Source organism: Microvirga sp. 2MCAF35 (genome assembly GCF_052115545.1).
Lineage (GTDB): Bacteria > Pseudomonadota > Alphaproteobacteria > Rhizobiales > Beijerinckiaceae > Microvirga.
On record NZ_JBFRGW010000011.1, the window covers coordinates 1 to 56340 of the forward strand.

Annotated in this window: 54 protein-coding genes; 25 read left to right on the top strand and 29 right to left on the bottom strand. The window is 63.4% G+C overall.

Going from position 1 to position 56340, the window contains the following annotated elements; translation table 11 throughout:
- Nucleotides 1–144: 144 nt before the first annotated feature.
- From AB4097_RS07775 to AB4097_RS07790, 4 genes are all read right to left on the bottom strand, one after another.
- Nucleotides 145–369: a hypothetical protein gene (locus tag AB4097_RS07775; protein ID WP_442038159.1), complete on the bottom strand. Its 225-nt coding sequence runs from the start codon at nt 367–369 to the stop codon at nt 145–147.
- 88 nt (nt 370–457) lie between these two features.
- The gene (locus AB4097_RS07780) at nt 458–1126 is read right to left on the bottom strand and encodes a hypothetical protein (protein WP_442038161.1); all 669 of its coding nucleotides are present in this window, start codon (nt 1124–1126) and stop codon (nt 458–460) included.
- 367 nt (nt 1127–1493) lie between these two features.
- Entirely contained in the window at nt 1494–3437 is a 1944-nt protein-coding gene (locus tag AB4097_RS07785) for a bifunctional 2',3'-cyclic-nucleotide 2'-phosphodiesterase/3'-nucleotidase (protein ID WP_442038163.1), read from the bottom strand.
- A 163-nt stretch (nt 3438–3600) separates the two neighbouring features.
- On the bottom strand, nt 3601–4752 hold the full coding sequence (locus AB4097_RS07790) for a trans-sulfuration enzyme family protein (protein WP_442038165.1): 1152 nt from the start codon (nt 4750–4752) through the stop codon (nt 3601–3603).
- A gap of 73 nt (nt 4753–4825) precedes the next feature.
- On the opposite strand from AB4097_RS07790, the gene AB4097_RS07795 reads away from it, so the two are divergent.
- Nucleotides 4826–5335 (top strand): TspO/MBR family protein, encoded by a 510-nt coding sequence (locus AB4097_RS07795; protein ID WP_442038167.1) that lies wholly within the window; start codon nt 4826–4828, stop codon nt 5333–5335.
- 150 nt (nt 5336–5485) lie between these two features.
- On the opposite strand, the gene hpt is transcribed toward AB4097_RS07795, so the two are convergent.
- Both hpt and AB4097_RS07805 read right to left on the bottom strand, forming a co-directional pair.
- Complete coding sequence (gene hpt / locus AB4097_RS07800; RefSeq protein WP_442038169.1) at nt 5486–6055, bottom strand: hypoxanthine phosphoribosyltransferase; 570 nt, start codon at nt 6053–6055, stop codon at nt 5486–5488.
- 128 nt (nt 6056–6183) lie between these two features.
- Nucleotides 6184–6357, bottom strand: a complete 174-nt coding sequence (locus AB4097_RS07805; RefSeq protein ID WP_442038171.1) for a hypothetical protein — start codon at nt 6355–6357, stop codon at nt 6184–6186.
- 102 nt (nt 6358–6459) lie between these two features.
- Between AB4097_RS07805 and ftsE the strand changes: the two genes are divergently transcribed.
- The 5 genes from ftsE to AB4097_RS07830 all read left to right on the top strand — a co-directional run bounded on the left by ftsE (nt 6460) and on the right by AB4097_RS07830 (nt 10512).
- Nucleotides 6460–7164, top strand: a complete 705-nt coding sequence (gene ftsE / locus AB4097_RS07810) for a cell division ATP-binding protein FtsE (RefSeq protein ID WP_442038173.1) — start codon at nt 6460–6462, stop codon at nt 7162–7164.
- 5 nt (nt 7165–7169) lie between these two features.
- Nucleotides 7170–8141 (top strand): cell division protein FtsX, encoded by a 972-nt coding sequence (locus AB4097_RS07815; RefSeq protein ID WP_442038176.1) that lies wholly within the window; start codon nt 7170–7172, stop codon nt 8139–8141.
- Nucleotides 8142–8210: 69 nt separating this feature from the next.
- A complete protein-coding gene (locus AB4097_RS07820; RefSeq protein WP_442038178.1) occupies nt 8211–8990 on the top strand; it encodes a YdcF family protein in 780 nt (259 codons plus the stop codon).
- A 73-nt stretch (nt 8991–9063) separates the two neighbouring features.
- On the top strand, nt 9064–9831 hold the full coding sequence (locus tag AB4097_RS07825; protein ID WP_442038180.1) for a lysophospholipid acyltransferase family protein: 768 nt from the start codon (nt 9064–9066) through the stop codon (nt 9829–9831).
- Between the two features lie 282 nt (nt 9832–10113).
- Nucleotides 10114–10512, top strand: a complete 399-nt coding sequence (locus AB4097_RS07830; RefSeq protein ID WP_442038182.1) for a hypothetical protein — start codon at nt 10114–10116, stop codon at nt 10510–10512.
- Here the strand turns inward: AB4097_RS07830 and AB4097_RS07835 are convergent.
- Complete coding sequence (locus tag AB4097_RS07835; RefSeq protein ID WP_442038184.1) at nt 10500–11036, bottom strand: gamma-glutamylcyclotransferase; 537 nt, start codon at nt 11034–11036, stop codon at nt 10500–10502. The two genes, AB4097_RS07830 and AB4097_RS07835, sit on opposite strands and share 13 nt — an antisense overlap.
- A 73-nt stretch (nt 11037–11109) precedes the next feature.
- Between AB4097_RS07835 and AB4097_RS07840 the strand changes: the two genes are divergently transcribed.
- A complete protein-coding gene (locus AB4097_RS07840; protein WP_442038186.1) occupies nt 11110–12162 on the top strand; it encodes a DUF2125 domain-containing protein in 1053 nt (350 codons plus the stop codon).
- Nucleotides 12163–12216: 54 nt separating this feature from the next.
- Here AB4097_RS07840 and der read toward each other — a convergent pair whose 3' ends face one another.
- From der to AB4097_RS07855, 3 genes are all read right to left on the bottom strand, one after another.
- Nucleotides 12217–13563 carry a ribosome biogenesis GTPase Der gene (gene der / locus AB4097_RS07845; RefSeq protein WP_442038188.1) on the bottom strand — a complete coding sequence of 449 codons (1347 nt, stop codon included), beginning with the start codon at nt 13561–13563 and terminating at the stop codon, nt 12217–12219.
- A gap of 13 nt (nt 13564–13576) precedes the next feature.
- Nucleotides 13577–14251, bottom strand: coding sequence for a tetratricopeptide repeat protein (locus AB4097_RS07850; RefSeq protein WP_442038190.1), 675 nt, complete (start codon nt 14249–14251; stop codon nt 13577–13579).
- 226 nt (nt 14252–14477) lie between these two features.
- Nucleotides 14478–15068 (bottom strand): NnrU family protein, encoded by a 591-nt coding sequence (locus tag AB4097_RS07855; protein WP_442038192.1) that lies wholly within the window; start codon nt 15066–15068, stop codon nt 14478–14480.
- 288 nt (nt 15069–15356) lie between these two features.
- Here AB4097_RS07855 and AB4097_RS07860 point away from each other — a divergent pair, with 288 nt between their 5' ends.
- The 3 genes from AB4097_RS07860 to AB4097_RS07870 all read left to right on the top strand — a co-directional run bounded on the left by AB4097_RS07860 (nt 15357) and on the right by AB4097_RS07870 (nt 19793).
- Complete coding sequence (locus tag AB4097_RS07860) at nt 15357–15980, top strand: TRAP transporter small permease subunit (RefSeq protein WP_442038194.1); 624 nt, start codon at nt 15357–15359, stop codon at nt 15978–15980.
- A 40-nt stretch (nt 15981–16020) separates the two neighbouring features.
- A complete protein-coding gene (locus AB4097_RS07865) occupies nt 16021–17922 on the top strand; it encodes a TRAP transporter large permease (protein WP_442038196.1) in 1902 nt (633 codons plus the stop codon).
- 359 nt (nt 17923–18281) lie between these two features.
- Nucleotides 18282–19793, top strand: a complete 1512-nt coding sequence (locus AB4097_RS07870) for an HWE histidine kinase domain-containing protein (RefSeq protein WP_442038198.1) — start codon at nt 18282–18284, stop codon at nt 19791–19793.
- Nucleotides 19794–19891: 98 nt separating this feature from the next.
- On the opposite strand, the gene AB4097_RS07875 is transcribed toward AB4097_RS07870, so the two are convergent.
- Nucleotides 19892–20239, bottom strand: a complete 348-nt coding sequence (locus AB4097_RS07875; RefSeq protein WP_442038200.1) for an ArsC family reductase — start codon at nt 20237–20239, stop codon at nt 19892–19894.
- 177 nt (nt 20240–20416) lie between these two features.
- Here AB4097_RS07875 and AB4097_RS07880 point away from each other — a divergent pair, with 177 nt between their 5' ends.
- Nucleotides 20417–21070: a DUF2971 domain-containing protein gene (locus tag AB4097_RS07880; RefSeq protein ID WP_442038202.1), complete on the top strand. Its 654-nt coding sequence runs from the start codon at nt 20417–20419 to the stop codon at nt 21068–21070.
- 23 nt (nt 21071–21093) lie between these two features.
- On the opposite strand, the gene AB4097_RS07885 is transcribed toward AB4097_RS07880, so the two are convergent.
- The 3 genes from AB4097_RS07885 to AB4097_RS07895 form a co-directional block, all read right to left on the bottom strand.
- Complete coding sequence (locus AB4097_RS07885; RefSeq protein WP_442038204.1) at nt 21094–21471, bottom strand: hypothetical protein; 378 nt, start codon at nt 21469–21471, stop codon at nt 21094–21096.
- A 530-nt stretch (nt 21472–22001) separates the two neighbouring features.
- Nucleotides 22002–23558: a glutamine-hydrolyzing GMP synthase gene (guaA, locus tag AB4097_RS07890; RefSeq protein ID WP_442038206.1), complete on the bottom strand. Its 1557-nt coding sequence runs from the start codon at nt 23556–23558 to the stop codon at nt 22002–22004.
- Nucleotides 23559–23611: 53 nt separating this feature from the next.
- A complete protein-coding gene (locus AB4097_RS07895; protein WP_442038208.1) occupies nt 23612–24910 on the bottom strand; it encodes an RsmB/NOP family class I SAM-dependent RNA methyltransferase in 1299 nt (432 codons plus the stop codon).
- A gap of 122 nt (nt 24911–25032) precedes the next feature.
- Here AB4097_RS07895 and AB4097_RS07900 point away from each other — a divergent pair, with 122 nt between their 5' ends.
- Entirely contained in the window at nt 25033–25182 is a 150-nt protein-coding gene (locus AB4097_RS07900; RefSeq protein ID WP_442038210.1) for a hypothetical protein, read from the top strand.
- 41 nt (nt 25183–25223) lie between these two features.
- Here AB4097_RS07900 and AB4097_RS07905 read toward each other — a convergent pair whose 3' ends face one another.
- Entirely contained in the window at nt 25224–25655 is a 432-nt protein-coding gene (locus AB4097_RS07905) for an MAPEG family protein (RefSeq protein ID WP_442038212.1), read from the bottom strand.
- Nucleotides 25656–25675: 20 nt separating this feature from the next.
- Nucleotides 25676–27169, bottom strand: coding sequence for an IMP dehydrogenase (gene guaB, locus AB4097_RS07910; RefSeq protein ID WP_442038214.1), 1494 nt, complete (start codon nt 27167–27169; stop codon nt 25676–25678).
- Between the two features lie 288 nt (nt 27170–27457).
- Between guaB and AB4097_RS07915 the strand changes: the two genes are divergently transcribed.
- Both AB4097_RS07915 and AB4097_RS07920 read left to right on the top strand, forming a co-directional pair.
- On the top strand, nt 27458–28894 hold the full coding sequence (locus AB4097_RS07915) for a DHA2 family efflux MFS transporter permease subunit (protein ID WP_442038216.1): 1437 nt from the start codon (nt 27458–27460) through the stop codon (nt 28892–28894).
- A 45-nt stretch (nt 28895–28939) separates the two neighbouring features.
- On the top strand, nt 28940–29815 hold the full coding sequence (locus AB4097_RS07920; RefSeq protein ID WP_442038218.1) for a dienelactone hydrolase family protein: 876 nt from the start codon (nt 28940–28942) through the stop codon (nt 29813–29815).
- A gap of 163 nt (nt 29816–29978) precedes the next feature.
- Here AB4097_RS07920 and AB4097_RS07925 read toward each other — a convergent pair whose 3' ends face one another.
- The 5 genes from AB4097_RS07925 to efp all read right to left on the bottom strand — a co-directional run bounded on the left by AB4097_RS07925 (nt 29979) and on the right by efp (nt 34789).
- Nucleotides 29979–30914 (bottom strand): Gfo/Idh/MocA family protein, encoded by a 936-nt coding sequence (locus tag AB4097_RS07925; protein WP_442038220.1) that lies wholly within the window; start codon nt 30912–30914, stop codon nt 29979–29981.
- Between the two features lie 40 nt (nt 30915–30954).
- Complete coding sequence (locus AB4097_RS07930; RefSeq protein ID WP_442038222.1) at nt 30955–31653, bottom strand: RlmE family RNA methyltransferase; 699 nt, start codon at nt 31651–31653, stop codon at nt 30955–30957.
- The gene (locus tag AB4097_RS07935) at nt 31650–32783 is read right to left on the bottom strand and encodes a Ppx/GppA phosphatase family protein (RefSeq protein WP_442038224.1); all 1134 of its coding nucleotides are present in this window, start codon (nt 32781–32783) and stop codon (nt 31650–31652) included. The genes AB4097_RS07930 and AB4097_RS07935 overlap by 4 nt, the downstream gene beginning before the upstream one ends.
- 98 nt (nt 32784–32881) lie before the next feature.
- Nucleotides 32882–34066: an aminotransferase gene (locus tag AB4097_RS07940; RefSeq protein ID WP_442038226.1), complete on the bottom strand. Its 1185-nt coding sequence runs from the start codon at nt 34064–34066 to the stop codon at nt 32882–32884.
- A gap of 201 nt (nt 34067–34267) precedes the next feature.
- The gene (gene efp / locus AB4097_RS07945) at nt 34268–34789 is read right to left on the bottom strand and encodes an elongation factor P (protein ID WP_245272918.1); all 522 of its coding nucleotides are present in this window, start codon (nt 34787–34789) and stop codon (nt 34268–34270) included.
- A gap of 188 nt (nt 34790–34977) precedes the next feature.
- Here efp and epmA point away from each other — a divergent pair, with 188 nt between their 5' ends.
- The 3 genes from epmA (at nt 34978) to AB4097_RS07960 (ending at nt 37555) form a co-directional block, all read left to right on the top strand.
- Nucleotides 34978–36042 carry an EF-P lysine aminoacylase EpmA gene (epmA, locus tag AB4097_RS07950; protein ID WP_442038228.1) on the top strand — a complete coding sequence of 355 codons (1065 nt, stop codon included), beginning with the start codon at nt 34978–34980 and terminating at the stop codon, nt 36040–36042.
- Nucleotides 36039–37088 carry a lysine-2,3-aminomutase-like protein gene (locus AB4097_RS07955; RefSeq protein WP_442038231.1) on the top strand — a complete coding sequence of 350 codons (1050 nt, stop codon included), beginning with the start codon at nt 36039–36041 and terminating at the stop codon, nt 37086–37088. The genes epmA and AB4097_RS07955 overlap by 4 nt, the downstream gene beginning before the upstream one ends.
- Nucleotides 37089–37186: 98 nt before the next feature.
- A complete protein-coding gene (locus tag AB4097_RS07960) occupies nt 37187–37555 on the top strand; it encodes a hypothetical protein (RefSeq protein WP_442038233.1) in 369 nt (122 codons plus the stop codon).
- Nucleotides 37556–37559: 4 nt separating this feature from the next.
- Here the strand turns inward: AB4097_RS07960 and arfB are convergent, their stop codons facing one another.
- The 5 genes from arfB to AB4097_RS07985 form a co-directional block, all read right to left on the bottom strand.
- A complete protein-coding gene (gene arfB, locus AB4097_RS07965) occupies nt 37560–37982 on the bottom strand; it encodes an alternative ribosome rescue aminoacyl-tRNA hydrolase ArfB (RefSeq protein ID WP_442038235.1) in 423 nt (140 codons plus the stop codon).
- A gap of 530 nt (nt 37983–38512) precedes the next feature.
- Nucleotides 38513–39700 carry a DNA-processing protein DprA gene (gene dprA, locus AB4097_RS07970; RefSeq protein ID WP_442038237.1) on the bottom strand — a complete coding sequence of 396 codons (1188 nt, stop codon included), beginning with the start codon at nt 39698–39700 and terminating at the stop codon, nt 38513–38515.
- A 3-nt stretch (nt 39701–39703) separates the two neighbouring features.
- Nucleotides 39704–40306: a glycerol-3-phosphate 1-O-acyltransferase PlsY gene (gene plsY, locus AB4097_RS07975; RefSeq protein WP_442038239.1), complete on the bottom strand. Its 603-nt coding sequence runs from the start codon at nt 40304–40306 to the stop codon at nt 39704–39706.
- Between the two features lie 10 nt (nt 40307–40316).
- Nucleotides 40317–41609, bottom strand: coding sequence for a dihydroorotase (locus tag AB4097_RS07980; RefSeq protein WP_442038241.1), 1293 nt, complete (start codon nt 41607–41609; stop codon nt 40317–40319).
- Nucleotides 41610–41617: 8 nt separating this feature from the next.
- Nucleotides 41618–42565, bottom strand: a complete 948-nt coding sequence (locus tag AB4097_RS07985) for an aspartate carbamoyltransferase catalytic subunit (protein WP_442038243.1) — start codon at nt 42563–42565, stop codon at nt 41618–41620.
- A gap of 372 nt (nt 42566–42937) precedes the next feature.
- Between AB4097_RS07985 and AB4097_RS07990 the strand changes: the two genes are divergently transcribed.
- The 3 genes from AB4097_RS07990 (at nt 42938) to AB4097_RS08000 (ending at nt 47918) form a co-directional block, all read left to right on the top strand.
- Complete coding sequence (locus tag AB4097_RS07990; protein ID WP_442038245.1) at nt 42938–44575, top strand: isovaleryl-CoA dehydrogenase; 1638 nt, start codon at nt 42938–42940, stop codon at nt 44573–44575.
- Nucleotides 44576–44712: 137 nt separating this feature from the next.
- On the top strand, nt 44713–47418 hold the full coding sequence (gene topA / locus AB4097_RS07995) for a type I DNA topoisomerase (protein ID WP_442038247.1): 2706 nt from the start codon (nt 44713–44715) through the stop codon (nt 47416–47418).
- Nucleotides 47419–47423: 5 nt separating this feature from the next.
- Nucleotides 47424–47918, top strand: coding sequence for an MgtC/SapB family protein (locus AB4097_RS08000; protein ID WP_442038249.1), 495 nt, complete (start codon nt 47424–47426; stop codon nt 47916–47918).
- Here the strand turns inward: AB4097_RS08000 and AB4097_RS08005 are convergent.
- Complete coding sequence (locus tag AB4097_RS08005; protein WP_442038251.1) at nt 47915–48127, bottom strand: hypothetical protein; 213 nt, start codon at nt 48125–48127, stop codon at nt 47915–47917. The two genes, AB4097_RS08000 and AB4097_RS08005, sit on opposite strands and share 4 nt — an antisense overlap.
- 223 nt (nt 48128–48350) lie before the next feature.
- On the opposite strand from AB4097_RS08005, the gene parE reads away from it, so the two are divergent.
- The 5 genes from parE (at nt 48351) to rpmG (ending at nt 54721) form a co-directional block, all read left to right on the top strand.
- The gene (parE, locus tag AB4097_RS08010; protein ID WP_442038253.1) at nt 48351–50411 is read left to right on the top strand and encodes a DNA topoisomerase IV subunit B; all 2061 of its coding nucleotides are present in this window, start codon (nt 48351–48353) and stop codon (nt 50409–50411) included.
- A gap of 415 nt (nt 50412–50826) precedes the next feature.
- The gene (rnr, locus tag AB4097_RS08015; protein WP_442038255.1) at nt 50827–53151 is read left to right on the top strand and encodes a ribonuclease R; all 2325 of its coding nucleotides are present in this window, start codon (nt 50827–50829) and stop codon (nt 53149–53151) included.
- A 16-nt stretch (nt 53152–53167) separates the two neighbouring features.
- Nucleotides 53168–53650: a DUF983 domain-containing protein gene (locus tag AB4097_RS08020; RefSeq protein ID WP_442038257.1), complete on the top strand. Its 483-nt coding sequence runs from the start codon at nt 53168–53170 to the stop codon at nt 53648–53650.
- The gene (locus tag AB4097_RS08025; protein ID WP_442038362.1) at nt 53628–54353 is read left to right on the top strand and encodes an NUDIX hydrolase; all 726 of its coding nucleotides are present in this window, start codon (nt 53628–53630) and stop codon (nt 54351–54353) included. The genes AB4097_RS08020 and AB4097_RS08025 overlap by 23 nt, the downstream gene beginning before the upstream one ends.
- Nucleotides 54354–54553: 200 nt before the next feature.
- On the top strand, nt 54554–54721 hold the full coding sequence (gene rpmG / locus AB4097_RS08030; RefSeq protein WP_009491004.1) for a 50S ribosomal protein L33: 168 nt from the start codon (nt 54554–54556) through the stop codon (nt 54719–54721).
- A gap of 101 nt (nt 54722–54822) precedes the next feature.
- Here the strand turns inward: rpmG and AB4097_RS08035 are convergent, their stop codons facing one another.
- A complete protein-coding gene (locus tag AB4097_RS08035; RefSeq protein WP_442038260.1) occupies nt 54823–55401 on the bottom strand; it encodes a hypothetical protein in 579 nt (192 codons plus the stop codon).
- Between the two features lie 184 nt (nt 55402–55585).
- Entirely contained in the window at nt 55586–56221 is a 636-nt protein-coding gene (locus tag AB4097_RS08040; RefSeq protein WP_442038262.1) for an SGNH/GDSL hydrolase family protein, read from the bottom strand.
- Nucleotides 56222–56340 lie beyond the last annotated feature (119 nt).

Sequence of the window (56340 nt, forward strand, 5' to 3'; positions counted from 1 at the left end):
GCCACCCAAGGCTGTCTTGATCACGCGGTCCCGCAGATCCTGACTGTAAGCGCGTGCCATGCCTGCCTCCATGTCTGGAAGCCAGCACGACACATCACGCCTCACAGCGGAATCCCCTCCGACTCGGAATAGCCGAAAAAGGCTCTAGATGACGGTTGACCCATCCGACCGCATGCGGGCATCTCCTATCTGACGGGCGAGCTTCACCGCCTCCTCGTCGCTCACATGCACCCGGACCAGGGTCCAGGCGCTCTCCGACTTCCACAACCGAAATGAGATCATGAACCCATCACCGTCCCTCTGCGCATCCGCATGGGTCGCATCGGGCAGATCGTAAGGTCCAAGGCCGTCGAAGGTCAGGTGTCCCACATGTCTCTCCAGTCACAAGCCTCACCGTCAACGGGCAAAAGCCTGACAGGTTCGGAACAGCAGCCGGAGCGTTGCGCCCGTGTGGCTTTCAGAGATTGGGCGCGATCCGCAATTCCAGTCTCGCCGAAGCCGTGGGACGCGCGCTGGGCGCCATACCATAACCGAGCCTGACATTCAGGTCCGACCGGAAGCGATCCGCTCGTGAACTCAGCCGGGTCTGGCCGACGATCTCCGACAAAAGGCCCGTGTCGACGGCGCCGCTGATGCTGTCCACGTTCATGCTGGGTGACAGACGCAGCTGCGTGCTCCACGAGGGGAGAGCGATGTCGAACGGGATATCCATGCTGCCGCTGATGGATTGCGAGTATCCGTTCTGCGCGCTGTTGACGAAACCCGCCGTCGACAGTCCGACGGTAACCCCGAGAGACTCCCAATCCCGCTCCAGGAAGGCCTCCCAGGTCGCCTTGGACGATACAAAGCCGGACTCGCTGCCGGTGCGGACCAGTTCGGTTCCGACAAGAAAATTGTAATCCTGGAACGGCTGCAGCTTGGCGCCGACCGAACGGTCGAAGTCCGTTGGCTGGAAGACCTGCATGTCGGAACGCGCCACGCCATTGGCCCAGACCTCGGTTCGGCTCAGGCGGGGAAGCGGGCGCACTCGGTTCGAACGCTTCGCTGCCACGTGCTGGTCGAGCCATGCGGGTGTGATGTTCTGGCTCCAGATCTCATCCTCCGCTGCGGCGGCATGCGTCGCCATCGCGGAGGATGCGAGCAGAAGGAAAACCAATCTGCGAAAAAGAAAGACCATCGAAAAAACCAGAATAAAATTAGGACTGAGAGCGCAATGGTGCCGTCATTCAGATGGTCGCTGGTTAACGTGAGGTTAAACGGGGTTCAAGCACCAAAGGTGCCGTTTTTCTAGCCACATGAAACGTAGGTGATGTAGCGAATTTCGTCCATGATCTCAGCCTCATGCGTGAAATTGCTGCCTACTTCGTGATCAATAGTCAAAGTGACGCAGCGTGTGCTCATGCAGGCATCATGTTTTTGTTTTCCACAACGGCGCACGAACGGAAACGGCCGGGCATGAACCCGGCCGTCGCGTCATTCGATGTGGAGCCCGATCAACCCACGATGCGGTACTTCACGAAGCCTTCCGGCGCATCGCCCATCTTCTCCACCTTGATGCCTGCCGGCTGATACTGGGCGGCATTCGGGCCGGTGGTGAAGGTCATGGTGACGCCCGCGGGCGCGACGAGCGACCAGGAGCCGTCCGCCTTCGGGGCCACTTCCTTCTTCTCGACGATGTAGCGCATGATGGCATCGCGTGTCAGGTCCGGCGCCTCGAACACGATCGTGGTACCGTCGGCACCGGGGAAGTTGCCGCCCCCGCCCGCGCGGTAGTTGTTGGTCACGACGATGAACTGCTGATCGTCCGTCACGGGCTTGCCGTTATAGGTCAGGTCCTTGATGCGATGGGCGTCGGCATTCACGACCTTGCCGTTGTCGTCGTAGCGCGAAGCCTGCGTCGGATCGATTTTGTACTGCACGCCTGCGATCACATCGAAGTTATAGGCCGGGAATTTCTGGTTGATGAGCTCCTGCTCCCCGCCCTTCGCCACGTCGATCTGGTTGTAGATGCCGGCCGAGCGCTCCAGCCATTCGCGTACCTGCGCGCCGGTGATTTTCACGACGCGGATGGTGTTCGGATAGATGTAGATGTCCGCCATGTCCTTGATGGCGAGCGGGCCCGGCTTGATCTCCGTGAAGTAGTTCGGTCCGCCACGTCCGCCGGCCTTGAAGGGCGCGGCTGCCGAAAGGATCGGCAGGTCCTTGAAGGGCGAAGCCTTGAGCTGGTCGGCCACGTACCAGGACTGCGCTTCGGCAACCAGTTTCACCGAGGCGTCATCTGCCACGAGCGAGTAATAGGAGTGGATCGGGACAGCGGTCTTGCCGACGGGCTCGCGGACATATTTCAGCGTCGCATCGTGATCGACCTGGGCGGCGGCGATCACGCCGGCTTCCGAATCCACCTTCGCGACGATCTTGCGATCGACGCGGTCGTAGATCGGGCGCGCTTCGGTCCGGAAGTTCGCCACCTTCCAGGCATCGCCGTCCTTCGTCAGCTCGAGGTCGATGAGGCCGAGATGGCTGCCCCAGAAGCCGGCCATGACGGCGGGCTTGCCATGGAGCGTACCGGCCTTCACGTCGACACCATCGATGTTGTTGAACTCCTTGCCGCCCGGGAACGTGAAATGCTGGTGGCCGGTGAGGATCACGTCGATACCGTCGACCTTGGCGAGATGCAGAGCAGCGTTCTCCTCGCCACCCTTGCGCTCGCCGCCCGCGATGCCGGAATGGCAGAGCGCCACGACGATGTCGGCACCGGCCTTCTTCAGATCCGGCACATGCTTGTTGGCGGCATCGACGATGTCGATGGTCGTCAGCTTGCCGTCGAGATTCGCCTTGTCCCACTGCACGATCTGCGGCGGCACGAAGCCGATCACGCCGACCTTCAGTTTCTGCTTGGCGCCGGATTCGTCGACGACCTCGCGGTCGAGAACAAGCCAAGGCTTATAGAGGGTCTCTCCGTCGGCCTTCACCGCATTGGCGCAGACGATCGGGAATTTCGCAGCGCCCAGCGAGTTCTGCAGGAAATCGAGACCGTAATTGAATTCGTGATTACCGACCGTACCGCAATCGTAAGCAAGGGTGTTCATGGCGGCGACGATGGGATGCACGTCGCCCTTCTTCATGCCCTTGCGATAGGACACGTAATCGCCGAGCGGCGAACCTTGAATGATGTCGCCGTTATCGAAGAGCAGGCTGTTCTTCGCCTCACCACGGGCCGCCTTCACGAGGGTCGCCGTGCGCGCGAGGCCCACCGTGTCGTCCGGCGCATCGCGATAGTAGTCGTAGGGGAAGATGTTCACATGGAGATCGGTGGTCTCCATGATGCGGAGCTTCACGACCGGGCCGGCTGCCCAGGATGATTGAGGCATTCCGGCAATGGCGGCAGCGGCCACGCCGGTCTGCAGGACGCGGCGGCGGGTGATGGATTGTGTCATGGTCTTCCCTCGGCTGGTTTTCTTGCGAAACAGGGTTCGCCTGTAGCGGAGAGAAGCACAGGTTTTGTGACAGGATCAAGATAGCTGGCTAAGGGGCACCCACAATCCACCGCTCTTCCGCAGCCGTCATGGCCGGACGAGCCCGGCCATGACGAAGCGAATGTCAGCCCCTCAGCGCCTCATCCAGATCCCGATACAGGTCCTCCACGTCCTCGATACCGGTGGAGAGACGCAGGAGATCCGGCGGGCATGGGGTGCCCGGGCCTTCGATGGAGGCGCGGTGCTCGATCAGACTCTCGACGCCGCCGAGCGAGGTCGCCCGCTTCCACAGGCCGACCCGGGCGGCCGTGCGGATCGCTGCCGCTTCTCCTTCGGCAACCTGGATCGACAGCATGTAGCCGAAGCCGTTGTCCATCTGCCGGGCGGCGATGTCGTGGCCGGGATGCTGCGGCAGGCCCGGATAGAGCACGCGGGCCACTTTCGGGTGGGCGGAGAAGCGCTGCGCCAGATCGAGCGCGCTCTTGGCCTGGGCGGCGGTCCGCACATGAAGCGTGCGCATGCCGCGCATCAGGAGATAGGCCTCGAAGGGGCCGAGGATCGCGCCCTGCATCTTGCGGATCGAGACGACACGGGTCCAGAAGGCATCGGCCTTCGCGCCTGCGAGCGCGCCCGCCACCACGTCGGAATGGCCGTTCAGCACCTTGGTTGCCGCATGCATGACGATGTCGGCGCCCAGCGTCAGCGGGCGGGTGTGGATCGGCGAAGCGGTGGTGGAATCGACGGCAAGCCGTGCGCCGGCCGCATGGGCTATCTCGGCGGCGCCCGCAATGTCGGTGATCGTCCAGAGCGGGTTCGAGGGCGTCTCTACCCAGACCAGCTTGGTCTCGCCGGGCTTCACGGCGGCCCGCAGGGCGTCGAGGTCGTCTGTCTCCACGAAATCGACCTTGAGGCCCCATCGCACGGCTTCCGTCATCAGCCAGCTGCGCAGGGCCCAGTACATGACCTTGGAAGCGACGATGTGATCGCCCGGATCGAGCGCCTGGAACACGGCGGTCGCCGCCGCCATGCCGGACGAGAACAGCAGTGCGCCGGCCTCGGCCTCTTCCAGCATGGCCAGGACCTCCTCGGCCTCCCGGACGGTGGCGTTGTCGGGGCGGCCATAGACGAAGCCGGACGAATAGGCATTGTCCTCATCGCGGATATAGGTGGTCGTCACATGGATCGGCGGCACGATCGCCTTGGTGATCGGGTCCACATGGCCCATGGCCTGAGCAGTCAGGCTGCGCTTCGACCATGGGGAACGCGATGACGACATGAGGGAACCTCCGCAAGCGTGACAGGTTGCGTCACAAGGATGATAATGCGTTCCTCATAAAGAGATTCCGAGCATGCATACAGATCAAACTGCGCCGGCCAGCCATGCAATGCGGCTGCTGCCGCGTTTCCTTGTGGCGGTGGTGCCTGTTGTCGCGGTGGCCGTGTCGGCGAGCCTCGTCACGCAGCCGAATATCCCGACCTGGTATGCCGGCCTCCAGAAACCCGGCTTCACGCCGCCGAACTGGGCCTTCCCGGTGGCCTGGACGCTGCTCTACGCCATGATGGCCTATGCGCTCTGGCGCGTTCTCGCCCTGCCTGAAAACCGCTCCGGGCGCTCGGCGGCCATTGTCGCCTTCTTCGTTCAGCTCGTGCTGAACGGGCTCTGGTCCTTCGCCTTCTTCGGCGGGAAGAGCCCGATTGCCGGTCTTATCGTGATCATCGCCCTGATCGTGGCGATCATCGCCACGATCCGCAGCTTCTGGAGGCTCGACCGGACCGCAGGCCTTCTGCTCGTGCCTTATCTCGCCTGGGTGGCCTATGCCACCCTGCTCAACGGCACGATCTGGCGGCTCAATGGTTAGCCTTGCATCTCCCTAGATAGCCTCATCCTGAGGAGCGAGCTTGCTCGCGTCTCGAAGGACGAGGCGTTCCTAGAGAGCACTGGATCCTCCTTCGAGACGGTCGCTTTCGCGACCTCCTCAGGATGAGGACCTTATGTTTGGAAACGTGCCTTATTCCGGCTTGTCGAACAGGTCAGGACTTTTGTCGAGGTGATCGACCACGCCGACGAAGGGCAGCTGGCGATAGGAATGGGCCACGTCCATGCCGTAGCCGACGACGAATACGTCAGGGCAGGTGAAGCCCACGTAATCCGGGTGGATCTGGACGGCACGCTTGCCGGGTTTCTCGAGGAGCACGGCGGTCTTCACGCTCTTGGCGCCGCGTGCCATCAGCAGGTCCTTGGCGAAGGTGACCGTGCGGCCGGATTCCAGGATATCGTCCACGAGCAGCACGTCGCGGCCGCGCACGTCGCTCTCCACGTCGCGCAGGATGGTGACGTTTCCGGTGGAGACGGTGCCGTCGAGATAGCTCGACAGGTGCACGAATTCGACCTGGGGGCTGAGCCCGCTCCGGTGCAGGGCCCGGATCAGGTCCGCGGCGAACATGAAGCTACCCTTGAGCACGGCGACGACGAGCAGGTTCTCGGGCTTGGCGGCTGCGATTTCCTGGGCCAGCGCTTCGTTGCGCTTGGCGATGGTGTCTTCGTCGAAAAGAACCCGGATGCGGGGGGCAGTGCTCATCGTCATCAATCCAGCAAAGAAATCAGAAGCCTTGGGCTTCCCTCTTCACGACCATGCCTGGGCGAGGATGTCAAACCGGCATGACGGTTTTTAGGACCGGTACGGGGGCCTGACCCGTCAGTTCCGGCTTATCTCATCCGAATGTCCCACCACGTCATGGCCGGCCTTGTGCCGGCCATCTCGATGCGGAAATTCTCAGCGCTCTCCAGAAGCGAGATCACCGGCACGAGGCCGGTGATGACGAGGAGGCATACGTCTCCTGCGGCAATGTCCCGCGAAACGCCGGCTTCCCGTCGCTGCATGCCGAGTTTATGGCTTGCTAACCATGCAGGGGCGATAAGGGGACGAATCGCGGTCTTTCTCCGCCACAAGAACCGACAACCTCCAAGGATGGCTCGAGACGCGTGAAGGCGCTTTACGACGAGGACTATGACGAGGGTGCGGCCCCGGCCGTGCATTTCGAGAATGTGGGCGTGCGCTACGGCATGGGGCCCGAGGTCCTGCGCGACCTGACCTTTTCCATCGAGCCCAATTCCTTCCAGTTCCTCACCGGCCCGTCCGGCGCCGGCAAGACGACGCTCCTGCGCCTCATTCTGCTCTCGGTGAAGCCGACCCGTGGCCTGATTTCGCTCTTCGGCGACGATGTATCGCGGATATCCAAGGACGAACTGACGAGCGTCCGCCGCCGCATGGGCGTGGTCTTTCAGGATTTCCGGCTGCTCGACCACCTGACCACCTACGAGAACGTGGCCCTTCCACTTCGCGTCCAGGGCAAGGAGGAATCGAGCTACCGGGCCGAGGTCGTCGAACTCCTGCGCTGGGTCGGCCTCGGCGACCGCATGCACATGCTGCCGCCTGTACTCTCCGGCGGCGAGAAGCAGCGCGCGGCCATCGCCCGGGCCCTGATCGTGCGCCCCGATCTGCTGCTCGCGGACGAGCCCACCGGCAACGTGGATCCTTCGCTCGCCCGCCGCCTGCTCCGCCTTTTCATCGAACTCAACCGGTTGGGAACCTCGGTGGTCATCGCGACCCACGATTTCAGCCTCATGGATCAGCTCGACGTGCGCCGCCTCGTGCTCGGCGACGGGCGGCTGCATATCGACGAGTGAGCCGGATGACCGCCGCGCCTCAACCTCGCCCGAAGAAAGCTGCCGCCGAGGGACAGAAACGCTCCCTGCCCGCTTCCTTGAGCCGGAACGCCCCGCTCGTGCCGGTGGATTCGGCGGGCGGCCAGGCCCTTGCGGCCGTCATTGCCATCCTGACCTTCCTCGCAGCGCTCTGCGCCGGCGGCGCCGAACTCGTCTCCGCAAGTTCCGCCCAATGGCGTTCCGAGATCGCCCGCGAAGTCACGATCCAGATCCGCCCCAATGCCCAGCGCCCCATCGACCAGGATGTGGACCGCGCCATGGCCCTGGCTCGGCAGACCCCGGGCGTGGAGCAGGCCCAGGCCTTCACGAAGAAGGAATCCGAGCGCCTGCTCGAGCCGTGGCTCGGGACTGGGCTCGACTTCAAGGATCTGCCGGTTCCCCGCCTGATCGTGATCAAGCTCAAGCCGGATACAAAGCCCGATTTCGGCCCCTTGCGGCAATCGCTGCAGCGCGATGTGCCCGGCGCCACTCTCGACGACCACGCCCTCTGGGTCTCGCGCCTCTCGACCATGGCCAATACGATCATCGGCATCGGGGTCTTCCTCGTCGCCCTCGTGCTCCTCGCCGCCGGCCTTGCGGTGATCTTCGCCACGCGGGGCGCCATGGCCGGCAATCGCGAGGTGGTGGAGGTGCTGCATTTCGTCGGCGCGAACGATGATTTCATCGCCAGGGAATTCCAGCGGCGCTTCTTTCGGCTCGGCCTACGCGGGAGCGCCATCGGGGCCGCCGCCGCCTTGGCTCTCACCCTGATCCTGGGTTTCGTGACCCGTTCCTGGCGGGCGAGCCCCACCGGCGACCAGCTCGAGGCTTTGTTCGGCGCCTTCACGATCAGCTGGAGCGGCTATACGGTGGTGGTCCTCATCGCGCTCCTCGTCGCCCTCATCGCCGGCATCGTATCGCGCTTGACCGTGAGACGCTTTCTTAACGAAAGTGGTTGATGGTGAGGGTTAACAAGGAAAGAGCAGGTTGCCTCTCCATTGCCGCATTCTCCGTTATGTTCGTCCAAGATGACCTCGCGAACGCAGAGTTGGGTAGCGCCGGGCGCCGTGGATTCCACAGAGGCCGTGGGTTGGGGCTGGACGATGCCGCCATCGACTAGGCATCCCGTCAGGCGATCATTGATAAGCCGTCTGCTCGCGTTTGGATTTTGGAGCGTTATCGCCGCCCTGGTCGTCGGGTTCCTGGGCTTCTTGGGTTTTGTCTACAGCCTCGACCGATTCGAGCAGCCGCCCGAAACCCGGGCGGATGGAATCGTCGCGATGACCGGCGGCGCGCAGCGCATCGGCGATGCCATCGACCTTCTCGCCAAGGGCTATGCCAAGAGACTTCTGATTTCCGGCGTCAACGAGAACACCAGCAGGGATCAGATCGCCCGCCTTAATCCGGGCCAGCGGCGGCTCTTCGATTGCTGTGTGGACCTGGATTACCGGGCTCGCAACACCATCGGAAACGCCATCGAGACGAGACGCTGGGCCGAAGCGCATGGGTTCGACACCATCATCGTGGTGACCTCGAACTATCACATGCCGCGCACCCTGGTGGAACTCGAGCACGCGCTGCCGAACCTCCAGAAGATCCCCTACCCGGTCGCGGCCACAATCGATCCTCACGAGTGGTGGTACAAGCCGGCTGTGGCCCGCCTGGTCTTCACCGAATATTTGAAGTTTCTGGCGGTCTGGATCCGGACCCGCTTCGAGGACGATCCAGAGCGCTCCTCGGTGGCGAAGATCATCAGCGGCGGCGCCCCCATCAAGGCGCAGATCGTCGCCGACCCGCTCTGGCGCTAGAGTACGGCGAGAAAACCTATTAAGGTGCCACGCCCGCGGAGCACGATGCTCCGCTTTTCGTTTTCAAGAAGCCATGCTGATCGTCCGTTCCCTGCTTTTCAACGTCGCCTTCTACGCCAACCTGATCCTGTGGCTGATCCTCCTGATCCCAGGAGCGCTCGTGCCTCGCCGCCAGTTCATCGAGCTGGTCAAAATGTGGGCGCGCACATCGGTCTGGCTTCTGCGGGTTGTCGCCGGAATCAAGGTCGTGATCACCGGGCAGGAGAAGATCCCGCCCGGCGGAGCGCTGGTGGCCGCCAAGCACCAGTCGTTCCTTGAGACCTTCGCCCTGTTGCCGCTTCTCGACGATCCGACCTACATCCTGAAGCGCGAACTGATGTGGATTCCCTTCTTCGGCTGGTATCTGGCCAAGTCGGGCTGCGTGCCTATCGACCGCAAGGCGGGATCGATGGCATTGGTGCAGATGACGGCGCGAGCCAAGGAAGAGGCCCAGCACGGCCGGCAGATCATCATCTTTCCCGAAGGCACCCGTCGCCCGCCGGGCGCACCTCCGGCCTACAAGTACGGCGTGGCGCATCTCTACCAGAATCTCGGCTTCCCCTGCATTCCCATTGCCATGAACTCGGGCCTCTACTGGCCCCGCCGCCAGTTCATCCGTCGTCCCGGCACCGTGCGGATCGAGGTTCAGGACCCCATCGCTCCGGGGCTGGCCCGTGAGGAGTTCTTCAAGCTGGTTCAAGAGCGCATCGAGACGGCCTCCAACCGGCTTCTTGAGGAAGGCCGCGCGGAACTCGGCATGGGCCCGGCTTCCACCTCGGAGACCTCGCTCTCGAAGGTGTGACGGTGCTGTTCCACGGTTTTGCTCTCACCAAACCTCCTCACGTCATGGCCGGCCTTGTGCCGGCCATTCCGGTGCTGTGAGCGCTGCGCCTTTCCCGGCGTCATCACCGGCACGAGGCCGGTGATGACGCCGAGGACTGAATTTAGCGCCCCCTCGCAAACACACCGAAAAACCCGCAAACCCATGCGCAGCCAAGCTTTCAGCAGCCTTGACGACTCACGCGCCCGTTCTTACATATAAGAACATATGGCGAACAAACGAACCATATCCTGGAACGCGGCCATGCGGGATCTCCGCAACGACCGAATGCGGAGGGCTGGTGTGCGCGAGGAAAGGCTACGGGCGACCGCTGGGCTTCGCTCCTCTTCCACCTTGAGTTCCTGGCGCGGCCGTTCGGGACGCCGCTATATCGTCGGCGTGCATCCACTGAACGAGACGGAGCTTCTCGAGGTCACGGATGCGGTGATCCTGGCGGTGAAGCGCGACCGAACCGGTAGCGGCATCGTGGTCGATGCCGCCATGGCAGCGTCGGATCCGAGCGAGCAGACCCGCCTGCGCTGGCTCGCCAAGGTTCAGGATCTCGGCGCCACCGAACTCCATATCCACCGTCTCGCCGCGACCGAGGACGACCGACGTGCGATCTTCGAGGATCTGCGCGAGGACGAGACTCAGGACTCCTGATCGAGCGCGCCGACGATCCGGTGCAGCAGGGGATCGACCACGTGCATGCCGATAAGATGCTCGTAGGTGGAGCGCACGTAATCGGGATTGCGTCCTGAGATGCCCTGCCCCTGTCGCACGAACCGGATCACCTCGTCATAGGACAGGCGGCCCGCATATTGGCTATGGTTGCGGTCCACCACATAGGCCAGCGCACGAATCCGGCGCGCGTCGGCCAGTCGCACCGGCAGGTGTCGCTCCAGATAGACGGACGTGACCTGCTCGCGCTCGCGAAGGTATTGGATCGTCGCCTCCACATCCTCCGGTGCGACCCGGAAGGCGACCCCATGGCAGCGCCCGCCCCTGTCGAGGCCGAGTACCAGCCCCGGATGCTCAGGCGTTCCCCTATGAACGTGGGAGAAGACGCAGAGTGACCTATGGTAACCGTAAAGGTGTGCGTGAATCCGTTCGACGAAGGGAAAGCCCGGACGCCACATGAGCGAGCCGTAGCCGAAAACCCATAAATCCTCCGTGAGATCCTTCATGTCACCCGCGCCCGAACCTTGCCTGCATCCGGCGCTACCAGTAACCACACATCCACACAACAGGAGATCGCGCATGGATCAGGCTGCCCCACCGGCGAGCGTTCGCCGCAGCCGCTTCTGGCTCTACACGCCCTTCGTCTTGCTGCTGCTCGTCGCCGTCGCCTGGAGCATCGCGTGGTTCGTGATCCGCAGCCGCACGGCGGAGGCGCTCGACGGCTGGATCGCCGCGGAAGCCAGGAATGGACGGCAATGGACCTGCGGCGACCGCACCATCCTGGGCTATCCGTTCCGGATCGAAATCATCTGCGAGTCCCTGAACCTGAAGCGAGGAGCGGTGTCGGCCTCGTTTGGGCGCACCGAGGCTGTGGCTCAGGTCTATCAGCCCAGGCGGGTCATCATGGAAGTGGCTGGCCCCTTGCGTGTAACGGACGGGATGGTGACGGTCGACGGCACCTGGGACCTCCTGCAGGCCAGCATCAATGCCTCGCCGACCGGCCTGCAGCGCCTGTCGGTGGCAGCCGATGCTCCGAAGATTTCGGTGACGGGGCTCGGCACCGGCGACATCGCCGGATCCGGCCGGCATCTGGAACTGCATATCCGTCCGAATCCCTCGCGCCGGGCCGAACTCGCCGGCGACGTGGCTGCGTCGGTGACGGAGGCGCGTATCCCCATTCTTGACGCTCTGGCAGGCGGAACGGAGCCGACCAATCTGAGCGCGGATCTCACAGTGACTCAGGCCGATGGTTTCAAGGGCAGGACCATCGTCGAGGAGCTGGAACTTTGGCGCAATGCCGGCGGCAAGCTCGACATCCTGATGCTTTCTGCCATCAAGGGCGCCCGCCAAATCGAGACCAAGGGCGAGCTACGCCTGGACGAGCAGCACCGCCCTGCGGGCCAGCTCACCGTCTCGGCCGCAGGGCTCGACGGTCTCCTGGGCAACCTGACCGGCGGGCGTGTCGGGGGTAATCTTCTCGGTATGCTGCTCGGACAGGGACCGCGCTCGCAGCAGGGTCAGCCCAATGCGAAGCCGCAGCTCGCGTCCCTGCCGCCCTTGCGCCTTGAGAACGGCTTCCTGTCGATGGGACCTTTCGTGATCCCTAACGTGAGGCTGCAGCCGCTCTATTGAGGAATGCCGATGCCATGGCCGGCACGATGCCGGCCATGATAAGGACGAAAGCGCCTACTTCCGTTCCTTGTCGAACGGGTTCTGGCCCATGCGCAGGGACACCCGGATCGGGGTGCCGGGCAGATCGAAGGCCTCGCGCAGACCATTGACGAGGTAGCGCGTATAGCTCTTCGGCAGGGCATCGAGCTGATTGCCGAACACGGCGAAATGCGGCGGGCGCGATTTCACCTGCGTCATGTAGCGGATCTTGATCCGGCGGCCCGAGACGGCGGGCGGCGGGTTGGCCTCCAGGGCTTCGGAAAGCCACTGGTTCAGCTTCGCGGTCGAAATCCGGGTGTTCCATTTCTCATAGACCTGGAACACGGCCTTCATGAGCGGATCGATGCCGCTGCCGGCGAGCCCGGAGAGCGGCACCACCGGAGCGCCCCGCACCTGCGGCAGCAGGCGGGTGGCCTTCTCCTTCAGGTCCTTCAGGAGGCCCTGCTGGTCGGCGACGAGATCCCATTTGTTGAGGCCGATCACGAGGGCCCGGCCTTCCTGCTCCACTAGGTCGACGATGGACAGGTCCTGCTTCTCGAATGGGATCGTGGCGTCGAGCAGCACCACCACCACCTCGGCAAAGCGGACGGCGCGCAGGGCATCGGCGACGGAGAGCTTTTCGAGCTTGTCCTCCACACGGGCGCGCTTGCGCAGGCCTGCCGTGTCGAACAGCTTGATCGGGCGACCGCGCCATTCCCAGTCCAGCGAGATGGAATCGCGGGTGATGCCGGCCTCGGGCCCGGTGAGCAGCCGGTCTTCGCCGACCATGCGGTTGATGAGGGTGGACTTGCCCGCGTTCGGACGCCCGACAATGGCGACCTGCAACGGCTTGTTCGGGTCGTCCTCCTCGTCCTCCATCTCGTTCGGGTCGGGGAAGTGAGGCATCAGCGCTTCGAAGAGGTCCRCCATGCCCTCGCCATGCTCGGCGGAGAGCGGAACCGGATCGCCGAGGCCGAGCGAAAATGCATCATAGGCACCGGCCATGCCCGAGCCGCCCTCGGCCTTGTTGGCGATGAGGATCACGGGCTTGCCGGAGCGGCGCACCATCTCGGCGAAGGGCCGGTCGGCGGGCAGGATCCCGGCCCGGGCATCGACCACGAACAGGATCACGTCGGCATCCGAAATGGCCGCCTCGGTCTGCGCGCGCATGCGCCCGAGGAGCGATTCCTCGGTCGCCTCCTCAAGGCCTGCCGTGTCGATGATGCGGAATTCGAGATCGCCGAGCCTGGCCTCGCCCTCGCGCCGGTCGCGGGTCACACCCGGCCGGTCGTCCACGAGCGCCAGCTTCTTGCCGACGAGACGGTTGAAAAGAGTCGATTTGCCGACATTCGGCCGCCCGACAATGGCGACGGTCGCCGTCATGTCCTGTCCTATCCTACTGGGTCGCCTGCACCGGACCGCCCGCCACCAGGGCGGTGTAGACGGCAAGGCGCTGCCTCAAGGAGGACGGCGTCTCGCGATCGGCGGCGATCTGGTCGAACCAGCGACCTGCGTAATCCATATCACCGGCCTTAAGGCCGGATAAGCCTAAGAGTTCCCGCGCGGAATGGCGCCAGGCTCCAGACGGTGCGGCGAGGGGCTCCACGGCTTGACGCAACTTGGCGGGTTCGGCCGTTTCGATGCGCAGCCAGGCGGCGCGAAGGTGCGCGAGGTCCTTCCACAGGGGCGGCACAGAGGCGTCGTTGGCAAGCGCGTCGAAGGCCGATGCGCCGTTCTCGGCATTCTGCTGACCGAGTTCCGCTGCCAGACGGAAACGGGCGAGCATGGCATAGCCGGTACCGCCGTCTTCCTTCACCAGGGCCTCGAAGGCCGCTTGCGCATCCTGGCCCTTGTCTTCGGAGGAGAGGCGCAGGGCCTCCTCGTAGCGCACGGCTGCTTCCTGTGCCCGGGTCTGCTGGGTATGCTCCCAGAAGCGCCAGCCGCCCACACCGGCCACGACCAGCACCACCACGCCGATGATGATTCCGTTGTAGCGCTTCCAGATCTGGGCGATCCGGTCGCGGCGGTATTCCTCATCGACTTCGCGAATGAACTCGTCGTTCGGGGCCATCGTCTCACTCTTGCGGCCTAAAGGCAGCCGCCTCCTGCAATCGAAGGAGGTCGTTAAAGCATCGGACCCAAAAGTGGAACCCACTTTTGGGACAATCCGATGCTTCTTCATAAATGAACGCATCGTGCTTCGCGGAAAACCGGGACCACTTTTCCGCCCCGTGCGCGATCATAGACCATCGCGCAAGGCGAGAGGCTTCGCACCCAAGAATTCTCACGCCCAATTCTCACATCCTCGTGGGCACGACCGGAACTCCGATCAGCCACGGATGCAGCCAGAACACAAAAACGAGATAGGCCATCGTTCCGATCACCACTGCCAAGGTGTCGTTGCGCCATCCCGCCGGCGCCGCAGACCCTCCGTGCTGGGCCGCCACGTCACGGCGCTTGGCGCTGATGCGGGCCAGTACCGCCCATATCAGGATGGAGCCGAACAGGAGAATCGACCCGAGATCGCCGTTGGCTAGAAGATGCGCCAGGGCCCAGATTTTCACCCCGGCGAGCATCGGATGCTTGAGCCGCGCCTTGATGTGTCCCGGCAAATAGGCTGCCGCGAGGCAGATGAAGGCGAGCCACACGAGGAGAAGAGCGAGGTGGCGCGTCCAGACCGGCGGGTCCCAGACCGGGATGTAGCCGTTGGCCCGGTACTGGCCGAAGCCGACAGCGATCAGGGCGATTCCGATCAGGGACACGAGGGAATAGAGACCTTTGTACGGTCCCTCCCCGATCCTTGCGATCAGGGCAGCCCGGCGCCTGCGTGCCATGCTGAAGGAATGGATGCCGAGAAAGATCACAAGTCCGGCGATCAGCAGCGTCACGGTTGCCTCCGAGTTTTAGGAACTTATAGCCATACCAACCCGGAATACCAAATGGGACCGACGGAAGACGCAGCCTGGGCGAAAAACCTGAATGCCACAGACGCAAGTTTCCCATCGCGGTCAAACCTTTGGACTGCCTAAACTTTTAACAATAGGCTATCTTGCAGCACGAAAATTTCTCCGCTACGGACCGCGCAAACCTTGCTTTCGACTAAAACGGCACTAGCGATACCGCCCGAAGTCCGGTAGCTAGGCCGCAATATTTCAACAAGTTTCAGGGGGAGACAGGTGACGGCACTTCTTGGGCTATCCCGTGTCATCGACTCGATCAACGAACGCCTCGGCAAAGTCGCGGCCTGGGCCATCGTGGTAGCGATCCTGGTCTCGGCCATCAATGCCATCATCCGGCGCGTATTCGGCGTCTCGTCCAATGCCTGGCTCGAGCTGCAATGGTACCTGTTCGGCGCCGTGTTCATGCTCTGCGCCGCATGGACCCTGAAGGCGAACGAGCACATCCGCATCGACATCGTCTCGAGCAGGCTGTCGAAGCGCGGCCGGGACAGGATCGACGTGTTCGGCCACGTCTTCTTCCTGTTCCCTTTCGTGGCCCTGCTGCTCTGGCTGTGCATCCCCTACTTCATCAATTCGTATCGCTCCGGCGAGGTCTCGTCGAATGCCGGTGGCCTGCTGATATGGCCGGCCAAGGGCCTCATTCTGCTGGGCTTCATCTCGATGTTCTTCCAGTGGCTGAGCGAGCTGATCAAGCGCGTGGCCATCTTGAACGGCAAGCTCGCGGATGAAGAGGCCAGCGGCCACAGCGTCGAGGCCGAGGCCGAGCGCCTCATCCAGGAGATCGGCACCGTCAACACGCCCGGCGCGGGCGGCACGCCCCCCGGCGACGGCGTCAGCTGATTCCCGGCGCCTGCCTTTTTAGTTTTCGGAGTTTCCGTCAATGGCTGCATTGATTGCCCAGAACCTCGCGCCGATCATGTTCGCGGCGCTCGTGGTTTTCCTCCTGCTCGGCTACCCAGTCGCCTTCGCCCTGGCGGCCAACGGCCTTCTGTTCTTCTTCGTCGCGGTGGAACTCGCTCCCTATGCGCCCGACACCATCACCCTCTCCTGGCCGCTCCTGCAGGCCCTGCCCGACCGCATCTTCGGCACCATGTCGAACGAGGTGCTGCTGGCGGTCCCGTTCTTCACCTTCATGGGATTGGTGCTCGAACGCTCCGGCATGGCGGAGGACCTGCTCGACACCATCGGCCAGCTCTTCGGGCCCGTGCGCGGCGGCCTCGCCTATGCGGTGGTCTTCGTGGGCGCGCTGCTGGCCGCCACCACCGGCGTCGTGGCCGCCTCCGTGATCTCGATGGGCCTGATCTCCCTGCCGATCATGCTGCGCTACGGCTATGACCGCCGCCTCGCCTCAGGTGTGATCGCAGCCTCGGGCACGCTCGCCCAGATCATCCCGCCCTCTCTCGTTCTCATCGTCATGGCCGACCAGCTCGGCCGCTCGGTGGGCGACATGTATGAGGGTGCGTTCCTGCCCGGCCTGATCCTGACGGCGCTCTATGCCGGCTACATCATGCTGATGTCGATCATCTTCCCGAAATCGGCGCCCGGCCTTCCTCCGGAAGCCATCGGTTACCGCGAGCCCGACGGCGCACGCGGCGTGTGGCAGCTCGGCATCCTGGTCATCTTCTCCGGCCTCATCGGCTACTATGTCCTGTCGCAGACCGGCACGAAGGCTGGTGCGGACTTCGTCATCCTGACGATCTGCGTGGCCACCGTGGTGGCTCTGATCTGCGCCCTCATGAACAAGATGCTCGGCGCCAAGCGCATCGCCATCTCGGCTGTCCTGACGGCCATTCTCGTCGGTGTCTATGCCTATCTGCACAGCCAGAACCACGAGGGTCTTGCGCTCGCTTTCGAGATGATCCTCGCCGGTGCGATCTACGCGCTCCTCGTCGGCATCATCGAGCGCTTCACCGGGCTGCGTCTCATGTCGAACATGGCCCAGCAGGTCACCTTCGTGATGGTGCCCCCGCTCCTGCTGATCTTCCTCGTGCTCGGCACCATCTTCATCGGCCTCGCGACGCCGACGGAAGGCGGCGCCATGGGTGCGCTGGGCTCCGTGATCCTGGCCGCCATCAAGCGCAAGCTCGACAACAATCCGTCACGGTTCAATTGGACCCTGGTGCGTCAGGCCACGGAAGCAACCGCGAAACTCTCCGCCTTCGTGCTCTTCATCCTGATCGGCGCCCGCGTGTTCTCGCTCACCTTCTACGGCGTGAACGGCCACATCTGGGTCGAGCACCTGCTCACTTCGCTTCCGGGCGGACAGGTCGGCTTCCTGATCGTCGTCAACCTGCTGGTGTTCTTCCTGGCCTTCTTCCTCGATTACTTCGAGCTGGCCTTCATCATCATTCCGCTCCTCGGACCCGCGGCCGACAAGCTCGGCATCGACCTGATCTGGTTCGGCGTGATCCTGGCCGTGAACATGCAGACCTCGTTCATGCACCCGCCCTTCGGCTTCGCCCTCTTCTTCCTGCGCTCGGTGGCCCCCAAGGTGCCTTATATCGACCGCTTGACGGGCAAGAAGATGGAGCCGGTGACCACAGGACAGATCTACCAGGGCGCTATTCCCTTCGTGATCATCCAGCTCATCATGGTCGGTATCGTGATCACATTCCCGGGCATCGTCACGCACTACAAGGGGGCGGGCCCGACCGTCGACCCTGCAGCGGTGCAGAAGAAGCTCGACGAGCTTCTGGTCCCAGGCCTCGGTGCTCCAGGGGCTCCCGGCGAGCCAGGCGGCCTCCCCGGCCTGAACTTCGACGAGCCGCCGAAGATCCAGTAAGGACGGCTCACAGGGACAGCGAAAAAGGCGGGCTTTGCGGCCCGCCTTTTGTTTTGTCGGGATCGCCACTCTGCCCATTCCAGAGGAAAGCGGGATCTTCGGGAGAGTCACAGCCAGAGTCGTCCTACCGCAGCTATCTTTCCATTATAATGTTTTATTGCCACAAAAATGGCCCGTTTTCCTGATCAGATATAACAACTCAATAATCAATCGCCAGCAAAAGAACTACAAGCGTAGCGAAGCATTGATACCTATCGACGAAAGCTGATTGACGTCAAATCCTGCATCTTGGGACAGGTACAATGTGATATTTGACTTAACCGGCAATATCCGGGGCATTACGACAAGGCTTTGATGCAGTGTGGGAGAGCCAGGACGATCCGAAGAACCTGTTCGACCTCTTGTCGACTGCGTTTCTCTTGATTGACCGAAACCAGAACTGTGCCGGTATGAATGCCGCAGCCGAGACGCTGACAGGCTACTCTTCGCGTGAATTGCAGGGTCGCTCATTGCGGGAGATCCTGCTCCCCGGCAGACTCGGGAACGTCTCTGCATCCCATGACAAATCGCTCTTGGAGCATCCGCATCTCATTGATCATGAGCTGAAGGGAGAGGCGGTTTTCCGCCACAAGAACGGAACTCCTCTTCCGGTGACCTTCAGGGCTTGTCCTTTCCAAGATAGAAGCCAGATTGTCTCCGGTACCCTCCTCGAGGTTCATGCCCTGGACTTCAATGAGCCCCAAGCAACGCTACGCAAGCGCTCCGAAAGGCTCCAGGCCCTCGCCAGCGCCTCTCTTGCCATCACAGCGGCCGCCTCGCTCGAGGAATTGCTCACCAGCGTCACGAAGGCCGCTCAGGAAATTGTCGGTGTGCATCAAGCGACCGTCGGATTTCTTCGAAACAACAGCTGGAGTTCACTCATCGCCGTCAACCTCATGTCCGACAAGTACAAGGAATGGAAGGACTTCAAGGCCTCTCCCCATGGTTCGGGAATTTACACGATGATCGGCGAGGCCAATAAGCCGATCCGCATGACGCAAGCCGAGCTTGAGGCACATCCGCGCTGGCGTGGCTTCGGTCAATATGCGAGCGCTCATCCCCCAATGAGAGGGTGGCTTGCGGCGCCTCTCGTCTGGAAGGACGACAGGATTCTGGGGCTCATCCAGCTTTCAGACAAAACGGATGGAAGCGAGTTCGATGCCGAGGACGAGGCCGTCATCGTCCAGCTTTCTCAACTCGCTTCCGTTGCCATCGAGCGTGTGCAGGCCGAGGAGCAGCAGCGGCTGCTCATCAACGAGTTGAACCATCGGGTTAAGAACACGCTCGCCACCGTTCAATCGATTGCTGCCCACACCCTGCGTAACACGCATATTCCAAGAACCGTGCATGAAGCCTTCCTGGGGCGGCTGATATCGCTCGCCCAATCCCATAATGTGTTGACGCGAGAAAACTGGGAGGGCGCGGAGCTGACCTCCGTGATTGAGGAAGCCATCAAGGCCTATCGCGGTGGATCGCCTGAGCGTCTCCACGTACGCGGTCCCAAGGTGCGCGTGAGCCCAAGAATGGTGCTTTCGCTTTCGATGGCGCTTTATGAGCTCGCCACCAACGCCGCGAAATACGGCGCACTCTCGAACGATAGCGGCGAGGTCGAAATCGTCTGGGTCTTGCGCAGTCCGTCTCCAGATGGTGAAGAGCGTCAGCTTCTCCTGTCCTGGCGGGAGCGCGGCGGGCCACCCGTGAAGCCCCCGACACACAAAGGCTTCGGCTCCCGCCTCATCGAACGTGGACTGGGCGCGGAGCTGGGCGGAAAGGCGCAGATATCCTACGATCCGACGGGAGTGTCGTGCGAGGTCATTCTGCCAATCGAGTGAAGCAGCACCTCGCGGATGCTCTGCCCTGAGATTCCGAAGGCTGCCGAGACCGACCGCGTCTGGCGGCCCATTGAAGGGCCGATCGAAACCTGACGCCTTTACCCAACCGCCTCTTCATAAAGCTCCGGCTTGAAGCCGACGAGAATGCGCCCGCCCAAGTCGAGCACGGGACGCTTGATCATCGAGGGCTGGTCGAGCATGAGCGCGAGCGCCTTCGGCTCGTCGAGCCCAGCCTTGTCCGCGTCAGGCAGCTTGCGGAAGGTGGTTCCCGCCCGGTTGAGAAGCGTCTCCCAGCCCACTTGGCGAGCCCAGGCTTCGAGCCCCGGGCGGTCGATGCCAGCCACCTTGTAGTCGTGAAAGGCATAAGGCACGTCCTTGGCCTCAAGCCAGGCACGCGCCTTCTTCATCGTGTCGCAATTCTTGATACCGTAGATCGTGACCGGCATCGCTTACTCCCATTCGATTGTTTCCGACCAGAAAAAGCTCATGTTTTCCAGCACTTAAAGATTGCCTGTGGATACGATACCATGAACCGTGCCATGGCCCGAAAACGCGATTCCGAGGTGGTTTAGCCGGCCGCTAGAAGGTACTCAATAGGGGGCTTATTGTCGGGAGAGGCTGAGTTGCGCGTCTATCACTTCATAGATCAAAAGTGGGGGCTGGATGACATCCGCAAGCGGCATCTCAAGGTCTCTCGCGTTCACGACCTGAACGACCCTTTCGAGTTCGAGATTGCGACCGCTGATAGAGAAGTGCGTAGAGCATTTAGAGCGGTTAAGGACTGGCTACACGAGTCCATCGGGATTCTATGCTTCAGCCGAGACTGGAAGAACCCAGTCCAGTGGGCGCACTATGCTGACCGGCATCGAGGACTATGCCTCGGATTCGATATCCCTGACGAACGACTTGACTCGGTACGATATAGCGCGATGCTGACCGAGCCGAGTGATGCCCTGCTTCGGAAAGCGGGAGATGATCGTTGGGAGCACTTCAAGCAGATCATCTCGACCAAGTACATTCACTGGCAATACGAGAATGAAGTGCGTGTCTACGTCGATCTCAGGGGTGAGAAGCCGGACGAAGAAGATCGCCACTTCACGGACTTCTCCGACGAGATCGCCTTGCGAGAGGTCATCGTAGGGCACCGTTCAACGCTGGCTAGGGACGAGCTGAAGGATGCGCTGGGCGACCAAGCGACCAGCGTGTCACTCTGCAAGGCGCGCCTAGCGTTCAAGTCATACTCAGTGGTCCCGCAGCTCAATCAGTCACTCTGGTAGTCGCTGCCATTCCAGTGCGGGCCTTAGTAGCTAGCCAGCAGCTCCCTTTGCCGGGCGATCCTTGCCGCTTCAGCAGCCACACGATCGCGCTCTTGTTTCGCTTCCCTATCCGCGATCTGGGCGCGGCGCTCTGCGACCAGTTTTGCAAAGTCATCCTGCCACCGGCCCTTGTGCAGCCAGCCGTACGTTTCGGTCCAGCCCGGCTGGCCGCCGGTGATGCCGTAGACCTCGACGGCATCAACGTTCAGCGGCGCGCAGTTGTGGTTTGGCTTGGCCTCGACGCCTTCCGGTAGCACGTAGACGTGGAAGGTCTTCCCTCGTCCGTGACTACTGGAAACCAGGTACAAACGGCCGTGCTGGCCGGTCTGGAAAAGTTGGGCGAATTCGCGTGCACCATTCATGATCTCTCCTTTGTGGGTTGTTGACGGAGAGAATTGTACCGCTGCCGAGCCGTGCGCGTGATTGATAGTTCCTATCGGAAATTGCGGTTCGATTTAGAAACCAGTGGCTATTGATGATGCGGCCACATCATCAACGGCGTCAGAACCCGGAAACCGCCCCAAGTACCTGTAGATGCTTCGCTATTCATGATTTTCCGGAAAATCCGATCGACCCGCGATACCATGATTTGAAAACGCGCGAAAACCAGTGTTATTCCGTTACTCGGCAAGGCTTTGCGCGTTTCCGATACCATGACCGCTGTACTTTAGGTGCTTTGGTATCAAGCACATTTGGCGAGGGCGTAGGATCCCGTACCATCAATAGTGCCAAGAAAAACTCGGCCTCCTTCGCGTTTTACCTGGTTTTACTCGCTGCCGGGACTTTCAGATCAGTGACGGCTAGACATGAAAAAAGCCCGCGATTCTGCGGGCTTGACTTCAATACTGTGCTTTTCTATGAGGTATTCCTGGTCTGATAGGAATATTTACCCCTACTCCCATTCGATAGTGCCGGGCGGCTTCGAGGTGATGTCGTAGGTGACGCGGTTGATGCCTTTCACCTCGTTGATGATGCGGGTCGCGACACGCCCGAGGAAACCCATGTCGAAGGGATAGAAATCCGCCGTCATGCCGTCGATGGAGGTCACGGCGCGGAGCGCACAGACGTGGTCGTAGGTGCGCGCGTCACCCATGACGCCGACAGTCTTAACCGGCAGGAGCACCGCGAAAGCCTGCCAGATCTCGTCGTAAAGGCCGGCATTGCGGATCTCCTCGAGGTAGATCGCGTCGGCCTTGCGCAGGATGTCGAGTTTTTCGCGCGTGATTTCGCCGGGAACGCGGATGGCGAGGCCCGGGCCCGGGAACGGGTGGCGGCCCACGAAGGCGTCCGGCAGGCCGAGCTCACGGCCGAGCACCCTCACCTCGTCCTTGAACAGCTCACGCAGGGGTTCCACGAGCTTCATCTTCATGCGCTCGGGCAGGCCGCCCACATTGTGGTGGCTCTTGATGGTGACCGAAGGTCCGCCCGTGAAGGAGACGCTCTCGATCACGTCGGGATAGAGTGTGCCTTGAGCCAGGAAGTCCGCACCGCCGATCTTCTTGGCCTCCTCATCGAACACGTCGATGAAAAGCTTGCCGATGGTCTTGCGCTTGACCTCAGGGTCGGACACGCCTTCGAGCGCGCCGATGAACAGATCTTGCGCCTGCACGTGCACGAGCGGGATATTGTAGTGGTCGCGAAAGAGGGTGACTACCTGCTCGGCTTCCGCAGCGCGAAGCAGGCCGTGATCGACGAACACGCAGGTGAGCTGGTCGCCGATGGCCTCGTGGATCAGCACGGCCGCCACGGCGGAATCGACGCCGCCGGACAGTCCGCAGATCACCCGACCGGTGCCGACCTGGGCGCGGATACGCTCGATAGCCTCCTCGCGGAAGGCCTTCATGGTCCAGTCGCCCTTGCAGCCGGCGATGTCACGCACGAAGTTGCGGATGAGCTGCGCGCCCTGCGGTGTGTGCACCACCTCCGGGTGGAACTGCACCGCATAGAATTTCCGTTCCTCGTCAGCCACCGCCGCGAAGGGTGCGTTCTCGGAGATCGCCAGCACCTCGAAGCCCTGCGGCAGCTTGGTGACCCGATCGCCGTGGCTCATCCACACGGGATATTTCTTGCCGACCTGCCAGACGCCCTGGAACAGCGGGCTCTCCGTCAGCACCTCGACCTCGGCGCGGCCGAATTCAGAATGGTGCCCGCTCTCCACCTCACCGCCGAGCTGCGCCGCCATGGTCTGCTGGCCGTAGCAGATGCCGAAGACGGGAAGATCCGTATCGAAAAGCTCCTGCGGGGCACGCGGCGACGCATCCGTCGTCACCGATTCCGGTCCTCCCGAGAGGATCACGCCCTTGGGCTTCATGGTCCGGATCGCCTCGGCGGCCTTCTGGAACGGCACCACCTCCGAATAGACGCCATCCTCCCGCACGCGCCGTGCGATGAGCTGGGTCACCTGGGAGCCGAAATCGACGATGAGGATTTTATCGTGGGTCTGGGTCATGGCGGGTTCTTACGGCCTTCGGTGTCAGAACAACAATCGAAATATGAGGCTTTTCATGGGTTTCGCACCAGGATCGCGGCGTAAAAGCCGTCGGTCCCGGTCTTGTGCGGGGTCAGCTGGAGCCCATGGACGGTCGGACGGACAAGACCTTTCAGATGGCCGAGCTGCGCCGCCTCCAAGGCCTTGCCGACAGGCATGGGCCTGAAGCCGTCGTGGCGCTCCATGAAGGCCGACAGCGCGTCGTCGTTCTCTTCCGGAAGGATCGAGCAGGTGATGTAGACGATGCGCCCGCCCGGTTTCACCAGCCGGGCCGCCCGGTCGAGGACCGCGTCCTGTTCCTTGCGCCGGGTCTCCAGGCTGCCAGGGCGCAGGCGCCACTTCGCATCCGGGTTGCGCCGCCAGGTGCCGACGCCCGTGCAGGGTGCGTCCACCAGAACGCAATCGATCTTCCCGTCGAGATCCGTCACCGCATCGGCCTTCGCCCTCGGGGTCCGCACCTGGACATTGCGCACCCCTGCCCGCGCCAACCGGTCGTGGATCGGTGCCAGTCGGCGGGCATCGTTGTCGGTAGCGTAGATCTGGCCGTGGTTCTCCATCATGGCCGCCAGCGCCAGGGTCTTGCCGCCGCCGCCGGCGCAGAGATCGACCACCTGCTCGCCGGGCTTGACGCCGGACAGGAGCGCCACGAGCTGCGAGCCCTCATCCTGGATCTCGATCCAGCCTTTCAGGAACTCGGGTTCGGATTGCACGGCCGGACCGCGTCCATCCTCGCTCGGGGCAATGCGCAATCCTAGCGGCGAGAGCGGCGTCTCGACGGCGCCCAAATGCGGCAGGGCATCGTGCGCCTCCTCGCGAGAGGAAACCTTTAGGGTATTCACCCGCAGATCCAGCGGGGCGCGGGTGGTGAGGGCCTGCATCTCAGGCACGAGATCTTCCCCGAAGAGGTGCTGGAGCGAAGGCTCGATCCAGTCCGGGAAGTCGCCGGCTACATGCGCCGGCGCGCCGCTGAGATCGGCCTTCTCCAGACGCTCCCGCTCGTCGGCCAAGAGGGGGGCAGGCGCGAAACGTTCGCCCGAGAAAAGCGCCGCGATGGCATCGGGTGTCATGTTTCGCTGGAGCTTCAGCATGCCGAGCACGACCGCGCGAGGCGTCGCCTCGCCCATGATCCAGGCGGCAGAGGACTTCCGGCGCAGGGCGTCATAGACGAGGCTCGCGATGGCGGCTCGATCCTTGGACCCGGCGAAACGATGGGACAGGCCCCAATCCTTCAGGGCGTCGGTCGCCGGACGGCGGCGGGCCTCGATATCGGCCAGAACCTCGATGGCGGCGGAGATGCGTGCGGCAGGTGTCATCGAAAAAGCACACTCAAGCTTGGCCGTAGAAACGACACATTGTTTCCTATTTTCCGTCCTCATCGAGAGTGGATGGTGAGGGTGCGTGCATTCCGCACGATTCCTCTTTGGAGCCACTCTCTATGTTGACCCGACTGACCCGCGGCCTCGTTGCCGTCGGCCTTACCCTGACCATCGCTGCCTGCGCAACGGCCCCGGCTGCCGACCTCACTCCGCCCCCGATGAAGCAGATGGATGCCAAGACCCAGCTCGAGAGCGGCCGGAAGTACTAATGCGATGGGCGGGATGGGTACAGCGCCCATCCCGCCTGTTCCTAAACGCCCGTCTCGGCCGCCAGCACCCGAATGCCGAAGATGACCCACATGGCGACTAGGATCAGCACCCCGACCACGAAGGCCTGAAAGCGCAAGGGCACCTTGTTGGACGTCGTGTGGATTGCTGCATGGACGAGGCGGCTTGCCACGAACATCCAGGACATCACCACGAAGAGCATATCGGCCTTGCGGGTGATCAGCGCCAGCACCACCAGCACGTAGAACAGGACCGGCAACTCGAACTGATTGTGGTACGAGTTCTGGACCTGAAGAATGCGCGTAGGCCAGTTGCGCTCGCCCAAGGCGATATCCTTCACCTTCACGTCGCCGGCCCGAAGGCTGCCCAGTCGCGAACTGCCCATCCAAAGCAGCAGCAGGATGGTCATCGCGACCTGGACATAGACGGGGAGAAGGATGGCGGTGATGCTCATGGGTAAAACTCGACTCAAGCTTAGCTACGAGTCGGGTAATTAGGGCTTTCCCGGGTGATCGTCACGTCATGGACATGGCTTTCACGAAGACCAGCGCTTGTGATGCGGATGAACTTGGCCTTTTCCTGGAACTCCGGCAGGTTCGCGGCGCCCACATAGCCCATGGAGGCACGAAGGCCACCGGTGAGCTGGTGCAGCACGGCCGAAACCGGTCCCTTGTAGGCCACCTGCCCCTCGATGCCTTCCGGCACGAGCTTGAGGGTGTCGCGCACCTCCGCTTGGAAGTAGCGGTCCGCCGACCCGCGGGCCATGGCACCGACCGAGCCCATCCCGCGATAGGACTTGTAGGAGCGGCCCTGGTAGAGGAACACCTCGCCCGGGGTCTCGTCCGTGCCGGCGAGCAGCGAGCCCACCATGGCGCAGGAGGCTCCGGCCGCGAGGGCCTTGGCGAGATCGCCCGAGAACTTGATGCCGCCGTCGGCGATCACCGGGACGTCGGCCTGCGAAGCGGCCTCGACGGCCTCCATGATGGCCGTGAGCTGGGGCACGCCGACGCCCGCCACGATCCGAGTGGTGCAGATCGAGCCGGGGCCGATGCCGACCTTGATCGCATCCGCGCCCGCATCGATGAGCGCCTGTGCGCCTTCCCGGGTCGCCACATTGCCGGCCACGACCTGGACGGCGTTGGAGAGCTTCTTCACGCGAGTGACGCTGTCCAGAACCTTCACCGAGTGGCCATGGGCGGTATCGACCACCACCACGTCGCAACCCGCATCGATGAGGCGCTCGGCGCGCTCAAAGCCCTGCTCGCCCGTCGTCGTGGCGGCGGCAACCAGAAGGCGGCCCTGCGCGTCCTTGGCGGCGTTCGGGTAGGCGACCTGCTTCTCGATGTCCTTCACGGTGATCAGGCCGATGCAGCGGTAATGATCGTCGACGACCAGGAGCTTCTCGATGCGGAACTGGTGCAGGAGGCGGCGGGCCTCGTCCTGGCTCACGCCCTCGCGGACAGTGATCAGCCGGTCCTTGGTCATCAGCTCGGAGACCTTCTGGCCGGGATTGTTGGCGAAGCGCACGTCACGGTTGGTCAGGATGCCGACGAGCTTGCCCTTGGTGCCGCCGGGGCCGCGCTCCACCACCGGAATGCCAGAAATGCCGTGATGCTTCATCATGGCAAGGGCTTCAGCCAGGGTCTCGTCGGGATGAATGGTGATCGGGTTCATCACCATGCCGGACTCGTAGCGCTTCACGAGGCGGACCTGCTCGGCCTGGGCCTCCGGCTCGAGATTGCGGTGGATCACACCCAGGCCGCCGTTCTGAGCCATGGCGATGGCCATGCGGGCTTCCGTCACCGTGTCCATGGCGGAGGCGATGATCGGCATGTTGAGGCGGATGGTCCGTGTCAGCCGGGTCGCCACGTCGACGTCGCCGGGCAGGACTTCGGAGCGGCCGGGCCGGAGGAGCACGTCATCGAAGGTCAGTCCTTCGATGAACTTATCGGCAAATACAGAGGCCATAACCAACTCCTTCAGGGGTGCGGATTTAAGAGAATAACGCTTTGGCGAGTTGGCACGGGTCCGTAGCACGGGCCTGTCAATTAGCAAAGGGTCGAGTGTCGCTTCTCCAGAAGACCTGCCTTGCGCCTTTTCGCTCTTTGCAAGGGAGGTAACGAGCGCTAAGGCATCGATCCCAAAAGTGGATTTGCACTTTTGGGATCGATCCGATGCCTCTTTTTTAACCCGCGCATCGTTCTTTGCGGAAAACCGGGTCCACTTTTCCGCACGATGCGCTAAGTCCCACGAGTCATGCGTCAATCCCGTCTTCTCCCGCTGATCATCGCCACAGCCCTGTTCATGGAGAACACGGATTCGACGGTGATCTCGACGTCCCTGCCGATGATCGCACAAAGCCTGGGGACGGACCCGATTGCCCTCAAGCTGGCCCTGACCTCCTATCTGGTCAGCCTCGCCATCTTCATCCCGATCTCCGGCTGGATGGCGGACAAGTATGGTGCTCGCACGATCTTCACGGTCGCCATCGGGGTGTTCATGGCGGGCTCCCTCGCCTGCGCGGCCTCCAACTCCCTCGAATGGTTCGTGATCGCCCGGTTCGTCCAGGGAGCCGGCGGGGCCATGATGGTGCCCGTGGGCCGCCTCGTGCTTCTTCGAAGCGTCCCTCGCACCGAGGTGGTGCAGGCTCTCGCGACCCTGACGATCCCGGCTCTCGTCGGGCCGATCATCGGGCCACCGCTCGGGGGCTTCATCACCACATATTTCCATTGGCGCTGGATCTTCTTCATCAACATCCCCATCGGCATTCTCGGCATCGTGCTGGCGACGATGTTCGTGCCGAACATCAAAGAAGAGGACACGCCGCCGCTGGATTTCATCGGCTTCCTGCTTTCGGGATTCGGCTTCGCCCTGCTCATGCTCGGCTTCGCCTCGGGCGGGCGGCATCTGATCCCGGAGGAGATCTCACTCGGCTGCGTCGTGATCGGCGCGATCTGCCTCGTCCTCTACGTCTTCCATGCGCGGCGCACGCCCTATCCGGTCCTGCGTCTCAGCCTGCTGAAGATCCCGACCTTCCGCATCAGCGTGGTGGGCGGTTTCCTCTTCCGCGTCGGCATCGGGGCGATACCGTTCCTTCTGCCCCTGATGCTGCAGGTGGGCTTCGGTTTGAGCCCCCTCGCCTCCGGCTCGCTGACGTTCATCGCGGCCGTGGGCGCGCTGTTCATGAAGACCATGGCCAAGCGCATCCTGGAGCGGACGGGTTTCCGCCGCCTCCTCACGATCAACGCCTTCATCGGGGCTGCCTTCGTGGCCGCCAACGGCTTCTTCACGCCCGAGACCCCCCATTGGCTGATGATGATCATCCTGCTGGTCGGCGGCTGCTTCCGGTCGCTCCAGTTCACGAGCCTCAACGCCATCGGTTATGCGGAGATCTCCAACCGGGAGATGAGTTACGCCACCAGCCTGTCGAGCGCCCTGCAGCAGGTTTCCCTCAGCATCGGCGTGGCCTTCGGGGCTTTCGTGCTGGAAACGGCGGCCGGCCTAGACGGAAATCCAGCCATCACAGCCTCCGATTTCGGCCCAGCCTTCTGGGCGGTTGCGACCGTGTCCGCTCTGGCAGGTTTCGTTTTCATCGGCCTGTCGCCAACGGCCGGCGCCGAGATGTCGGGACACAAGATTGTGAAGGCCAAACCGGCCTCTGCCGGCCTCGGGGACGGTATTTCGGGCCGCTAGGCTGCGCTACCTTCGCGTCGGGAACGAACGCATCGGATGAGCCCGATGCCTAGGAGGCCGCCCGTGGATCAGCGCATCATCGACCTTTACGACGACTTCACCCATGGCGGCATGAGCCGCCGGAGCTTTCTCGACAAACTCGCCGCGCTGGCCGGCAGCAGCGCCGCAGCGACGACCGTGCTGACGGTCCTGCAGAGCAACTATGCCAAGGCCCAGACCGTCCAGGAGAACGATCCGAGGATTATTGCCGAGACCGTCGACGTTCCAGGTGTCCCAGGTCTCAAGGGCTATCTCGTGAAGCCGAGGGATGCCACGGGCAGGCTGCCGACCGTCATCGTCATCCATGAGAACCGGGGCCTCAACCCGCATATCAAGGACGTGACCCGGCGGGTGGCGACGCAGGGCTTCATCGCGCTCGGCCTCGATTGTCTCTCCCCCATGGGCGGCACGCCCGCCGACGAGGATAAGGGCCGCGAGATGATCGGCCAGCTCAAGACACCGGACGTGACCGCCTACGGGAAGGCGGCGGTGGCCTACCTGAAGGGGCGCCCGGACAGCAACGGCAAGGTCGGAGCCATCGGCTTCTGCTGGGGCGGCGGCGCGGTCAATAACCTTGCCGTCAACGAACCCAACCTCAACGCGGGCGTGGCCTATTACGGCGGCCAGCCCAACCCCGAAGACGTCCCGAAGATCAATGCCGCTATGATGCTGCACTATGGTGGGCTCGACGAGCGCATCAATGCGGGCATCCCGGCCTACGAGGCGGCTCTGAAAAAGGCAGGCAAGACCTACGAGATCTACGTCTACGAGGGAGCCAACCACGCCTTCAACAACGACACCGGCGCCGCCCGATACAACAAGGAAGCGGCGGAACTGGCCTGGGGCCGCACGATAGCGTTTCTCAAGAAGTACCTGGCTTAGGAGTCCCCTCCTCGTCACGGCCGGGCTTGTCCCGGCCATCTCGATCCTGTGAAGCGCGGCGCGTTTCCAATCGGGATCACCGGCACAAGGCCGGTGATGACGGGGAGGTTAATTCTGGCCCAATTCCGGATTTCGCTACACCTCATCCGGAGTGATGGATGTATTAATCCTCGAAAGCGTCCACCTGCACCCGCTTTCCGATCATGAAGGCATCGCCCACGAGGCGGAATGGGGCGTCGTCCACCTCCGATTGGCCGGAGTTCAGCAAGTCGTCGAAACGGCGATAGATCCCCTGATATTCGGCAGGCTCCTCCTGCACCATGAGCTTTCCGCCGATCTCCAGGCAGCTGCCGCCGTGACTCAGCTTGAGGCTCAAGCCAGCCTCCGTCTCCACCTCGATGTCCCAGGTCTGCGGGCCGGTCTGGCGCCAGTCGAACACGGCTTGCAGATCGCCCTGGCCGTGGCTCATGGAAAACGTGAGATGTGCGGCGATCGGGGCATCACGGTTGGCGGGGAACTCCAGGTTCGACGCCTTGATGAAGACAGGCTCGGGCATGATGCGGGTGACGATGGAAAGGGCGTTGATCCCCGGATCGAACACGCCGAATCCACCAGCCTGCCAGATCCATTGCTGGCCTGGATGCCAGTGCCTGACATCTTCCTTCCAGGTCACCAGGAGGCGCTTGATCGTCCAGCCGGCGAGTGCCTTCTTCGCCTCCTCGACCGCCTTGTTGTACTGGGCGTGCCAGCTGGTGAAGACGACCTTGCCCACCTTGGCGGCGAGCTCCTTGAGATCCTGGAGTTCGCTCAAGGTGGCGGCAGGCGGCTTTTCCAGAAGCACGCTCTTTCCCGCCAGGAGCGCATCGCGGGCAATCTGGTGGCGCACCTGAGGCGGCGTGCAAATGGACACGGCCTCCACCTCGGGAATCTTCAGGAGGTCCCGATAATCCTGGAAACTGTACTTGGCCTCGTCCGGCTGCAACCCGCGCTGGCTGGCGACGGCCAGAAGCTCGAAATCCGGATTCGCCTTGATGACCGGCAGGTGCTGGTCCTGTGCGATCTTGCCGAGGCCGATGATGCCGATCTGATGCGGTGCCATGGTCGTTTCCTTATGCTCGAAGGCTTCGGGCAAGAACCCGTCAGGCGGCCGGCGTCTCGTCCCCCCGCCCCCGGAAACCGGTGGCCAGCACATAGAGTTCCGCCGAGTCGGCCCGGCTTGCCGCCGGCTTGACGTGACGCACGACCGCGAAGTCGCGCTTGAGATCGGCAAGCAGCTGGTTCTCGGTGCCGCCCTGGAAAACCTTGGCCACGAAGGCGCCGCCGGGGGCAAGGATTTCGCGGGCGAAATAGATCGCCGCCTCAGCCAGGCCGATGATGCGCAGGTGGTCGGTCTTCTTGTGACCCGTCGTGTTGGCGGCCATGTCGGACATGACCACATCGGCTGGGCCGCCGAGCATCTCGATCAGCTTGGCCGGCGCGCTCTCGTCCAGGAAATCGAGCTGGATGAACTCGACCCCCGCCATCGGGTCGATGGGAAGGAGGTCGATCCCGACGACCTTTCCGTTCGGCCCGACTTTCTTGGCGGCGATCTGAGACCAGCCGCCGGGCGCGGCGCCGAGATCGACGATACGCTGGCCTGGCTTCAGGATCTTATACTTGTCGTCGATCTCGATCAGCTTGAAGGCCGCGCGCGAGCGGTAGCCCTCGCGCTTCGCACGGGCCACATAAGGATCGTTGAGCTGACGCTCCAGCCACTTCTGGGACGAGAGGGACCGCTTGTTGGCGGTTTTCACGCGCTGCTTGAGATTGCGGACCCCGGAACCTGTCTTGGCGCTCACCGCTGGCCCCCTCGCCACACTGAATCCTCTCGCATCATCTTCATCAAAATTCCTTCGCGCAGTCCGCGATCCGCGATGCGCAGGCGCTCCGAGGGAAAAGCCCGCCGGATCGCTTCCAAAATGGCGCAGCCCGCGAGAACCAGATCCGCACGGTCCTTGCCGATGCAGGGGTTCTCGGCCCGCTGCGTGAAGTCCGAATGCAGCAGCCGCTGCATCACTGTCGAGATCTCGCCGTGGCGCATCCACATTCCATCGACCCGGCGCCGGTCGTAGCGCGCGAGGCCCAGGTGAATGCCCCCGACCGTGGTCACGGTTCCCGATGTTCCGAGCAGATGGAAGTTGTGCGCCCTCCCTGCCGGAGCCGCGACGAGGGCGAAGTCGAGCAGAAGCTCGGACACCTCCTCGACCATCCCCTCGAAAGTCTTGGGCGTGACGTCGATCCCGCCATAGCGCTCGGCCAGCGTGACCACACCGACGGGCAGCGAATCCCATGCGCGGATGCGCTTGCAGGGATCGGCGAAGGCATGCGGCGCCTGACCGTCGAGCCAGGCGATCTCCGTCGAGCCGCCACCGATATCGAACACGATGACCGAATGGGCCTTGGGATCGACCAGGGACGCGCAACCCGTGACGGCGAGGTAGGCTTCCGTCTTGCGATCGACAACCTCGAGTTCCAGGTCGAGCTCGTCGCGCACGCGCTCAATGAAGGACGGGCCGTTCTCGGCCAGCCGGCAGGCTTCCGTTGCCACGAGCCGCGCTCTGGCCACATCCTTCGCGGCCATCTTCTCACGGCAGACACGCAGCGCATCGAGGGTGCGCGAAATCGCGTCTTCGCTCAGGCGATTGCCGAGACCGAGACCTTCACCGAGCCGCACGATGCGCGAGAACGCATCGACGACACGAAAGCCGAAATGCGCAGGTTCCGCAATGAGAAGGCGACAGTTGTTCGTACCGAGATCGAGCGCCGCGTAGCTTCTCGAGGAACGCCGCCTGTAATCCGACCGTGATGACGAGGGGCGCTCCGCAACCAAGGCAGCGCCGTTTGCGGAACCGTGCAACGGCTCCGCATGTCGGTCTCCTGGTACTGCTGTCACGTCCACTTTGACGGTCAAAAACGAATCCCCGAGCATCCCTGCCGGATGCCTTGTCTGCAGGAGAGAGTAACCATCGCCCTAGCATCCTGCCAAGGGCACGCCCCCCAGATTGTGCCTCATCCTCACGGGGAGGGTCAGAGCGACAGACCGCGAAAGCGCTCCGTCAGACCGCTCAGGACATCGGCAGCCACATTGGCGATGGCGACACGCAGATGCCCCTCCTGACCGGGTCCGAAATAGCTTCCCGGGAGGCAGAGAACGCCCCGCTCCGTTGCGAGCTTTTCCGCCACATGTTGCGCCTTGGCCTCCGAGAACGGATGGCGCAGATAGGCGAAATAGGCCCCGACCGACTCAATCCTCCATTCCGGAAGAGGCGCCAGAGCCTCCTGAAAAACCTGTGCGCGCCGGTTGATCTCCGCCCGGTTGTCCTCGCGCCAGTCGCGCAGGGCATCGATGGCCCAGGGCAGCGCTGCTTGGGCGGTTCGCGGGGCACAGATCTGGATGCAGTCGAGAATCTTGGCGATCTGCTCGACGAGTTTGGCGTCGGCTGTGATGGCTCCGGTGCGGTGCCCCGGAATCGCGTAGGACTTCGAGAAGGAATAGAGCTGGATCACCGTGCCCCGCCACTCCTCGGACGTAAACAGCCCGTGCGCGCGGTTCATCTCCTGCGGCAGAAAATCCCGGTAAGTCTCGTCGATCACGAGGTAAATGCCGCGTCTGCGGCAGAGCTGCGCGAAAGCTTCGATGACATGAGCGGGATAGACGGCTCCGGTCGGATTGTTGGGCGTGACCAGCACGATGGCCCTGACCTTGTCGTTGATCAGCGCCTCCGCATCCTCCACGCGGGGCACGAAGCCGTTCTCAGGCCGGCAGGGCAGCGGGCGCGGCTCGATGCCGAGCATTTCGAGGGTCATCTGATGGTTGAAATACCAGGGCGTCGGCAGCAGCACCCCCTCGCCACGATGGGCGAGCAGCATCATGGCGGCGAAGAATGCCATGTTGCAACCGGCCGTGATCGCCGTGTCCTCGGAGGTGATCCGGCCCTCGTAGAGCCGGGAGAGATCGTCCGCATAGGCCTGGCGGAGATCCACATCGCCGTTGATGGGCCCATATTGCGAGCCCGCCGCCGACCCTGCCGCGGCGGCCATCCGCTCCAGCAGCTCCGCATGGGGCGCGTTGCCCGGAACGGCCTGAGACAGGTTGATCAGCGGCCCGAACGAGCCGTCATAGCGCCTGGTCCAGCTCTGAGCCTCGGGGATCGGAGGACTTCCCACATCCGCGACGAGGGGATTGATGGGATTCACAAGACCGCGCGCCATGTAACCGTTCGACTCCAAAATTTAAGGGCAGGACCTCCGGTGAGACTCCACCGAAACCTCCTGCCCTTCAAGGCCTGACTGGAATTTGCCTTCGTCATGGCCGGCCTTGTGCCGGCCATCTCGATGAACTGAAACGCCGTGCCCCTCCAAATCGGAATCACCGGCACAAGGCCGGTGATGACGTGAAAGACATAAGTCCCTTTAGTCCTTCGCGCGTTCCACGTAGGAGCCGTCTTCCGTCATGATCACGACGCGGGTGCCAGCCTGGATGTGGGGCGGCACGAGGGTGCGCACGCCATTCGACAGCATAGCGGGCTTGTAGGACGAGGAAGCCGTCTGGCCCTTCACGACCGGCTCGGTCTCGGTGATCTCGAGGGTCACGCGGGCCGGCAGCTCGATGGCGATCGCGACGCCGTTGTGGGTCGAGAGCATCACGGCCATGCCTTCCTGGAGATAGGCCTTCTGGTCGCCGATGATGTCCTCTGGCACGACCACCTGGTCGTAGGTCTCCGGGTTCATGAAATGGAAGCCCTCGCCGTCCTGGTACAGGAAGGTGTGCTCGCGGTCCTCCACGAAGGCGCGCTCGACCTGCTCGGTGGTGCGATAGCGCTCGGAAACCTTCACGCCGTCGGAGATGCGGCGCATGTCGAGTTGGGTGACGGGCGTGCCCTTGCCGGGGTGGATGTTCTGGGCGGTGAGAACCACATAGAGCTTGCCGTCCATATCGACGACATTGCCTTTGCGGAGCGTAGAGGCGATGACCTTCACGAGAAGCTTTCCTTGTGACAGATAGGGGCGCGTCGTGAGGGTCGGGTCGTCCCGCCCCCAGTGGCACCGAAAAACTGTTTCGGTGCCGCAAGTAGCCTATCTTCGCGCAAATCACCAGTCCGACCTTAACGAGCGCCTTTGGAATGGATAAGCCCGCACCTGCCCCTTCTCCCTGGTGGACGCCTCACGTCCATGCGGACCGGCGCCCGTTCCTATTGGGAAGGAACCGGATCCAGGCGGCCCTGCGCGGGTTCTTCGCTGCCAGGGATTTCGTCGAGGTCGATACGGCCACGCTCCAGACCTCGCCGGGAAACGAGGCGCATCTCCATGCCTTCATGACGGAGGCGATCGGTCATGACGGGGCCAGGACGCCCCTCTACTTGCACACGTCGCCGGAATTCGCCTGCAAAAAGCTGCTGGCCGCTGGCGAGCCCCGGATCGCCTGCTTCGCCCATGTGTACCGAAACCGGGAGCGCGGCCCCCTGCACCATCCGGAATTCACCATGCTCGAATGGTACCGGGCGGGCGAGAACTACGAGACCCTCATGCGGGATTGCGGCGAAATCCTGAGCCTCGCGGCCGAGACCGTAGGCACCCGTACCCTCGTCTATCGTGGCCGTGAGACTGACCCTTTCCGGGAACCAGAGCGCCTGAGCGTGGCCGAAGCCTTTCAGCGTTTCGCCGGCATCGACCTTCTCGCCTCCATCGACCGGAGCGGCGCGACGGACCGGGACCATCTGGCCTCGGACCTTCGCCAGGCAGGCCTCCGCGTGGCGGAGGACGATACCTGGGCCGACCTGTTCAGCCGCGTGATCGTGGAGCGGGTCGAGCCCCGTCTCGGCCTCGGGCGCGCCACGATCCTGGACGAATACCCGGTCGCGGAAGCAGCCCTTGCCCGCCCGACCGCCCGCGACCCGCGTGTGGCGGAGCGGTTCGAGCTCTATGCCTGCGGGGTTGAGCTCGCCAACGCCTTCGGCGAGCTGACCGACGCATCCGAGCAGCGGCGTCGGTTCGAGGCCGAGATGGCGGAGAAGATGCGGGTCTATGGAGAAAGCTATCCCGTGGACGAGGACTTCCTGGCGGCCCTGTCGCAGATGCCTGAAGCGGGCGGCATCGCGCTCGGTTTCGACCGGTTGGCTATGCTCGCCACCGGGGCATCGCGCATCGATCAGGTGATCTGGGCACCCGTGCCGGAGACGAACCGATGAACGCGAGCCGCCCCCTCCGCACGCCTGACGATCTGCTCGAGGCTGGTCTCGTCGCGCCCGAAGATCTCGCTGGCATCCGAGATGTGGCCGAGCGCTATGCCATCGCGATCAGCCCCGCCATGGCCGCGCTCATCGACCGAAAAGACCCTGACGATCCCATCGCGCGCCAGTTCGTGCCCGATCCGGCCGAGTTGAAGGTCACTCCCGAGGAGCGGGCGGACCCCATCGGCGACCTCGCGCACAGCCCCGTCGAGGGCATCGTGCATCGCTATCCCGATCGTGTGCTGCTCAAGGCGGTGCATGTCTGTCCGGTCTATTGCCGCTTCTGCTTCCGCCGGGAGATGGTCGGCCCGCAGGGGCTCGGCACCCTCTCGCCGGAGGCCATGGATCGAGCCTTCGGCTACATCGCCGATCACCCGGAGATCTGGGAGGTGATCCTCACCGGTGGCGATCCGTTGGTTCTCTCGCCCCGCCGCCTCGCCGAAATCATGCAGCGACTTTCGTCCATCGATCACGTGAAGATCGTCCGCTTCCATACGCGCGTTCCGGTGGTCGAGCCGGAGCGAATCGACGAGAGCCTGAACGCGGCCCTGAAGGCGAGCGGCAAGACGGCCTATGTAGCTCTCCATGCCAACCACCCGCGCGAGATGACGCCGGCCGCTCGCGCGGCCTGCGCCCGGCTCGTGGATGCCGGCATCGTGATGATCAGCCAATCGGTACTGCTCAAGGGCGTCAACGACGATGCCGATACTCTGGCGGACCTCATGCGAGCCTTCGTGGAGACGAGGGTGAAGCCCTACTACCTCCACCATCCGGATCTCGCCCCCGGCACGAGCCATTTTCGGCTCTCCGTTGAGGAAGGCCGCGCGCTCGTGGCGGGCCTGCGCGGCCGGATCTCGGGGCTTTGCCAGCCGACCTATATCCTCGACATCCCCGGCGGGCACGGGAAGGCCGTCATCGGCCCTGAGGCCATTCGCGGATCCGGCGGCTGCACCACGGTCTTGGACTTTAAGGGCGGCGAGCACGCCTATCCTCCCTCGGAGTGAGGCGTCGCCGCCCGTTTCGCCTCTGGACCGGCTCTCAAGTGAGGTAAGATCGCGTCCGGTTGCGCAACTGCGGCCTCGTGCCGAGGTGGAGCCTGACGATGGCGAAGGAAGCTGCCGAACCTATCGAACCCGAAGAGCGACAAAGGGTCGATTCAACCTTTCGCAACGGCTCCATCACGGCCATCGGGGTCGTCGTCGGCTTCTCTCTCGGATTCTTGAGCCGCTGGTCGGCCCTGCCGGGGGAATGGACCCATTCCGACCTCATCTCGGTTGCTTTGATCGCCCTGGGTCTCGCCCTGCAGGTAAAGGCCTTGGCGGATCTCCTGCTGGTCTCCTCGCTCCAGCTCAAGCGCTACAACCGCTCGGTCCGGTTCTTCCTCGCCGGCCTCATCCTCGTCGGCCTCGGTATCGTGCTTGCCGTCTTCGCCGATCTTCTCGGCTTCGGCGGCATCGTCCTTCAGGGGTGACGCCTCAATCGAAGCCCGGTTTGCCGCTGCGGCCCTTCTTGATCTCGGCCCGTCGCCCTTTCGCCTCGAGCCTGCGCTTCTTGGAAGCCAATGTCGGTCGGGTTGGTCGACGCGTCTTCGGACGCTCGGTCGCCTGGCGGATCAGCTCGACCAGACGCTCCACCGCATCCTCGCGGTTGCGCTCCTGGGTGCGGAAGCGCTGGGCGGTGATGATCAGAACGCCCTCGTTGGTCAGCCGCTTTCCGGCGAGCCGTTCCAGTTTTTCCCTGACATAGTCGGGCAGAGAGGGGGAGTTACGCACATCGAAACGCAGCTGAACGGCTGTCTCGACCTTGTTGACATTCTGACCGCCCGGCCCCGAGGCGCGGATAAAGTTCTCCTGAAGCTCCGCCTCGTCGATTGCAATGGAATTCGTCACTTGGATCATCGAGGGCCTCGAGCTTACGCGGACAATACAAGCAGGGTGAGAAATCCGGTTTCCAATGCAGGCTTATTCAGCTTCTGTCGATGGTTCCACGAATTTTAAGCACTTCGATTCAAATGACAGAAGCCGCCCTCCCGCTCCCAAAACCCGGCAGGCGCTTGCCTTGACGCCACTATTGCTCTTTCCGTCAACCTCGAATTACAACCTTAGATTATGATAAACCCACTTGTCTTATTTCAGGTTGAACTGCTATCTAGACGAATTGAAACAAGGAGACAGCGACAGCCTCGATGTCCAAAAACCCGCGCCACTCCCTCAGTGACCAGGCCCCTGACGAGGCGGAGAATCTCCTCGCGAGCCGAGCAAAAATGTCTGCTCAGGAGACAGCTCAATACATCTCCGAGTTTTCGGCCGAGTTATCCTATCTTGCTCGAGAGACGAAACTCGATCTACTGGCCTATCTCCTCGACATGGCGCGATTGGAGGCCATCAGGGCCTTGCAGCCGACGGACGAGGGTCCTTGAAGGAAAAGGTCAGCGCCCGACGATGAGCGACACCGCATTCCCGCCATGACGTTCGAGGCGCCCGGCCATTTCGAGTTCCAGCAGGGCCATCTGAACGTTGCGGATGGAAAGGCCCGACTGCCGGACGAGATCGTCGATAGCCACGGGCGATGGGCCGAGGAATGCGATCAGGTCAGCCTCGGCTTCGATTCGTTCCTCTTCGAAACCGGCGTCGAGCGGGACAGGTCGCACGGGAGGGCGGATGACATCGGGTAGATCCAGCTCGTCCCAGAGTTCCTCCACGCCGATCACATGCTGCGGTTCTTCGGCTCCTCGGTCGAGGTCCGGCCCGGAGGCGATCAGCGGCTCCAGGACGCTAGTCACGTGCTCGATAGCGGCGCAGAGGGTGGCGCCGTCGCGGATGAGATCGTTCGTCCCCTCAGCCCTCGGATCGAGCGGCGAGCCCGGTACGGCGAAGACCTCCCGCCCCTGTTCCAGGGCAAAGCGCGCCGTGATGAGCGAGCCCGAGCGGCGCGCCGCCTCGACCACGACCACGCCATAGGAAAGCCCCGACACGATCCTGTTCCGGCGCGGGAAGTCGCGCCCACGCGGTTCCCAGCCCATCGGCATCTCGGAAACCACCGCCCCGCCCTGTTCCACGATGGCCTGAAGGAGCGGCTCGTTCTGGGCAGGATAGATCCGGTCGTGACCGCCAGCCAGCACGGCGACCGTTCCGGTCTCAAGGCTCGCCTTGTGGGCCTTCGTGTCGATCCCGCGCGCCAGCCCCGACACGACCACGTACCCCGCCTCACCGAGCTGGCGGGACAGGCGCTCCGCGAAGGTGAGGCCGGAAGCGGACGCATTGCGCGATCCGATGATCGCGACTGAGGGGCTGGCCAGAATGGTGGTCGAACCGCGAACGGCGATCAGCGGCGGGGCGGTATCGATGGCCTTCAGGGTCTTCGGATAGTCCGGCTCGCCCATGGCGATGAAACGAACACCGAGACGGGCAGCGGCGGCCATTTCCTTTTCCGCCTCCGCCCGGCTGCAGACCTTCAGCATTAACCGACCGCCGCGACGGGCGAGCTCCGGCAGCGCCTCCAGGGCGGCAGCCGCGCCGCCATACTGGTTCACGAGGGCGCGGAAGGTGCGCGGTCCGATCTTCTCTGACCGGATGAGGCGAAGCCAATCGAGACGCTGCTCATCCGTCAGGATCATGAATTATCCCTTCTGGCCGATCTTGCCCTCGGTCCCGGCAAGCAGACGGCTGATGTTCTGGCTGTGCTTCCACCAGAGCAGCGCCATGAGGATGATCGCCACGCCGGCCATGCCGGGCTCCCCGAGAAGCCAGAGGACGACAGGCGTCGCCGCGCTCGCGATCAGGGCGGAGAGCGAGGAGTACTTGCTCGCGAAGGCAACCCCGAGCCAGATTAGGCAGAAGATCAAAGCCGCCAGGGGCTTGAGGCCGATCAGCACGCCGATGAAGGTGGCAACGCCCTTGCCGCCCTTGAACTTGAGCCAGACCGGGAAAAGGTGCCCCAGGAAGGCGCCGAGTGCAGCAAGCGTGGCGAATTGCGGACCCCAATGCGCGGCGACCAGCACCGCGACGGTCCCCTTGAGGGCATCGCCGATGAGGGTGGCAGCAGCCAAGCCCTTCCGGCCTGTGCGGAGAACGTTCGTGGCCCCGATATTGCCCGAGCCGATCTTGCGCACATCGCCCAGGCCCGCCATACGGGTGAAGATCAGCCCAAACGGAATAGAGCCCAGGAGATAGCCGAAGATCAGCGCTGCGAGCAGGTGCAGGAGGTTGGCTTCGTCAGACATTCATTTCTCGTTACATCGTATCGCGATGAAAAACCACCCTGCCCGCCACCATCGTCGTGGAGACCTGGCCTTCGAGGCGTGCCTCGTCGAAGGGCGAATTCTTGGACAGCGACTTGAGCCGGCGCTTGTCGAGCACATAAGGGGCGTCGGGATCGAAGACGATGAGATCGGCCGGCGCGCCGACGCTCAGGCGCCCACCAGAAAGCCCGAGGATTTCAGCGGGTCTCGTGGACAACGCCCGCAGGAGCCTGGGCAGGGAAATGCGCCCCGCATGGACCAGGCGCAGGGCTGCCGAAAGCAGCGTTTCGAGCCCCACCGCCCCATCGGCCGCCTCCGCGAAGGGCAGCCGCTTGTTCTCAACATCCTGTGGATTATGGTCCGACACGATCACGTCGATCGTGCCGTCGGCCAGCGCCTCGATCATGGCCTGCCGGTCGTCCTCGTGGCGCAAGGGCGGCGAGAGCTTCATGAAGGTGCGATAATCGCCGATGTCGTTCTCGTTGAGCGCCAGGTGATTGATCGACACGCCGCAGGTGACCGGTAACCCCTTCCCCTTCGCGGCCCGGACGATCTCCGCCGAATCGGCACAGGAAATCATCGCCGCGTGATAGCGCCCCCCGGTGAGGCGGACGAGGCGGACGTCGCGCTCGAGCATCACCGTCTCCGCCTCGCGCGGGATGCCGGGAAGCCCGAGCCGCGAGGCGAACTCGCCCTCGTTCATCACGCCCTGTCCGACGAGGTCGGGATCCTCCACGTGATGGACGATCAGCGCGTCGAAGTCGCGGGCGTAGGTGAGCGCCCGGCGCATGACCTGGGCGTTCGTGACGGAACGCGCGCCATCCGTGAACGCGATGGCGCCGGCCTCCTTGAGCCGGCCGATCTCCGCCATCTCCTGCCCCTGTAATCCCTTGGTCAGGGCGGCCGCCGGACAGATATTGACGATGGACGTATCGCGTGCCCGGCGCACGATGAAATCGATGACGGCCGGATCGTCGAGCACCGGGCTCGTATCCGGCATGGACACGACGGTCGTGACGCCACCCGCCGCGGCTGCCTCTCCGGCGCTTTTCAAGGTTTCGCGATAGGGACCGCCCGGCTCGCCGATAAAGGCGCGCATGTCGATGAGGCCGGGGGCGAGCACCTGGCCCGCGCAATCGATCACCTGCGCGTCAGCCGCGGCCGTGACCTGCGGACCGACGGCCTGGATCACGCCGTCGCGCACCAGCACGCCACCCTGCTCCTCGCGGTCGCTGGCCGGGTCGACGAGATGGGCGTTCGTGAAGAGGATAGGTTGATTGCTCATGACGCCTCTCACCGGTTCGGCAGGTGGCTCGCCAGAGCCTCCAGCACCGCCATGCGCACGGCGACGCCCATCTCGACCTGTTCGCGAATCAGGGACTGCGCACCGTCCGCCACGTCCGAGGAAATCTCCACGCCCCGGTTCATTGGACCGGGATGCATGACAAGGGCGTCCGGCTTGGCGAAGGCGAGTTTCTCCTGATCGAGCCCGTAGAAGCGGAAATACTCCTTCACGGAGGGCACGAAGGAGCCGTTCATGCGCTCGCGCTGCAGGCGCAGCATCATGACGATGTCCGCATCCCTCAGGCCCTCCTCCATACTGGTGAAGGTCTCGAAGCCAAGACGCGCGATGCCGGGGGGCAGCAGCGTCGAGGGCGCGACGAGGCGCACGCGCGCGCCCATAGCGGCGAGCAGGATCATGTTGGAGCGCGCGACCCGCGAGTGCAGGATATCGCCGCAGATCGCCACCGTGAGTCCGGCGATCCGTCCCTTGTTGCGGCGGATCGTGAGGGCATCGAGCAGGGCTTGCGTCGGGTGCTCGTGGGCGCCGTCGCCCGCATTGATCACCGAACAATCGACCTTCTGGGCGAGCAGATGCACCGCTCCGGCCGCGTGATGGCGCACGACGATGATGTCGGGCCGCATGGCGTTCAGCGTCACGGCCGTGTCGATCAGGGTCTCGCCCTTCTTCACCGAAGACGAGGCGACCTGCATGTTCATCACGTCGGCGCCCAGCCGCTTGCCGGCAATCTCGAAGGACGACTGCGTGCGGGTGGAGGCTTCGAAGAAGAGGTTGATCTGCGTCCGGCCGCGAAGGCTCGATTTGCTCTTCTCGATCTGGCGGCTCACCTCGACCTGGCTATCGGCGAGATCGAGAAGCGCCTCGATGTCCAAAGGAGACAGCCCCTCGATTCCGAGGAGATGCCGGTGGGGAAAAACGGATCGGGGAGCGTTAGTCATCTTAAAGCGATGGCTATAGGCGCTCCGGGAAACGGCGGCAAGCAAGGGATTTGGCATGACGCCAGATTTTGCCCAGGTGCTGATTGATCCCGACTTTGGCGCCCTCCACCGTCTGGCAGGGCCTGTCCCGGCCATCTCGATTGCTTGAAGCACCGCTGTCATTCCGGGGCGCGCCTCCGGCGCGAACCCGGAACCCATAAACACGAGATAGAGAGAAAAGCGCGCGGCGTTGCGACTCATTCTGAACCGTCAGCGGCTATGGGTTCCGGGTTCCGCTGGGCGGCCCCGGAATGACGGGGAGCGACATGTTGGGCGCAACGCTTCGCACAAGCCGCCCTAAAATAACCGGAGCATCTTTCAGAGGATCGCGCCATGTCACCCGCCCATGACACCCACGAGGTCTTCAATCAGCCTCCCCCCTTCGGCGACGTGAACCTTGTCGCCGCCAATCGTCCCTTGCTCGATGGCCTGAAAGTCAGCGGCGTCGATGCGGAGGCGGAGGGGCTCATGGCCTTCGGCGAAGCCTGGGGATCGGCGGAGCGGCTCGATATAGGCCGGCTCGCCAACGAGAACCCGCCGAAGCTGCGAACCCATGATCCAAGAGGCTACCGAATCGATGCGGTCGAATTCCATCCGGCCTACCATCTGCTCATGCGAGCCAGCATGGAGGACGGGCTCCATGCCTCGACCTGGGACGAGCCGAAATCCGGTCACGCCCATGTGGCGCGGGCCACGCGGATCTATACCGCGGCAGGCGTGGAGAGCGGGCATGTCTGCCCCATCACCATGACCCATGCCTCCGTGGCGGCGCTCACCGCCTCCCCGGCCCGGCTCGCCGAGTGGCTGCCGAGAATCCGCTCGCGGGAGTACGATTCCCGCTTCATTCCCTTCTGGGAGAAGACAGCCGTCACCCTCGGCATGGGCATGACCGAGAAGCAGGGCGGCACCGATGTCCGCGCGAACACGACTAAGGCGGCTCCCCGGGCCGGGGACGAATATGCTCTCACGGGACATAAGTGGTTCATGTCGGCGCCCATGTGCGACGCCTTCCTCGTGCTCGCCCAGGCTCCCGGTGGGCTGACCTGCTTCCTCGTCCCCCGCTTCCGGCCCGACGGCTCTCTCAATACCCTTCGCCTGCAGCGGCTGAAAGACAAGCTCGGCAACCGCTCGAATGCCTCTTCCGAGGTCGAGTTCCAGGATGCCTTCGGCTGGAGAATCGGTGAGGAGGGCCGCGGTGTTCGGACCATCATCGAAATGGTGCAGCTGACCCGCCTCGACTGCGCCGTCGCCTCGGCGGGTCTCGTGCGGATGGGTTTGGTTCTCGCCCTGCACCATGCCCGCCACCGCAGCGTCTTTCAGAAGAAGCTCATCGACCAGCCGCCCATGCGGACGGTCCTCGCCGACCTTGCCCTGGAAAGCGAGGCCATGACGGCGCTTGCCCTGCGGGCCGCCCACAGCTTCGATCTGGCACACGCGGACGACCATGAGGCTGCCTGTGCCAGGCTCGTGACCCCGGCGGCCAAGTTCGGAATCTGCAAGGCGGCCCCACGCCTCCTCTACGAGGCCATGGAGTGCCTCGGCGGCAACGGGTATGTGGAGGAGAGTGCCCTGCCCAGGCTGTATCGGGAGGCCCCGGTCAATGCGATCTGGGAGGGCTCCGGCAACGTGATCGCCCTCGACATTCTGCGAGCCGAGAACCGGGAGCCTGAGGTCGCAGCCTCCGTCCTGGAGCGCCTCATGGCGGATGTCGCCGACCTTCCGGGAGCCTTGGAGGCGGCGCGCGACATCGTCCTGGCGCTCCAATCGTCCGACGCGGAGGCGAAGGCGAGATTCGTGGCCGAACGGCTCTTCGTCCTCGCCGCGACGGCGGCCCTGGCACGCTGCGCGCCAGCCCAGATTACCCAGGCCTATGCCCTCACCCGCTTGGCCGCCCCCTCGCGGATGATCGGTGCCAACGACCTGGGAGACGCGGTGAATCCCTTGCTGGAGCGGGCCTTCGCCGCCATATAGGGACTATACGGACAAGTCCGATTTGACTTGTCAGCGATCATCAACCACTTATCCCGCCCTGCGACAGTCAGGGGCCGACCGTCGAGTCTGCCCTGTCCGCAGGGTCTTCGTCTGCTCCCGCTTTTAGGAACTCGTTCATGAAAGTCCTCGTCGTCGAGTCGCCTGCAAAGGCCAAGACGATCAACAAGTATCTCGGCAAGGATTACGAGGTCCTGGCCTCCTTCGGGCATATCCGCGATCTGCCCGCCAAGGATGGCTCGGTCGACCCGGATGCCGACTTCCGCATGATCTGGACGCTCGAGGACAGGGGCTCGAAGCGGGTGTCGGACATCGCCAAGGCGATCAAGGGAGCCGAGAAGCTCATCCTCGCCACCGACCCGGACCGCGAAGGCGAGGCGATTTCCTGGCACGTCCTCGAAGCGCTGCGTGAAAAACGCGTCCTCAAGGACCTGCCGGTCGAGCGAGTGACCTTCAACGCCATCACGAAGGATGCGGTGCAGGCAGCCCTGCGCCAGCCGCGCCAGATCGATCAGGCGCTCGTCGACGCCTATCTGGCCCGCCGGGCGCTGGATTATCTCGTCGGGTTCACCCTTTCCCCCGTCCTGTGGCGCAAGCTTCCCGGCGCCCGCTCAGCCGGCCGCGTGCAGTCTGTGGCGCTGCGCCTCGTCTGCGACCGCGAACTCGAAATCGAAACCTTCAAGCCGAGGGAATACTGGTCCCTGATCGCGACCCTTGCCACCAAGGACGGCGCGGTCTTCGACGCACGCCTCGTCGGCGCCGACGGCAAGAAGATCCAGCGTCTCGACATCGGCAACGGCAAGGACGCCGAAGCCTTCAAGAAGGACCTGGAACTCGCCACCTTCTCGGTGGCGAACATCGAGGCCAAGCCTGCCAAGCGGCACCCCTACCCGCCCTTCACCACCTCGACCCTGCAGCAGGAGGCCTCGCGCAAGCTGGGCCTGGCGCCCGCCCAGACCATGCGCATCGCGCAGCGTCTTTATGAAGGTGTCGATATCGGCGGCGAGACGGTCGGCCTGATCACTTATATGCGTACGGACGGCGTCGACATGGCGCCGGAAGCCGTGCAGGCAGCCCGCCGGGTGATTGGGAAGGAATACGGCGACCGCTATGTGCCGGGCGCCCCACGCAAGTACACGACCAAGGCCAAGAACGCACAAGAAGCGCACGAAGCCATCCGCCCGACGGACATGGGCCGCCTGCCGAAGCAGGTCGCCAAGTACCTGGAGCCCGAGCAGGCCCGCCTCTACGACCTGATCTGGACCCGCACCATCGCGAGCCAGATGGAATCGGCGGAGCTCGAGCGCACCACGGCGGACATCGCGGCCCAGGTCGGCCCGCGCAAGCTCGACCTTCGCGCCACCGGCCAAGTGATCAAGTTCGACGGCTTCCTCACGCTCTACAACGAGAGCAAGGACGACGAGGCGGACGAGGACGAGGGCCGCCTGCCCCCGATGAAGGCGGGCGACCCTCTGGAGCGCCGCCGCATCAATGCGAGCCAGCACTTCACCGAGCCGCCGCCGCGCTATTCGGAAGCCTCCCTCGTAAAGCGCATGGAAGAGCTCGGCATCGGCCGCCCCTCGACCTACGCCGCCGTGCTGCAGACCCTGCGCGACCGCGAATACGTGAAGATCGAGAAGAAGCGGCTCGTGCCCGAGGACAAGGGCCGCATCGTCACGGCCTTCCTGGAAAGCTTCTTCCGCCGTTACGTGGAATATGATTTCACTGCGGACCTGGAGGAGCAGCTCGACCGGATCTCCAACTCGGAAATCGACTGGAAGCAGGTTCTGCGCGACTTCTGGCGCGACTTTTCCGCCGCTATCGGCGAGACGAAGGAACTGCGCATGACCGAGGTGCTCGACGCTCTCAACGAGTTGCTCGGGCCCCACATCTTCCCCGATAAGGGCGACGGCTCCAACCCGCGCACCTGCCCGACCTGCGGCACGGGCCAGCTCTCGCTCAAGCTCGGCAAGTTCGGCTCCTTCATCGGCTGCTCGAACTACCCCGAGTGCAAGTACACTCGCCAGCTCGCCGCCAGCGGCGTCGAGGGCGAGGGCGACGGGTCGTCTGAGAACGGCGGCCAGCCTGGCGTGAAGGTGCTGGGCACGGATCCGGAGACGGGCCTCGAAGTCACCCTGCGCGACGGCCGCTTCGGGCCGTTCGTGCAGCTCGGCGAAGGCGAGAAGCCCAAGCGCTCGTCCCTACCCAAGGGCATGACGCCCGCTCAGGTCGATCTGGAGAAAGCCCTGAAGCTCCTGGCGCTGCCGCGTCAGGTGGCGACGCACCCGGAATCGGGCGAGCCGATCCTGGTCAGCATCGGCCGCTACGGGCCTTACGTTCAGCACGGCAAGGTCTACGCCAACCTCGGACCCGGCGACGACGTGCTGGAGATCGGCGCCAATCGCGCCATCGACCTGATCGTCACGAAGGAAAGCGGCGGCGGTGGACGCCGTGCCGCCGATCCGGGTCGGCCCTTGGGCGACGAACCTGAGTCCGGCAAGCCCATCGTGGTGAAGTCCGGCCGCTTCGGCCCTTATGTGACCGACGGCGAGACCAACGCCACCCTGCCGCGCGCCATGGCGGCTGAGGCGGTGACGCTGGACGAGGCTGTCGAGCTTCTCAAGGCCCGCCGTGCGGCGGGGCCGTCGAAGAAGGTGGCCCGCGGGCGCAAGGCACCGTTCAAGAAGGCAGCTGCCGCGAAGGCGCCAGCTGCGAAGAAAGCCGCCACCAAGTCGACGGCGAAGAAGGCGGCGGCCAAGAAGCCGACAGCCAAAAAGCCGGCGGCAAAGAAGGCCGCGACCAAGAAGACGGCCAAGGCCGGCTGATCCCCATGCGGGAATGGCTGTCCTGGCTATCTGTCGAATACGCCGACCAAATCGAGATGACGCTGCGCCTCTGCGGCGCGGCGGTCGCCGGCATGGTGGTCGGAATCAATCGGGATATCCACGACAAGCCGATAGGGATGCGAACCCTCGGGCTCGTCTCGCTCGGCTCCGCGCTCGTGATTCTATCGGGTTCAGTCTACCAGGACTTGCATTTCGATCAGGAAGCGGTCAGCCGCGTGATCCAGGGCATCATGACCGGCCTTGGCTTCCTGGGAGCCGGAGCGATCCTTCGTGGTCGGGATGAGATGCAGGTTCACGGCCTGACGACTGCTGCGACCGTTTGGATCGCGGCAGGTCTTGGCATCACGGCAGGCCTGGGCGCGTGGTTCATCACCATCGCCAGCACCCTCGTTACGCTTTTTCTGCTGACATTCGGCAAAAGGATCGAGGATCGCCTCGTCGCGATCTTCGGCGGAAACAAAAACTCCGACGAGGATTAGAAGAGGAAACTGAGGCCCAGAACGGCCACGGCCGCCATGGAGAGCCAGACCAAGCTCGACCCGTAGGAGCGCTGGGCTGCGGGCGCGGCGTCCGGCTCGTCGAAGGCGAAAGCCTCGCCGGCGTTACGCGCGGCGCGGTCCAGGTGAAGCTTCTGTGCCGGTCTCAAAGTCGTCCGCGTCGTCACGCCCGTCTCTCCCGTTAAGCTCATGCTTAACCTTTCCAACGTGAATGGAATTTAAACAGTTCCTTATGACAGTCGGAAGACATCCTTTAGAGGGAAACAGCTGGTAACCTTTACGGCTTAGCTTGAAATTCGATTTTGTGGGTTGTGACCACAGACCGCCCTTTTCGTTTCCGTTTTGTTCTCGTATAAAAACGGAATGAGAAATAGTGTAAAGAAACGCGAATCATCATCCCGGGCCAAGGTCCCAATGACAGACAATGACGATCTCTTCGGGGGCGCCGGGCCTAAGCGCGCCGCACCCGCCTCGGCCCGCAACGCCGCCGTCAAGGTATCCCGCCAGGCGCCCCCACAGGGCACGCCCGGGGAGGCCGGCTATGACGCGTCCGCCATCGAGGTGCTGGAGGGGCTCGAGCCCGTCCGCCGCCGTCCCGGCATGTATATCGGCGGCACGGACGAGAAGGCCCTGCACCACCTCTTCGCCGAGGTGATCGACAACTCCATGGACGAGGCGGTCGCCGGACACGCGACCTTCATCGAGGTGGAGCTGGAGGAAGGCGGCTGGCTCTCCGTGACGGACAACGGCCGCGGCATCCCGGTCGATCCGCATCCGAAATTCCCTAAGAAGTCGGCTCTCGAGGTCATCATGACCACGCTCCATGCGGGCGGCAAGTTCGATTCGAAGGTCTACGAGACCTCGGGCGGTCTCCACGGTGTCGGCGTGTCGGTGGTGAACGCCCTCTCGGAGATTCTCGAAGTCGAGGTGGCCCGAGGCCAGCAGCTCTACCGCCAAGTCTTCTCGCGCGGCATCCCGCAAGGCAAGCTGGAGATAGTGGGCCGGGTTCTCAACCGGCGCGGCACCAAGGTGCGCTTCAAGCCCGACTGGCAGATCTTCGGCAAGGACGCTCATTTCCAACCTCGCCGCCTGTTCAAGATGGCCCGCTCCAAGGCCTATCTGTTCGGCGGCGTCGAGATCCGCTGGAAATGCGCCTCGTCCCTGATCGAGGGCGCCGAGAACGTTCCGGCCGAGGCGACCTTCAAGTTCCCGAACGGCCTGAAGGACTACCTGCTCCACGACATCGAGGGGAAGGAGCTGGTCACGGACCAGCTCTTCTCCGGCAAGATCACCAAGCCCGGCAGCCACGGCTCGCTGGAGTGGGCGGTCGCCTGGATGACCAACGAGGACGGGTTCTCCATCTCGTACTGCAACACCGTGCCGACCCCCGAGGGTGGCACCCACGAGAATGGCCTGCGCATCGCGCTCCTACGCGCCCTGCGCGAGCACGCCGAGCGTGTCGGCCAGTCGAAGCGCATGGCGGCCGTGACCACCGACGACGTCATGGCGACCTGCGCGTCCATGCTCTCGGTCTTCATCCGCGAGCCGGAGTTCCAGGGCCAGACCAAGGATAAGCTGGCGACCGTCGAAGCCGGCCGCATCGTCGAGAACGCGATCCGCGACACCTTCGACCATTGGCTCGCTGCGGCGCCGCAGCAGGCCAACAAGCTCCTCGACTGGGTCATCGACCGGGCGGAGGAGCGCCTGCGCCGCCGCCAGGAGAAGGAGGTCGCCCGCAAGACCGCGACCCGCAAGCTGCGCCTGCCCGGCAAGCTGGCGGACTGCTCCAATGCCGGCGCCAAGGGCTCGGAACTCTTCATCGTCGAGGGCGACTCGGCCGGCGGCTCCGCCAAGCAGGCCCGCGACCGCGCCACCCAGGCGGTTCTGCCCCTGCGCGGCAAGATCCTGAACGTGGCCTCTGCAGGCCGGGAGAAACTGCACCAGAACCAGCAACTCTCCGACCTCGTCCAGGCGCTCGGATGCGGCGCGGGCTCCCACTACAAGGATTCCGACCTGCGTTATGAGAAGGTCATCATCATGACCGACGCGGACGTGGACGGCGCCCACATCGCCTCGCTGCTGATCACCTTCTTCTACCGGCAGATGCCCCGCCTCATCGACGGCGGACACCTCTACCTCGCGGTTCCGCCCCTCTACCGGCTGACCCAGGGCTCGAAATCGGCCTATGCCCGCGACGACGCCGACCGGGAAAAGCTGATGAAGACGGTGTTCAAGGGCAGCGGCAAGGTCGAGATCGGCCGCTTCAAGGGCCTCGGCGAGATGCTTCCCGCTCAGCTGAAGGAGACCACCATGGACCCGAAGAAGCGCCTGCTCCTGAAGGTCGTCGTGGAGGCGGACGACAAGCCGGAAGCCAGCGATGCCGTGGAGCGCCTGATGGGCAACAAGCCCGAAGCCCGCTTCGCCTTCATCCAGGAACGCGCCGCCTTCGCGGACGAGGCGGATCTGGATATCTGAGTCGGTCTCAAGGGTTTGCACATCGATGTCATCACCGGCCTTGTTGTAAAGGCCGGTGATCCCGACGGTTTGAAGCGCAGCCCTTGTCCGTATCGGGATAACTGGGACAAGCCCGGCCATGACGAGGCGGGGCAACTCTCCGGACCTAAAAAATTTCCAAAAAATTTCCAAAAAATTTTCGGAACTGACGGAACCTTCCTTGAACCCATACGTTTTATGAACTCACCGGCTCATTCTGCCCCCACGGGCCGGTCCCTCAAGGCTCCGACATCGGGGCCTTATTTTTTTGGTCCAATGACCTCGCCCCGCATGGATCTCTTGTCCCGTCCAGGCGTCATCAAGGTTCCGAGCGAGCCGGACTAGCCGTGGCCACGCTCGCATGCGACAAGACCCTATAACCCGACGAGCTTATCTCTTGGTCAAACGTTCGAAAGCCGCCCCATCGGCCACCCTGCCCTCCCGCGAGGAGGTCATGGCCTTCATCACCCACGCCCAGGGCAAGGTGGGCAAGCGCGAGATCGCGCAGCGCTTCGGCATCAAGGGCAGCGACCGGATCTGGCTGAAGCAGCTGCTCAAGGAACTCGAGATCGAGGGTGTCGTCGACCGACGCGGCAAGACCGTCCATAAGGCGGGCCAACTGCCGCCGGTCGTTCTGGCGGACATCACCAAGAGGGATCGGGACGGAGAACTGATCGCCGTCCCAACCGAATGGGACGAGGAGGAACACGGCCCCATCCCGACGATCATTCTGGTGGCGCACCGCAAACCACGGCCCGGCATGCCGGTGGCAGGCGTCGGCGACCGGGCCCTGTTGCGGGTCGACCCGCTCCAGCCCGCAGACATCCACCGCTATTCCGGTCGCGTGACCAAGATCATTGCCAAGAAGCAGGCGCAGGTGCTCGGCCTCTTCCGAGCCCTGCCGGAGGGTGGCGGACGGCTCGTGCCCGTGGATAAGAAGGCCCGCGACCAGGAACTCCAGATCAGGCCCGGCGATGAGGGCGAAGCGCAGGATGGAGACCTGATTTCCGTATCGGTGGTGAAACATGGCCGCTTCGGCCTGCCGACCGCCAAGGTGAAGGAACGGCTCGGAACGATCAAATCGGAGAAGGCCGTCAGCCTGATCGCGATTTACGCCCACAGTATCCCGAACGAGTTTCCGAAAGCCGTCCTGGAGGAAGCCGAGAAAGCGAAGCCCGCTTCCCTGGATGGGCGTGAGGACTGGCGCGACCTTCCCCTGGTCACCATCGATCCGCCGGACGCCAAGGATCATGACGATGCCGTGCATGCCGTTCCGGACGAGGACCCTAACAACGCAGGCGGCTATATCCTCACCGTGGCGATCGCCGATGTGGCGGCCTATGTGCGCCCCGGCTCGCCGATGGACCGGGAAGCGCAGGAGCGCGGCAACTCGGTCTATTTCCCCGACCGGGTGGTCCCGATGCTGCCGGAGCGGATCTCCACCGACCTGTGCTCCTTGAGGCCGCGGGAGGACCGCCCTGCCCTGGCCGTCCGCATGGTGATCGGCCCCGACGGGCGAAAACTTCGCCACAGCTTCCACCGGATCATGATGCGCTCGGCGGAGAAGCTCTCCTACCAGCAGGCTCAGGCCGCCATCGACGGCAGGTCAGACGACGTTACGAAACCGATCCTCGACACGATCCTAAGGCCGCTTTGGGCAGGCTACGAGCTGGTGAAGAAGGCCCGCGACGTCCGCGAACCGCTGTTCCTTGACCTTCCGGAGCGCAAGATCTTGTTGAAGTCCGACGGCACAGTGGACCGGATCTTCGTGCCGGAGCGGCTGGAGGCGCACAAGCTCATCGAGGAGTTCATGATCCTCGCCAACGTGGCCGCCGCCGAGAGCCTGGAGAAGGCGGAAACCGATCTGATCTACCGCGTCCACGACGAGCCTTCGCTCGAAAAGATGCGGGCCTTGAGCGAGGTGCTGGCCTCCATCGGCCTGAAGGTTCCGACCCAGGGAGCCCTGAAGCCTGAATTGTTCAATCGCATCCTGCGCAGCGTCGAGGATACGGAGCATCAGCTCTTCATCAACGAGGTCGTGCTGCGCTCCCAGTCCCAGGCGGAATACGCGGCAGACAATTACGGCCATTTCGGCCTCAACCTCCGACGCTATGCCCATTTCACCTCTCCCATCCGCCGCTACGCCGATCTCATCGTGCATCGCGCGCTGATCACAGCACTCAAGCTCGGCAAGGATGGGCTGCCGCCGGATACCACCCGGGCGGAGCTGATCGAGATCAGCGCCAAGATCTCGGCCGCAGAGCGACGGGCCATGGCGGCGGAACGTGAGACAATCGACCGCCTGATCGCGCACTTCCTTGCCGACCGGATTGGGGCCACATTCGATGGACAGATCTCGGGCGTGTCGAAGGCGGGCCTGTTCATCAAGCTGAACGAGACTGGCGCGGACGGCTTCGTTCCGGCGGCCACGATTGGCGACGACTACTACCGCTACGACGAGCGGACCCACTGCATGCGCGGCGACGACACGGGGGAAACCTACCGGCTCGGCGACAAGGTGGAGGTGAAGCTGGTCGAGGCTGCCCCCGTGGCAGGCGCGCTACGCTTCGAGATTCTCACTCGGGGCCGCGTCACAGGTCGGAGCGGGCCTTCCAAGAGTGGCGCGAAGCGTCCACCACGCGGTTTCAAGGCAGGTAAGCCTCCTCCCCCGAAGGGACGTGCTCCGACTCGTGTGAAGGTTAAACGGCGCGGCCGCGCCTAATGTTTAGGGATCGAAGATGTCTTTGACGATCGAGACGACGTCACCGGCCATGACGGAAGACGTGAAGGCCATCCCGGCCATGAAGCGCGGCTTTCTGGGCCATTGCCCCGCCTGCGACAAAGGCAGGCTCTTCCGCCGGTTCCTCAAGGTCGTGGATCATTGCGAGGCCTGCGGGACGGAGTTCCATCATCACCGGGCCGACGACCTGCCGCCTTATATCGTGATCTTCATCGTCGGCCATCTGATCGGCTATGGGATCCTCATGACCGAGACGAAGCTCGAGATGCCCATGTGGCTGCATCTGGCGCTCTGGCCGGCCCTGACGCTGATCCTGTGCCTGGCCCTGCTCCAGTCCGTGAAAGGCGCTGTCGTGGGGCTGCAATACGCGCTAGGTATGCATGGCTTCGGCGCCGCCCGAGCCAAGAAGAATGCCGACGAGGATACTGCCCGTGACGGACGCCGAGACCTTGGCGAGGATGGATCGCCTCGTTTCCGCTGAGACCAATCCCAAGCTCCCGACCCTCCGTCCCGTCGACGCCGCGACCCTGATCCTCATCGACCGCAAGGGCAGGAGCCCGAAGGTGCTCATGGGCAGGCGCCATGAGGGCCTGAAGTTCATGCCCGGGAAATTCGTCTTCCCGGGTGGGCGGATCGAGGCCGGAGACCGGTCCATGACGGTAACCGGCGCCCTCCACCCTCGGGCGGAGCAGGCCCTGATGGCCCGCGTGTCTCGTCCCTCGATCCAGCGCAGCCGGGCCCTGGCGCTCGCGGCGATCCGCGAGACTTTCGAGGAAACCGGACTTCTGCTCGGGACGAAGGACTATGGCGGCCCGGAAAGCGTGCCGGCGGACACCGCCTGGACGGCGTTCCAGGCGCGCGGCGTCTTTCCCGATCTGGAGTCGCTGCACCTCATCGGCCGGGCCGTCACCCCGCCCAAGCGCGTCAGGCGGTTCGATACCCGCTTCTTCGCCGCCGACCGCACCGCCATCGCCGACGAGGTCGAAGGCGTCGTCGGACCGGAGGCGGAACTCGTCGAGCTCGCCTGGGTCACCATCGTTCAAGCCAAGGCTCTGGACCTGCCTCCGATCACGACGGTGATTCTGGACGAACTGGAGGCCCGGATCGCAGCCGGCTTCAGCCATCGGCTTCCGGTGCCCTTCTATCATCAGCAGCGTGGCCGCTTCGTACGAGAGCTGTTATAGTCGGTTTTCCGTCATTTCCGGCCGGCATATCGTGGACGGGCCTACACCGGAAGCATCGAAGAAGCCGCCTCCGCCCTTGACTGACCTGCGATAATCAGGCATGGGAGCAGCACGATTTTCCGGCCGGGTTCGCCCGGCCTTTGCGTTTCGGCCATGCCGTGGGCCAACCGAGCGCCTGAACCGAACAAGAGGTCCCGACCATGGCCAAAGCCGCAACGATCAAAGTGAAGCTCGTCTCCACCGCCGACACGGGCTATTTCTACGTGACGAAGAAGAACTCGCGCACGATGACCGAGAAGCTCAACCTGAAGAAGTACGATCCGGTCGCGAAGAAGCACGTCGAGTTCAAGGAAGCCAAGATTAAGTAAGGCTTTCCGGCAGAGCCGATCGAATAGAAAACCGCCCCTCATCGGGGCGGTTTTTTTGTTTCTGCGAACGAGAGGCAGTCTGGTAGCTGCCCTCGATGAGTCTAGCGATAAACGCCTTCGACCCTGCGGACCCGGTTGACCTCGCGACGGCTGACGGAGCCTGTGGTCACCACATCGCGTCGGACCGGGCGGACTACGCGGGCTTGGTTGCGATAAACCACCCGCGTCGCGACGCGAGGCTGGCTGTAGACGACTCGCGTCCTGTAGACCGGCTCACGATAAACCACGCGGGTCCGATAGGCTGGGGCCGGCTGGTAGACGACACGGGTTACGGGCGCAGAATAATATCCATAAGCAGGGTAGTTGTAGGCCGGATAGCTGTAAGCGGCCGGATAACCGTATCCATATCCGTAGCCATAGGCCGGGTAACCATAAGCCGGATAGGAATAGGCCGGGGTTGCGGCCGCAGTCAGCAGACCACCAAGAATGGCCCCCCCGACCAGACCTGCGGCGACAGCGCCGCCGTTGTTCCATCCGCCACCACGGTAATAGCCGGGGTAGTAGCCGCCTCGCCAGCCACCGCCATGCCACCCGCCACCGCGCCAGTACTGGGCCTGAGCGCTACCGACACTGGCCATCGTAATCACCGCCGCGCCAGCCACCAAAGCAAACTTCTTCATGGTCGACCTCTTGAGAAGTGACGGAGCTAAATGCTTGGTAGATCAATTCAGAACGTGAAGTCCGGTTCGGAGCTTGGCCGAATATTTAAGGTTTTACTTGAACGATCCCGTATAATTCTGACAATTTGTTCATCTTCTTATGGACATCCGAGCCGAAAATCTCCTCGACTTCGGATCGTACCCCTCATCTCGCGTAAACTTGTGAACGTGGAAAGATCATATTATCCGCCACAACCTGGACGATGACGGCTGCGATCTTGTCCCCGCCCTTGACTGAGGGTTCGATGGGATTGGCGTAGTCGTCCTGCTCGTCGCAGATGAGCCTCAGATCGATGAGGTGGAGTCGTCGTGCAAAGGCCTCCCGCGTAATGACATCGTTGAAGATCGACAGGGCCGTGACGACCAGGCGATGCTCCTCCGGATCAGAGAAACGGGCATCGTAGATGGTGCAGACCGCCGTTGGGAGGCGTCGACTCAGAACGGCATCCAGCATGGCACGATAGTTGCGGGCAAACTCGTCCCGCACGTCCGCAAGCCTCGCCATCACTTCTGCTACGGAGCGGGCGGGCTCCTGCAATATCCCGCTGTTGCACAAGGCATCGTTGCCTCCGGCGCTGACGATCAGATGGGTCGCGTCGGCAGGAACTCGGGCCATTTGGGACAAGATCCCGGCCGTGACGGCGCCGTCTACCGCGCACAAGCTGGCCTTCCAGCCGCCCGGCAATTTAGCTTGGACCTGCGCTGCCACATCCGGCTCGCCGGATCTCACATAAGCCCCGTTGTCGAAGATGCTGTCGCCCAGCAGAACGATATGACCCATCGGGCTCTCCTCCGGCGCGACAACAGGGCGAAGGTCGTCGTTGTTCCTGCCATCAACGGTGGCTTTCGGAACCACCTGTTTCAGGTCGATCGGGGATGGATGTTGGCTTGGAAGAAGGA

Bases quoted from the DNA above. Each gene is read 5' to 3' on its own strand.
- dprA (WP_442038237.1), bottom strand. From the start codon at position 39,700: ATGATCCTGACGGATGAGCAGCGTCTCGATTGGCTTCGCCTCATCCGG.
- AB4097_RS07895 (WP_442038208.1), bottom strand. From the start codon at position 24,910: ATGACACCTGCCGCACGCATCTCCGCCGCCATCGAGGTTCTGGCCGAT.
- efp (WP_245272918.1), bottom strand. From the start codon at position 34,789: ATGGACGGCAAGCTCTATGTGGTTCTCACCGCCCAGAACATCCACCCC.
- AB4097_RS07850 (WP_442038190.1), bottom strand. From the start codon at position 14,251: ATGGCCCCGAACGACGAGTTCATTCGCGAAGTCGATGAGGAATACCGC.
- AB4097_RS07780 (WP_442038161.1), bottom strand. From the start codon at position 1,126: ATGGCGACGCATGCCGCCGCAGCGGAGGATGAGATCTGGAGCCAGAAC.
- AB4097_RS07985 (WP_442038243.1), bottom strand. From the start codon at position 42,565: ATGACTAACGCTCCCCGATCCGTTTTTCCCCACCGGCATCTCCTCGGA.
- AB4097_RS07830 (WP_442038182.1), top strand. From the start codon at position 10,114: ATGCGGGATCTCCGCAACGACCGAATGCGGAGGGCTGGTGTGCGCGAG.
- AB4097_RS08005 (WP_442038251.1), bottom strand. From the start codon at position 48,127: ATGAGCTTAACGGGAGAGACGGGCGTGACGACGCGGACGACTTTGAGA.
- AB4097_RS08040 (WP_442038262.1), bottom strand. From the start codon at position 56,221: ATGGGTCATATCGTTCTGCTGGGCGACAGCATCTTCGACAACGGGGCT.
- AB4097_RS07990 (WP_442038245.1), top strand. From the start codon at position 42,938: ATGTCACCCGCCCATGACACCCACGAGGTCTTCAATCAGCCTCCCCCC.
- plsY (WP_442038239.1), bottom strand. From the start codon at position 40,306: ATGTCTGACGAAGCCAACCTCCTGCACCTGCTCGCAGCGCTGATCTTC.
- AB4097_RS07805 (WP_442038171.1), bottom strand. From the start codon at position 6,357: ATGCAGCGACGGGAAGCCGGCGTTTCGCGGGACATTGCCGCAGGAGAC.
- AB4097_RS07905 (WP_442038212.1), bottom strand. From the start codon at position 25,655: ATGAGCATCACCGCCATCCTTCTCCCCGTCTATGTCCAGGTCGCGATG.
- AB4097_RS07900 (WP_442038210.1), top strand. From the start codon at position 25,033: ATGTTGACCCGACTGACCCGCGGCCTCGTTGCCGTCGGCCTTACCCTG.
- AB4097_RS07885 (WP_442038204.1), bottom strand. From the start codon at position 21,471: ATGAATGGTGCACGCGAATTCGCCCAACTTTTCCAGACCGGCCAGCAC.
- AB4097_RS08025 (WP_442038362.1), top strand. From the start codon at position 53,628: ATGGATCGCCTCGTTTCCGCTGAGACCAATCCCAAGCTCCCGACCCTC.
- AB4097_RS07925 (WP_442038220.1), bottom strand. From the start codon at position 30,914: ATGGCACCGCATCAGATCGGCATCATCGGCCTCGGCAAGATCGCACAG.
- AB4097_RS07835 (WP_442038184.1), bottom strand. From the start codon at position 11,036: ATGAAGGATCTCACGGAGGATTTATGGGTTTTCGGCTACGGCTCGCTC.
- rpmG (WP_009491004.1), top strand. From the start codon at position 54,554: ATGGCCAAAGCCGCAACGATCAAAGTGAAGCTCGTCTCCACCGCCGAC.
- arfB (WP_442038235.1), bottom strand. From the start codon at position 37,982: ATGATCCAAGTGACGAATTCCATTGCAATCGACGAGGCGGAGCTTCAG.
- AB4097_RS07815 (WP_442038176.1), top strand. From the start codon at position 7,170: ATGACCGCCGCGCCTCAACCTCGCCCGAAGAAAGCTGCCGCCGAGGGA.
- AB4097_RS08000 (WP_442038249.1), top strand. From the start codon at position 47,424: ATGCGGGAATGGCTGTCCTGGCTATCTGTCGAATACGCCGACCAAATC.
- AB4097_RS07840 (WP_442038186.1), top strand. From the start codon at position 11,110: ATGGATCAGGCTGCCCCACCGGCGAGCGTTCGCCGCAGCCGCTTCTGG.
- parE (WP_442038253.1), top strand. From the start codon at position 48,351: ATGACAGACAATGACGATCTCTTCGGGGGCGCCGGGCCTAAGCGCGCC.
- AB4097_RS08020 (WP_442038257.1), top strand. From the start codon at position 53,168: ATGTCTTTGACGATCGAGACGACGTCACCGGCCATGACGGAAGACGTG.
- AB4097_RS07790 (WP_442038165.1), bottom strand. From the start codon at position 4,752: ATGTCGTCATCGCGTTCCCCATGGTCGAAGCGCAGCCTGACTGCTCAG.
- AB4097_RS07980 (WP_442038241.1), bottom strand. From the start codon at position 41,609: ATGAGCAATCAACCTATCCTCTTCACGAACGCCCATCTCGTCGACCCG.
- hpt (WP_442038169.1), bottom strand. From the start codon at position 6,055: ATGAGCACTGCCCCCCGCATCCGGGTTCTTTTCGACGAAGACACCATC.
- AB4097_RS07955 (WP_442038231.1), top strand. From the start codon at position 36,039: ATGAACGCGAGCCGCCCCCTCCGCACGCCTGACGATCTGCTCGAGGCT.
- epmA (WP_442038228.1), top strand. From the start codon at position 34,978: ATGGATAAGCCCGCACCTGCCCCTTCTCCCTGGTGGACGCCTCACGTC.
- topA (WP_442038247.1), top strand. From the start codon at position 44,713: ATGAAAGTCCTCGTCGTCGAGTCGCCTGCAAAGGCCAAGACGATCAAC.
- AB4097_RS07940 (WP_442038226.1), bottom strand. From the start codon at position 34,066: ATGGCGCGCGGTCTTGTGAATCCCATCAATCCCCTCGTCGCGGATGTG.
- AB4097_RS07915 (WP_442038216.1), top strand. From the start codon at position 27,458: ATGCGTCAATCCCGTCTTCTCCCGCTGATCATCGCCACAGCCCTGTTC.
- AB4097_RS07920 (WP_442038218.1), top strand. From the start codon at position 28,940: ATGCCTAGGAGGCCGCCCGTGGATCAGCGCATCATCGACCTTTACGAC.
- AB4097_RS07825 (WP_442038180.1), top strand. From the start codon at position 9,064: ATGCTGATCGTCCGTTCCCTGCTTTTCAACGTCGCCTTCTACGCCAAC.
- AB4097_RS07795 (WP_442038167.1), top strand. From the start codon at position 4,826: ATGCATACAGATCAAACTGCGCCGGCCAGCCATGCAATGCGGCTGCTG.
- AB4097_RS07820 (WP_442038178.1), top strand. From the start codon at position 8,211: ATGACCTCGCGAACGCAGAGTTGGGTAGCGCCGGGCGCCGTGGATTCC.
- AB4097_RS08035 (WP_442038260.1), bottom strand. From the start codon at position 55,401: ATGAAGAAGTTTGCTTTGGTGGCTGGCGCGGCGGTGATTACGATGGCC.
- AB4097_RS07960 (WP_442038233.1), top strand. From the start codon at position 37,187: ATGGCGAAGGAAGCTGCCGAACCTATCGAACCCGAAGAGCGACAAAGG.
- AB4097_RS07785 (WP_442038163.1), bottom strand. From the start codon at position 3,437: ATGACACAATCCATCACCCGCCGCCGCGTCCTGCAGACCGGCGTGGCC.
- AB4097_RS07935 (WP_442038224.1), bottom strand. From the start codon at position 32,783: ATGCTCGGGGATTCGTTTTTGACCGTCAAAGTGGACGTGACAGCAGTA.
- guaB (WP_442038214.1), bottom strand. From the start codon at position 27,169: ATGGCCTCTGTATTTGCCGATAAGTTCATCGAAGGACTGACCTTCGAT.
- AB4097_RS07865 (WP_442038196.1), top strand. From the start codon at position 16,021: ATGGCTGCATTGATTGCCCAGAACCTCGCGCCGATCATGTTCGCGGCG.
- guaA (WP_442038206.1), bottom strand. From the start codon at position 23,558: ATGACCCAGACCCACGATAAAATCCTCATCGTCGATTTCGGCTCCCAG.
- AB4097_RS07875 (WP_442038200.1), bottom strand. From the start codon at position 20,239: ATGCCGGTCACGATCTACGGTATCAAGAATTGCGACACGATGAAGAAG.